General features: G+C 40.8%; 64 protein-coding genes and 15 pseudogenes. 44 read left to right on the top strand and 35 right to left on the bottom strand.

The genetic code is table 11. From position 1 onward, the window contains the following. Positions 1–184 precede the first annotated feature (184 nt). Positions 185–1,737: pseudogene (gene rny / locus KUH03_RS04045) on the top strand (ribonuclease Y). Positions 1,738–1,890: 153 nt separating this feature from the next. On the opposite strand, the gene KUH03_RS04040 reads toward rny, so the two are convergent. Continuing rightward, positions 1,891–2,547: an HAD family hydrolase gene (locus KUH03_RS04040; protein WP_257091684.1), complete on the bottom strand. Its 657-nt coding sequence runs from the start codon at positions 2,545–2,547 to the stop codon at positions 1,891–1,893. 140 nt (positions 2,548–2,687) lie between these two features. On the opposite strand from KUH03_RS04040, the gene KUH03_RS04035 reads away from it, so the two are divergent. Beyond that, the gene (locus KUH03_RS04035) at positions 2,688–3,158 is read left to right on the top strand and encodes a hypothetical protein (RefSeq protein ID WP_257091683.1); all 471 of its coding nucleotides are present in this window, start codon (positions 2,688–2,690) and stop codon (positions 3,156–3,158) included. Positions 3,159–3,367: 209 nt separating this feature from the next. Here the strand turns inward: KUH03_RS04035 and KUH03_RS04030 are convergent, their stop codons facing one another. The 4 genes and pseudogenes from KUH03_RS04030 to KUH03_RS48075 form a co-directional block, all read right to left on the bottom strand. Then, the gene (locus KUH03_RS04030) at positions 3,368–3,508 is read right to left on the bottom strand and encodes a hypothetical protein (protein ID WP_257091682.1); all 141 of its coding nucleotides are present in this window, start codon (positions 3,506–3,508) and stop codon (positions 3,368–3,370) included. Next, positions 3,505–4,523 (bottom strand): annotated as a pseudogene (locus tag KUH03_RS04025) (ABC transporter permease). Before KUH03_RS04025 ends, KUH03_RS04030 begins: the two are co-directional and overlap by 4 nt. Before the next feature lie 304 nt (positions 4,524–4,827). Continuing rightward, positions 4,828–5,214, bottom strand: coding sequence for an ABC transporter ATP-binding protein (locus KUH03_RS48080; RefSeq protein ID WP_373564939.1), 387 nt, complete (start codon positions 5,212–5,214; stop codon positions 4,828–4,830). After that, positions 5,203–5,615 (bottom strand): annotated as a pseudogene (locus KUH03_RS48075) (ABC transporter ATP-binding protein); the annotation flags it as partial. The gene KUH03_RS48080 and the pseudogene KUH03_RS48075, both read right to left, overlap by 12 nt. Positions 5,616–5,800: 185 nt before the next feature. Here KUH03_RS48075 and yihA point away from each other — a divergent pair. From yihA to KUH03_RS03990, 6 genes and pseudogenes are all read left to right on the top strand, one after another. Then, positions 5,801–6,435 (top strand): annotated as a pseudogene (yihA, locus tag KUH03_RS04015) (ribosome biogenesis GTP-binding protein YihA/YsxC). A gap of 102 nt (positions 6,436–6,537) precedes the next feature. Continuing rightward, the gene (locus KUH03_RS04010; protein ID WP_257091681.1) at positions 6,538–6,852 is read left to right on the top strand and encodes a UbiA family prenyltransferase; all 315 of its coding nucleotides are present in this window, start codon (positions 6,538–6,540) and stop codon (positions 6,850–6,852) included. A 13-nt stretch (positions 6,853–6,865) separates the two neighbouring features. Continuing rightward, the gene (locus KUH03_RS04005; protein WP_257091680.1) at positions 6,866–7,390 is read left to right on the top strand and encodes a UbiA family prenyltransferase; all 525 of its coding nucleotides are present in this window, start codon (positions 6,866–6,868) and stop codon (positions 7,388–7,390) included. Between the two features lie 80 nt (positions 7,391–7,470). Then, entirely contained in the window at positions 7,471–8,178 is a 708-nt protein-coding gene (locus tag KUH03_RS04000; RefSeq protein ID WP_257091679.1) for a hypothetical protein, read from the top strand. Continuing rightward, positions 8,175–8,563, top strand: a pseudogene (locus KUH03_RS48070) (PNGase F N-terminal domain-containing protein); the annotation flags it as partial. The gene KUH03_RS04000 and the pseudogene KUH03_RS48070, both read left to right, overlap by 4 nt. Beyond that, positions 8,537–9,145: a peptide-N-glycosidase F-related protein gene (locus tag KUH03_RS03990; RefSeq protein ID WP_373564938.1), complete on the top strand. Its 609-nt coding sequence runs from the start codon at positions 8,537–8,539 to the stop codon at positions 9,143–9,145. The pseudogene KUH03_RS48070 and the gene KUH03_RS03990, both read left to right, overlap by 27 nt. A 107-nt stretch (positions 9,146–9,252) precedes the next feature. On the opposite strand, the gene KUH03_RS03985 is transcribed toward KUH03_RS03990, so the two are convergent. After that, the gene (locus KUH03_RS03985; protein WP_306429440.1) at positions 9,253–9,555 is read right to left on the bottom strand and encodes an Lrp/AsnC family transcriptional regulator; all 303 of its coding nucleotides are present in this window, start codon (positions 9,553–9,555) and stop codon (positions 9,253–9,255) included. A gap of 26 nt (positions 9,556–9,581) precedes the next feature. Continuing rightward, on the bottom strand, positions 9,582–9,710 hold the full coding sequence (locus KUH03_RS45210) for an Lrp/AsnC family transcriptional regulator (protein WP_306429439.1): 129 nt from the start codon (positions 9,708–9,710) through the stop codon (positions 9,582–9,584). A 160-nt stretch (positions 9,711–9,870) separates the two neighbouring features. On the opposite strand from KUH03_RS45210, the pseudogene KUH03_RS03980 reads away from it, so the two are divergent. From KUH03_RS03980 to KUH03_RS48065, 5 genes and pseudogenes are all read left to right on the top strand, one after another. Beyond that, positions 9,871–10,937: pseudogene (locus KUH03_RS03980) on the top strand (PLP-dependent cysteine synthase family protein). Positions 10,938–11,147: 210 nt separating this feature from the next. Further along, positions 11,148–12,736, top strand: a pseudogene (locus tag KUH03_RS03975) (protein-disulfide reductase DsbD family protein). Positions 12,737–13,147: 411 nt separating this feature from the next. Next, the gene (locus tag KUH03_RS03970; RefSeq protein ID WP_257091675.1) at positions 13,148–13,384 is read left to right on the top strand and encodes a hypothetical protein; all 237 of its coding nucleotides are present in this window, start codon (positions 13,148–13,150) and stop codon (positions 13,382–13,384) included. Beyond that, the gene (locus KUH03_RS03965; RefSeq protein ID WP_257091674.1) at positions 13,308–14,117 is read left to right on the top strand and encodes an IS3 family transposase; all 810 of its coding nucleotides are present in this window, start codon (positions 13,308–13,310) and stop codon (positions 14,115–14,117) included. Before KUH03_RS03970 ends, KUH03_RS03965 begins: the two co-directional genes overlap by 77 nt. Continuing rightward, entirely contained in the window at positions 14,018–14,227 is a 210-nt protein-coding gene (locus KUH03_RS48065; protein ID WP_373564632.1) for a hypothetical protein, read from the top strand. The genes KUH03_RS03965 and KUH03_RS48065 overlap by 100 nt, the downstream gene beginning before the upstream one ends. 527 nt (positions 14,228–14,754) lie before the next feature. On the opposite strand, the gene KUH03_RS03960 is transcribed toward KUH03_RS48065, so the two are convergent. The 6 genes from KUH03_RS03960 to KUH03_RS03935 form a co-directional block, all read right to left on the bottom strand. Beyond that, positions 14,755–15,603 (bottom strand): DUF5686 family protein, encoded by an 849-nt coding sequence (locus tag KUH03_RS03960; RefSeq protein ID WP_257091673.1) that lies wholly within the window; start codon positions 15,601–15,603, stop codon positions 14,755–14,757. A gap of 99 nt (positions 15,604–15,702) precedes the next feature. After that, complete coding sequence (locus KUH03_RS03955) at positions 15,703–16,878, bottom strand: DUF5686 family protein (protein WP_257091672.1); 1,176 nt, start codon at positions 16,876–16,878, stop codon at positions 15,703–15,705. Continuing rightward, a complete protein-coding gene (locus KUH03_RS03950; protein ID WP_257091671.1) occupies positions 16,863–17,210 on the bottom strand; it encodes a carboxypeptidase-like regulatory domain-containing protein in 348 nt (115 codons plus the stop codon). The genes KUH03_RS03955 and KUH03_RS03950 overlap by 16 nt, the downstream gene beginning before the upstream one ends. A gap of 462 nt (positions 17,211–17,672) precedes the next feature. Continuing rightward, entirely contained in the window at positions 17,673–18,590 is a 918-nt protein-coding gene (locus KUH03_RS03945; protein ID WP_257091670.1) for an RluA family pseudouridine synthase, read from the bottom strand. After that, on the bottom strand, positions 18,587–18,772 hold the full coding sequence (locus tag KUH03_RS03940) for a hypothetical protein (RefSeq protein WP_257091669.1): 186 nt from the start codon (positions 18,770–18,772) through the stop codon (positions 18,587–18,589). The genes KUH03_RS03945 and KUH03_RS03940 overlap by 4 nt, the downstream gene beginning before the upstream one ends. Further along, positions 18,754–19,359, bottom strand: a complete 606-nt coding sequence (locus tag KUH03_RS03935; protein ID WP_257091668.1) for a hypothetical protein — start codon at positions 19,357–19,359, stop codon at positions 18,754–18,756. The genes KUH03_RS03940 and KUH03_RS03935 overlap by 19 nt, the downstream gene beginning before the upstream one ends. Positions 19,360–19,556: 197 nt before the next feature. Between KUH03_RS03935 and KUH03_RS03930 the strand changes: the two genes are divergently transcribed. The 15 genes and pseudogenes from KUH03_RS03930 to KUH03_RS48060 all read left to right on the top strand — a co-directional run. Next, positions 19,557–19,952 (top strand): Dps family protein, encoded by a 396-nt coding sequence (locus KUH03_RS03930; protein ID WP_257091667.1) that lies wholly within the window; start codon positions 19,557–19,559, stop codon positions 19,950–19,952. A 242-nt stretch (positions 19,953–20,194) separates the two neighbouring features. Further along, positions 20,195–21,408, top strand: a pseudogene (locus KUH03_RS03925) (TIM-barrel domain-containing protein). Beyond that, positions 21,401–21,969, top strand: a pseudogene (locus KUH03_RS03915) (TIM-barrel domain-containing protein). The pseudogenes KUH03_RS03925 and KUH03_RS03915 overlap by 8 nt, the downstream one beginning before the upstream one ends. Further along, positions 21,963–22,571, top strand: coding sequence for a DUF5110 domain-containing protein (locus tag KUH03_RS03905; RefSeq protein ID WP_257091662.1), 609 nt, complete (start codon positions 21,963–21,965; stop codon positions 22,569–22,571). The pseudogene KUH03_RS03915 and the gene KUH03_RS03905 overlap by 7 nt, the downstream one beginning before the upstream one ends. Positions 22,572–22,623: 52 nt before the next feature. After that, a pseudogene (glgB, locus tag KUH03_RS03900) lies at positions 22,624–24,528 on the top strand (1,4-alpha-glucan branching protein GlgB). A gap of 87 nt (positions 24,529–24,615) precedes the next feature. Further along, positions 24,616–24,828 carry a glycogen/starch synthase gene (locus KUH03_RS45205; protein ID WP_306429437.1) on the top strand — a complete coding sequence of 71 codons (213 nt, stop codon included), beginning with the start codon at positions 24,616–24,618 and terminating at the stop codon, positions 24,826–24,828. Next, positions 24,728–25,723 (top strand): glycogen synthase, encoded by a 996-nt coding sequence (locus KUH03_RS03895; protein WP_306429930.1) that lies wholly within the window; start codon positions 24,728–24,730, stop codon positions 25,721–25,723. The genes KUH03_RS45205 and KUH03_RS03895 overlap by 101 nt, the downstream gene beginning before the upstream one ends. After that, the gene (locus KUH03_RS03890; RefSeq protein ID WP_257091661.1) at positions 25,723–26,025 is read left to right on the top strand and encodes a glycosyltransferase; all 303 of its coding nucleotides are present in this window, start codon (positions 25,723–25,725) and stop codon (positions 26,023–26,025) included. Before KUH03_RS03895 ends, KUH03_RS03890 begins: the two co-directional genes overlap by 1 nt. Before the next feature lie 6 nt (positions 26,026–26,031). Then, positions 26,032–27,335, top strand: a pseudogene (locus tag KUH03_RS03885) (glucose-1-phosphate adenylyltransferase). A 41-nt stretch (positions 27,336–27,376) separates the two neighbouring features. After that, positions 27,377–27,922, top strand: a complete 546-nt coding sequence (locus KUH03_RS03880; RefSeq protein WP_257091660.1) for a hypothetical protein — start codon at positions 27,377–27,379, stop codon at positions 27,920–27,922. After that, positions 27,856–28,131, top strand: a complete 276-nt coding sequence (locus KUH03_RS03875; RefSeq protein ID WP_257091659.1) for a hypothetical protein — start codon at positions 27,856–27,858, stop codon at positions 28,129–28,131. The genes KUH03_RS03880 and KUH03_RS03875 overlap by 67 nt, the downstream gene beginning before the upstream one ends. A gap of 1 nt (position 28,132) precedes the next feature. After that, positions 28,133–28,384: a hypothetical protein gene (locus KUH03_RS03870; RefSeq protein ID WP_257091658.1), complete on the top strand. Its 252-nt coding sequence runs from the start codon at positions 28,133–28,135 to the stop codon at positions 28,382–28,384. Continuing rightward, positions 28,375–28,923, top strand: a complete 549-nt coding sequence (locus KUH03_RS03865) for a zinc-dependent peptidase (protein ID WP_257091657.1) — start codon at positions 28,375–28,377, stop codon at positions 28,921–28,923. Before KUH03_RS03870 ends, KUH03_RS03865 begins: the two co-directional genes overlap by 10 nt. 152 nt (positions 28,924–29,075) lie before the next feature. Further along, positions 29,076–30,056: a glycoside hydrolase domain-containing protein gene (locus KUH03_RS03860; RefSeq protein ID WP_257091656.1), complete on the top strand. Its 981-nt coding sequence runs from the start codon at positions 29,076–29,078 to the stop codon at positions 30,054–30,056. Between the two features lie 37 nt (positions 30,057–30,093). Further along, positions 30,094–30,764 (top strand): annotated as a pseudogene (locus KUH03_RS48060) (DUF4091 domain-containing protein); the annotation flags it as partial. On the opposite strand, the gene KUH03_RS03845 reads toward KUH03_RS48060, so the two are convergent. Then, positions 30,757–30,936 carry a hypothetical protein gene (locus tag KUH03_RS03845; protein ID WP_257091652.1) on the bottom strand — a complete coding sequence of 60 codons (180 nt, stop codon included), beginning with the start codon at positions 30,934–30,936 and terminating at the stop codon, positions 30,757–30,759. The pseudogene KUH03_RS48060 and the gene KUH03_RS03845 sit on opposite strands and share 8 nt — an antisense overlap. An 85-nt stretch (positions 30,937–31,021) precedes the next feature. Here KUH03_RS03845 and KUH03_RS45200 point away from each other — a divergent pair, with 85 nt between their 5' ends. From KUH03_RS45200 to KUH03_RS03835, 4 genes are all read left to right on the top strand, one after another. After that, a complete protein-coding gene (locus tag KUH03_RS45200) occupies positions 31,022–31,528 on the top strand; it encodes a thiamine pyrophosphate-binding protein (protein WP_306429436.1) in 507 nt (168 codons plus the stop codon). Then, entirely contained in the window at positions 31,510–31,962 is a 453-nt protein-coding gene (locus KUH03_RS45195) for a hypothetical protein (protein WP_306429435.1), read from the top strand. Before KUH03_RS45200 ends, KUH03_RS45195 begins: the two co-directional genes overlap by 19 nt. After that, positions 31,959–32,753, top strand: coding sequence for a thiamine pyrophosphate-dependent enzyme (locus KUH03_RS45190; protein ID WP_306429434.1), 795 nt, complete (start codon positions 31,959–31,961; stop codon positions 32,751–32,753). Before KUH03_RS45195 ends, KUH03_RS45190 begins: the two co-directional genes overlap by 4 nt. A gap of 659 nt (positions 32,754–33,412) precedes the next feature. After that, positions 33,413–33,880, top strand: coding sequence for a hypothetical protein (locus KUH03_RS03835; protein WP_257091650.1), 468 nt, complete (start codon positions 33,413–33,415; stop codon positions 33,878–33,880). On the opposite strand, the gene KUH03_RS03830 is transcribed toward KUH03_RS03835, so the two are convergent. After that, complete coding sequence (locus KUH03_RS03830; protein ID WP_373564937.1) at positions 33,860–34,147, bottom strand: diacylglycerol kinase family protein; 288 nt, start codon at positions 34,145–34,147, stop codon at positions 33,860–33,862. The two genes, KUH03_RS03835 and KUH03_RS03830, sit on opposite strands and share 21 nt — an antisense overlap. Positions 34,148–34,513: 366 nt before the next feature. On the opposite strand from KUH03_RS03830, the gene KUH03_RS03825 reads away from it, so the two are divergent. Genes KUH03_RS03825 through KUH03_RS03815 form a run of 3 tightly spaced genes read left to right on the top strand, consistent with a single transcriptional unit; the run spans position 34,514 to position 35,681 of the window. Then, a complete protein-coding gene (locus KUH03_RS03825) occupies positions 34,514–34,846 on the top strand; it encodes a hypothetical protein (RefSeq protein WP_257091649.1) in 333 nt (110 codons plus the stop codon). 19 nt (positions 34,847–34,865) lie between these two features. Next, positions 34,866–35,075, top strand: a complete 210-nt coding sequence (locus KUH03_RS03820; protein ID WP_257091648.1) for an aminotransferase class I/II-fold pyridoxal phosphate-dependent enzyme — start codon at positions 34,866–34,868, stop codon at positions 35,073–35,075. A 6-nt stretch (positions 35,076–35,081) separates the two neighbouring features. Then, complete coding sequence (locus tag KUH03_RS03815) at positions 35,082–35,681, top strand: aminotransferase class I/II-fold pyridoxal phosphate-dependent enzyme (RefSeq protein ID WP_306429433.1); 600 nt, start codon at positions 35,082–35,084, stop codon at positions 35,679–35,681. Positions 35,682–35,776: 95 nt separating this feature from the next. Here the strand turns inward: KUH03_RS03815 and KUH03_RS03810 are convergent, their stop codons facing one another. Both KUH03_RS03810 and KUH03_RS03805 read right to left on the bottom strand, forming a co-directional pair. Further along, entirely contained in the window at positions 35,777–36,418 is a 642-nt protein-coding gene (locus KUH03_RS03810; protein ID WP_257098039.1) for a S46 family peptidase, read from the bottom strand. A 67-nt stretch (positions 36,419–36,485) separates the two neighbouring features. Continuing rightward, a complete protein-coding gene (locus tag KUH03_RS03805) occupies positions 36,486–37,937 on the bottom strand; it encodes a S46 family peptidase (protein WP_257091647.1) in 1,452 nt (483 codons plus the stop codon). A 227-nt stretch (positions 37,938–38,164) separates the two neighbouring features. On the opposite strand from KUH03_RS03805, the gene KUH03_RS03800 reads away from it, so the two are divergent. From KUH03_RS03800 to KUH03_RS03780, 5 genes are read left to right on the top strand one after another with little or no spacing between them, the layout of a single operon-like run. After that, entirely contained in the window at positions 38,165–39,136 is a 972-nt protein-coding gene (locus tag KUH03_RS03800; protein WP_257098037.1) for a hydrogen peroxide-inducible genes activator, read from the top strand. 21 nt (positions 39,137–39,157) lie between these two features. Next, on the top strand, positions 39,158–39,376 hold the full coding sequence (locus tag KUH03_RS03795; protein ID WP_257091645.1) for a hypothetical protein: 219 nt from the start codon (positions 39,158–39,160) through the stop codon (positions 39,374–39,376). Positions 39,377–39,387: 11 nt separating this feature from the next. Then, positions 39,388–39,549 (top strand): hypothetical protein, encoded by a 162-nt coding sequence (locus KUH03_RS03790; protein WP_257091644.1) that lies wholly within the window; start codon positions 39,388–39,390, stop codon positions 39,547–39,549. Positions 39,550–39,596: 47 nt separating this feature from the next. Then, positions 39,597–40,763, top strand: coding sequence for a chloride channel protein (locus KUH03_RS03785; RefSeq protein ID WP_257091643.1), 1,167 nt, complete (start codon positions 39,597–39,599; stop codon positions 40,761–40,763). After that, positions 40,733–40,903, top strand: coding sequence for a hypothetical protein (locus KUH03_RS03780; RefSeq protein ID WP_257091642.1), 171 nt, complete (start codon positions 40,733–40,735; stop codon positions 40,901–40,903). Before KUH03_RS03785 ends, KUH03_RS03780 begins: the two co-directional genes overlap by 31 nt. Before the next feature lie 139 nt (positions 40,904–41,042). Here KUH03_RS03780 and KUH03_RS03775 read toward each other — a convergent pair. From KUH03_RS03775 to KUH03_RS03710, 17 genes and pseudogenes are all read right to left on the bottom strand, one after another. Beyond that, positions 41,043–41,631 (bottom strand): annotated as a pseudogene (locus tag KUH03_RS03775) (riboflavin synthase). 799 nt (positions 41,632–42,430) lie between these two features. Beyond that, positions 42,431–42,865, bottom strand: coding sequence for a sigma-70 family RNA polymerase sigma factor (locus KUH03_RS03770; RefSeq protein ID WP_257091641.1), 435 nt, complete (start codon positions 42,863–42,865; stop codon positions 42,431–42,433). Positions 42,866–43,042: 177 nt separating this feature from the next. Further along, positions 43,043–44,398: pseudogene (locus KUH03_RS03765) on the bottom strand (arylsulfatase); the annotation flags it as partial. Positions 44,399–44,596: 198 nt separating this feature from the next. Then, entirely contained in the window at positions 44,597–45,376 is a 780-nt protein-coding gene (locus tag KUH03_RS45185) for a sulfatase-like hydrolase/transferase (protein ID WP_306429929.1), read from the bottom strand. A 173-nt stretch (positions 45,377–45,549) separates the two neighbouring features. Beyond that, on the bottom strand, positions 45,550–46,077 hold the full coding sequence (locus KUH03_RS45180) for a sulfatase-like hydrolase/transferase (RefSeq protein WP_306429431.1): 528 nt from the start codon (positions 46,075–46,077) through the stop codon (positions 45,550–45,552). A gap of 81 nt (positions 46,078–46,158) precedes the next feature. Beyond that, positions 46,159–46,539: a RagB/SusD family nutrient uptake outer membrane protein gene (locus KUH03_RS03755; RefSeq protein ID WP_257091640.1), complete on the bottom strand. Its 381-nt coding sequence runs from the start codon at positions 46,537–46,539 to the stop codon at positions 46,159–46,161. Next, a complete protein-coding gene (locus KUH03_RS03750; RefSeq protein WP_257098035.1) occupies positions 46,536–46,952 on the bottom strand; it encodes a RagB/SusD family nutrient uptake outer membrane protein in 417 nt (138 codons plus the stop codon). Before KUH03_RS03750 ends, KUH03_RS03755 begins: the two co-directional genes overlap by 4 nt. Before the next feature lie 122 nt (positions 46,953–47,074). Further along, the gene (locus tag KUH03_RS03745) at positions 47,075–47,266 is read right to left on the bottom strand and encodes a hypothetical protein (RefSeq protein WP_257091639.1); all 192 of its coding nucleotides are present in this window, start codon (positions 47,264–47,266) and stop codon (positions 47,075–47,077) included. Further along, positions 47,244–47,717 carry a RagB/SusD family nutrient uptake outer membrane protein gene (locus KUH03_RS03740; RefSeq protein ID WP_257091638.1) on the bottom strand — a complete coding sequence of 158 codons (474 nt, stop codon included), beginning with the start codon at positions 47,715–47,717 and terminating at the stop codon, positions 47,244–47,246. Before KUH03_RS03740 ends, KUH03_RS03745 begins: the two co-directional genes overlap by 23 nt. Before the next feature lie 207 nt (positions 47,718–47,924). Beyond that, on the bottom strand, positions 47,925–48,269 hold the full coding sequence (locus KUH03_RS03735; protein ID WP_257091637.1) for a hypothetical protein: 345 nt from the start codon (positions 48,267–48,269) through the stop codon (positions 47,925–47,927). Next, entirely contained in the window at positions 48,266–50,098 is a 1,833-nt protein-coding gene (locus KUH03_RS03730; protein WP_257098033.1) for a SusC/RagA family TonB-linked outer membrane protein, read from the bottom strand. Before KUH03_RS03730 ends, KUH03_RS03735 begins: the two co-directional genes overlap by 4 nt. 116 nt (positions 50,099–50,214) lie before the next feature. Next, positions 50,215–50,760: pseudogene (locus tag KUH03_RS03725) on the bottom strand (TonB-dependent receptor plug domain-containing protein); the annotation flags it as partial. Continuing rightward, positions 50,661–50,963: a hypothetical protein gene (locus KUH03_RS03720; RefSeq protein WP_257091636.1), complete on the bottom strand. Its 303-nt coding sequence runs from the start codon at positions 50,961–50,963 to the stop codon at positions 50,661–50,663. The pseudogene KUH03_RS03725 and the gene KUH03_RS03720, both read right to left, overlap by 100 nt. Positions 50,964–51,456: 493 nt before the next feature. Beyond that, positions 51,457–51,648 carry a DUF4974 domain-containing protein gene (locus KUH03_RS48055; protein ID WP_373564936.1) on the bottom strand — a complete coding sequence of 64 codons (192 nt, stop codon included), beginning with the start codon at positions 51,646–51,648 and terminating at the stop codon, positions 51,457–51,459. 23 nt (positions 51,649–51,671) lie between these two features. Then, a complete protein-coding gene (locus tag KUH03_RS03715) occupies positions 51,672–51,953 on the bottom strand; it encodes a FecR family protein (protein WP_373564935.1) in 282 nt (93 codons plus the stop codon). Then, a complete protein-coding gene (locus KUH03_RS48050) occupies positions 51,857–52,099 on the bottom strand; it encodes a FecR domain-containing protein (protein WP_373564934.1) in 243 nt (80 codons plus the stop codon). The genes KUH03_RS03715 and KUH03_RS48050 overlap by 97 nt, the downstream gene beginning before the upstream one ends. Then, positions 52,096–52,455, bottom strand: a complete 360-nt coding sequence (locus KUH03_RS03710; protein WP_257091635.1) for a hypothetical protein — start codon at positions 52,453–52,455, stop codon at positions 52,096–52,098. Before KUH03_RS03710 ends, KUH03_RS48050 begins: the two co-directional genes overlap by 4 nt. Positions 52,456–52,774: 319 nt before the next feature. On the opposite strand from KUH03_RS03710, the gene KUH03_RS03705 reads away from it, so the two are divergent. From KUH03_RS03705 to KUH03_RS03690, 4 genes are all read left to right on the top strand, one after another. After that, positions 52,775–53,476 carry a hypothetical protein gene (locus KUH03_RS03705; protein ID WP_257091634.1) on the top strand — a complete coding sequence of 234 codons (702 nt, stop codon included), beginning with the start codon at positions 52,775–52,777 and terminating at the stop codon, positions 53,474–53,476. A gap of 449 nt (positions 53,477–53,925) precedes the next feature. Further along, on the top strand, positions 53,926–54,444 hold the full coding sequence (locus tag KUH03_RS03700) for a histidine kinase (RefSeq protein ID WP_257091633.1): 519 nt from the start codon (positions 53,926–53,928) through the stop codon (positions 54,442–54,444). Between the two features lie 34 nt (positions 54,445–54,478). Next, entirely contained in the window at positions 54,479–54,730 is a 252-nt protein-coding gene (locus tag KUH03_RS03695) for a hypothetical protein (protein WP_257091632.1), read from the top strand. Positions 54,731–54,917: 187 nt separating this feature from the next. After that, positions 54,918–55,568 (top strand): LytTR family DNA-binding domain-containing protein, encoded by a 651-nt coding sequence (locus tag KUH03_RS03690; RefSeq protein WP_257091631.1) that lies wholly within the window; start codon positions 54,918–54,920, stop codon positions 55,566–55,568. 90 nt (positions 55,569–55,658) lie between these two features. Here KUH03_RS03690 and KUH03_RS03685 read toward each other — a convergent pair whose 3' ends face one another. After that, positions 55,659–55,823, bottom strand: a complete 165-nt coding sequence (locus KUH03_RS03685) for a hypothetical protein (protein ID WP_257091630.1) — start codon at positions 55,821–55,823, stop codon at positions 55,659–55,661. Positions 55,824–55,871 lie beyond the last annotated feature (48 nt).

The raw sequence follows: 55,871 nt of genomic DNA, 5'->3' as shown, positions 1-55,871 counted from the left end.
GTTGGGCCTGTTTGCATACCATGTAAACCCTGTCTGATTCAATCGTTGGTATTCCCAAGAAGTATATCGGAATACCAATGGCATAAAATCAGCTGGTGTCCAGTTCAAAAAATGGCGAAGATATTTATGCTATTGAAATTTAATAATTAATAAAAACAAACATATATAATACAATTATACATACATGGACGTCGCAATTTATATCATAATTTCTCTGATTGTTGGTGTAGTTATAGGTCGTTATCTGTTGGTTCTGTTATTCAAAAAACAAGAACAGGAAGCCAAAGATAAGGTAAATAGCATACTAAAAGATGCAGAGCAAGAAGGAGAACACATTAAAAAGAAACGCCTTTTAGAGGCTAAAGAAAAATTCCTTCAATTAAAATCCGAACATGAAAAGGAGGTGAATCAACGTAACAACACCATCAACCAAAAGGAAAATACGTTGAGACAGAAAGAACAATCGATTAACCAAAAGCTTGAAAGCATCAATCGCGATAAGCAGGATGTGGATACCAAAAAGAAGCAATTGGATAAATTGGTTGAACTTAATGAAAAGAAATCCGAAGAAGTCGAGGCTTTAAAATTACAACAGATCAAACAATTGGAGAGTATCGCTGGTGTTACAGCTGACGAAGCTAAAAACCAATTGGTGGATTCATTGCGCGAGGAAGCGCGTTCCCAAGCAATGATTCAGATCAAGGATATTGTAGATGAAGCGAAATTGACCGCGACGAAAGAAGCAAAAAAGTCGTTATCCAAACGATCCAACGTACCGCTACTGAATCTGCAATCGAAAATACAGTTTCCATTTTCAATATCGAAAATGATGAGATCAAAGGCCGTATTATTGGTCGTGAGGGCCGTAATATCCGTGCATTGGAAGCTGCAACAGGTGTAGAGATCATTGTGGATGATACACCGGAGGCAATTATCCTTTCTGGTTTCGATCCAGTACGTCGTGAGATCGCCCGTTTGGCTTTACACCGTCTTGTAACGGATGGCCGTATCCACCCAGCTCGTATCGAGGAGGTCGTAGCAAAAACACGTACACAGATTGAAGACGAGATTGTTGAGATTGGTGAACGTACAGCTATCGATCTGGGTATCCACGGTTTACATCCGGAGCTGATCCGTATGGTGGGACGCATGCGTTACCGTTCTTCTTATGGTCAGAACCTTCTACAGCACTCCCGTGAGGTTGCCAATTTTGCGGCAACAATGGCTGCTGAGTTGGGATTGAATGTAAAACATGCCAAACGTGCCGGACTATTGCATGATATTGGTAAAGTGCCTGATGATAATCCTGAATTGCCACACGCAATTCTAGGTATGCAATTGGCTGAAAAATATAAGGAGCATCCAGATGTTTGTAATGCCATTGGCGCTCACCACGATGAAATTGAGATGACAGCCTTAATTTCTCCAGTTGTACAAGCCTGTGATGCTATCTCAGGAGCACGCCCTGGAGCACGTCGTGAAGTTGTTGAAAGCTACATCAAACGTTTGAAAGAACTTGAAGACTTGGCACTATCTTACCCTGGTGTTGAGAAAACTTTTGCGATACAGGCAGGTCGTGAATTACGTGTCATCGTTGAGAGTGAAAAAGTATCGGATGCGCAATCAGAAATATTGGCAGCTGATATTTCAAACCGTATACAGACTGAAATGACTTATCCAGGTCAGATTAAAGTGACTGTCATCCGGGAGACGAGATCCGTATCTTACGCAAAATAACGTATGGAAGAGTCCTGAAAAACAAAACAGGATCTTTGGTAAACAAATAATAATAGAAACGCCTCAATCATTGATTGGGGCGTTTTTTTGCTGTATATTTTGATGCGGGGAATACCTGTCCAGTCGCGCGGAATAGTCGTTCCCGTCGAAAGTTTATTTATGCGTCAAAAACTGAATTAAATCATCCACACTATGCAGCAGATAGGTTGGCTTTTCTTTCATAAGTTCTTCCTCACTACCATAACCATAAAGCACAGCGATGGCATCCATGCCCGTTTCCCGGGCACCAATTAAATCATGCTTGCGGTCGCCGATCATAATACAGTGCTGTGGGTCAACCAGGTTGGCCTTGTTCAATACATACTGAATGACACTTGTCTTGGTCGGTCTAGAATCGTCCAATGCACTTCCGCCAGCAAAATCGAAGTAACTGTCGATTGCAAAATGTTGTAAAATCTTATGTGCAAAAATTTCGGGTTTAGAGGTCGCTAAGTATACCTTGTAGTCTTTCGATTTTAGCCCTTCCAGTAATTTGGGGATACCATCAAAGAGCAGATTCTCATATAAACCCTGGGTCGCAAAGCGCTCACGGTACTTGTCCACACAAGCCAAAGCTTCCTTTTCGTCAAATCCATAGGTATGCATGAAGGTATCTTTCAACGGAGGGCCAATTAATGGCTTCAGGCTATTTAAATCAGGCGTATGTATTCCTTTTGCTTCGAGTGCATACGCAATGCATTTGGTGATGCCTTCAGCAGGGTCCGTCAGGGTACCATCAAGATCAAATAAGATATGTTTGTAAGACTTCATGTTGCAATATTACGGAATTGGATAGGAGATTGCCAGTTAAAGGTCGAAGAAAGCATATAATGACAAGCGACAGACTAAAAAAATGAGAATATTATTCCGTTCAACGGTTTATGCAGATCAATATTTATTAAATTTGCCGAATGAAACAAAAGAAGAAAGTTCAGGAAGTAGAACCGAAACGTCCAGTAGATACCTATTTTGAGGAATTGGATGCTAATTTTCAAGATCCAACCAATCGTATTATTCAGATCATCTTTTTGCCGCTGTTATTCTTCGGTGTGATGGGCTGTATTTGGATGATTCCTTTTCCACAGTTTGAATTTTTAGTGAAGCTCAATTGGCACACCTTTTTGAATTGGGGTTCTTTCTTCATTGCAATTATCATCTATTTTTACCTGAAATTATCCGCAACCCTGTCTTATGCAATTTTGTTCTCGATAGGAGCAATGAGCTTTTTTATTGTTCAGTTGGAATATGTACAAAAAAACGGCGGTCCTGCGGTGATATGGGTATGCTTGGCGATAGCACTGCTTGCACTAGTCGCACTGTTTCTTGGTAAAGGAAAAGAGAAAAGGCAATTACTGGAAAGCAGTTTCTGCAATTTCTACTGATAGGCCCGATATGGCTATGGCATTTTGTATTTCAGAAGTTCAATATTAGATATTAACCCATTTGCCCTGTAGTTGTCATACTGAAGGAAAAACAGGTCTATAGAGCTGTTTGAACTGAGGTTTTGACAGTTGGGTTGATAACAAGCGAAGGCTGGATTGTACTGTACAATCCAGCCTTCGCTTTTTATATGCTTTATTGATCAGTCCGATCAATTTTTATAATTGAACCATTTGATGATTTCTTTGAAACTGGCTTTCTTTCCATAGATCAATATCCCTACACGATAGATACGTGCGGCTACCCAAGTGATCAGTAGGAAGGTTAAAATAAGCAAAGCCAATGAAGTCAATATCTGCCATAAGGGGACACCAAAAGGAATGCGAACCAGCATAGCGATGGGGATGTAAATGGAATAAAACTCAGCCAGGTGGCGATTGGACCATTGGGATCGTTAATGATAACTCCGAAAGAAAGAATATACGTCAACAATAGGGGCATGGTGATCGGCATGGAAAACTGATTGGCCTCGGTTTCGTTATCTACAGCAGAACCCGCAGCGGCAAATATAGCGCTATAGAGGAGGTAACCTGCAATAAAGAACAGAAAGAAGAAGACAATAACCTCTGTGAAGTTGAAACTTTGGATTGAAGCGAGAATAGAGGCAGAACTACCTTGTCCCATTGCTTTGGATACTGTTCCCATATTGGCCGCTCCAGGCTGACCGGCGGCGACTTCCTGTATATCTTGTGGATTGACAAATAATGTAGTAGCCACAAGAAAGAGCCCTAGCGTGAGTACAAGCCACATCACAAATTGTGTAAGGCCAACCATACCGATGCCCACAATTTTACCCATCATAAGCTGAAAGGGCTTTACAGAGGAAATAATAACTTCTATAATGCGATTGCTTTTTCTTCAATGATACCCCGCATGACTTGCGCGCCATAGAGAAAGAGGGACAGGTAAACCAAAATAGCCAAGGCGACGCCAATCCCCATGGCTATTGCCGTATTGCTGTTTTTTTCCTCACCGTCTGCCGTTATTTCTTTCGCTTCAATATCCACCTTAGGTTTAATGGATTGAATCAGCTTGAGGTCTATCCCTTTGGCTTTATATTCTTTTTCCCGAATGATATCTTCCAACTGACCACTGATAATCTCCTGCGTGACAAAACTTGTTTTGCCGCTGGTGATCAATTCAGCCTTTTGTGTTGTCAGGATATCTTGAGGGATGTATAAGATCGCCTGTTTGGTTTGCTCTTGGGCCAGGCGTTGTTTTTGTTGCTGCAGCGGTAGCTGACTCTTCTTGTAGCTTACATTTTTATTGCTTTGAAGCCTATTAGCGAAGTCGCCCTGTTGATCAATGATAAAGACTTCTGTATGGGCATCTTTAAAGCTCTTTTTGTCAGGTAAAACATACCTGCATACAGCGCAAAAAAGAAAAGCGGACCGCGAAAGTCATTACAATGAATGATCTTTTCTTGACTCGGGATAGATATTCCCGTTGGATGATGAGTAATATCTTATGCATGATCTGGGGATAAAGTTGAGACCTCAGTAACCTTCTGGATAAAAATATCTGCCATGGAAGGGACAAGCTCAATGATTTGATTGAGCTGTATTTTTTATAATAAAGATGTTAATATATTGTTTATATTAACATCTTTATTTAGCTGAATAGTAGTATTGTAAATATTTTCTTTTGTGATGAGCTGACAATTTTAAATAGACTTTCATTGCTGATGTCAATGCCTTCTGCATTGAGGGTAAATTCCAACGTATAGGTTTGATTTCTATAGTCTTTCTTGATATCTTGTACGCGACCATCCAGGATTTTCTTGGAGCGGTGGATCAAAGCAATATGATCGCAAAGCTCTTCTACCGTTTCCATACGATGGGTGGAGAAGATAATGGTAGCACCTTCCGCATTTAAGCGTAGGATCTGTTCTTTGATGATATTAGCATTCACTGGGTCAAAACCTGAGAAGGGTTCATCAAGGATAATCAATTGCGGTTGGTGAATAACCGTGGCTACAAATTGCACCTTCTGCTGCATTCCTTTGCTGAGATCTTCAATCTTCTTGTCCCACCATGAAGTTATATCAAGTCGCTCGCACCAATCGTGTATTCGATGTAAAGCTTCTTTTTTGAAAGCCCTTTCAATTGCGCCAGGTAAAGCATCTGATCCCCGATTTTCATTTTTTTGTAGAGACCACGTTCTTCCGGAAGATAGCCTATCTGGGCAATATGCTGTGCGCCTAATACTTCCCCATTAAATCGGATTTCACCGGAATCGGGTGCAGTGATCTGGTTAATGATACGGATCAGTGATGTTTTTCCAGCCCCATTGGGTCCCAGTAGCCCAAAAATCTTTCCTTTTGGAATCTGGATGGATACATCGTCCAATGCGCGATGATTGGCGTAATCCTTGGTGACATGATTGATTTCGAGTAACATCTTTTCTAAGGTTTAATTAAATTCTGTATGGAGAAAAAGAGCATATATCCTGTGTTATCAAAGATACACTTGTTTATTTTGACTATTAGTATGTAAATGCCCGTAAATGTTACAGCATGACCATGAAGTTTTTTCTGGTATAGAAGCGGCGGAAACCTTGTCAAACGGATTCATTTAATGTACCTTTGTTCCATGGAAGTAAAAAAGCCGAATTCGTGTGTAGTAACACGAGAGTTGACAAATTACCTGCGCCAAATTTGCCTGAGTACGCCTTTATAGGTCGTTCTAATGTAGGTAAATCTTCTTTGATCAATGCAATGACAAATAAGAAGGGCCTTGCCAAGACCTCTCAAAAACCTGGTAAGACTCAATTGATCAATCATTTTATTATAGACGATACATGGTATCTGGTCGATTTGCCCGGTTATGGATTCGCGAAAGCATCCAAAACGAGTCGCAATGAATGGGAGAAATTCATTCGCAGATACCTGACACATAGAGATAATCTGCAATGTGTATTTGTTCTGGTGGACAGTCGTCTTGAGCCACAGAAGATCGATCTTGACTTCTGTTATTGGTTGGGTGAATGCGGTTTACCTTTTATGCTGGTCTTTACCAAAGCAGACAAACAATCGGCAGTGAAATCTGATGCAAATATCGCGAAATTTAAGAAGCAGCTTTTGCAATGGTTTGAGGAGGTGCCAACGGTCTTTTAACTTCGGCAGAAAAGAAATTAGGTCACGAGCCTATTTTGGAGACCATTGATGAGGTCAACCGCCGATTTGTCGGGCCCGAGCCGGAAGAAAGAATGCCGTTTTAAGTATTTCTAAAAATAAATATTGGTTCAAAACAATAGCTTCGTCAATCTGATCATTGTCGGGGATAGGATGACGAACGTTTTAAAGTCTAATAAGATCATCTCATGAAGAAGTATCTTTCCTTAGTTTTATTTGCCCACAGTGTATTCGCATTGCCATTTGCCCTTATTGGCTTCTTTTTGGCGCTGCATACCACGGAATATGCTTTCTATTGGAAACTGTTACTATTAATGTTATTGTGCATGGTAACGGCGCGAAATGCAGCGATGGCTTTCAATAGGTACTTGGATCGCGATATTGATGCGATCAATCCGAGAACTGCAATGCGGGATATTCCTGCAGGGAAGATTTCTGCCCAAAATGCGCTGATCTTTACCATCGTCAACTGCTTACTTTTGTCACAGCGACTTATTTTATAAACTCCTGTGCTTTATGTTGTCGCCGATTGCACTTTTTGTGGTGCTTTTTTATTCTTATACCAAACGTATCACGCCTTTATGCCATTTGGTATTAGGAGCAGGATTGGGTTTAGCGCCGATCGGAGCATATCTCGTTATCACGGGGCAATTTGCAACTGTACCTGTCCTGTATGGCTTTGCTGTACTGACCTGGGTGAGTGGTTTTGATATTATTTATGCCTTGCAGGATGAAGCTTTTGACCGCGCCAATAAGTTGAACTCTATTCCAGTCTGGTTGGGAACCAAAGGAGCGATGCGGGTATCTGAATGTTTACACGTGCTGTCTTTTATATTTGTTTTAATACCAGCGTTTTTAATGCCTGTCGGCTGGATTTATTATTTAGGTGTGGTTTTCTATGGTGGGTTGTTGATCTATCAGCATACGCTGTTTTCATCGACAAATTTAAGTCGGGTAAACCGTGATTTTATGACCACCAATGGTTACGCTTCCGTCATCTTTGCGGTCTTTTATCTTTTAGATATCTGGTTGATAAAATAAACGTTTTAGCATAAAATAAGAAAGGCTTTAGGAATTCCTAAAGCCTTTCTTATTTTTGTGTCTAATCCAATATGCGTACTATGAAGAAAAATATCCTTTTTGTTTCAATTTTATGTCTGTCATTGTCCTCTTATGCCCAGAAGCTAACAAGCTATGTGATCCAGTACAATCAAAGTTTTAATGGCAATACACCCGCCAATCAGAATGGGGTACTGGTCTATGCCAATGCAAATGAAACTTATGTGAGTTCGGAAAAAGATATAAAAGGACAATTGTTGCCGCCTTACGAACGCGTACTGGTGGAGCGATCGTCTGGAAATACCTTGCTTAAGATTGCGAAACTGAAAGATGGTTCCCTTATTCTGACAAGAGACTCTTTGGCGCTCTCCAAACAGAAATTCAACCCGACTAACGAAACCAAGACCATCTTGGGGTATCCCTGTAAGAAAGTGGAAACCAGTATCAATTCCAATAAGATTGAAATCTGGTATACGGACAAACTTGGGGTAAAAGGAGCTCCGAGCGAACTCGGGCAGGACCTTGGCTTGGTTTTAGAGGTGATCAGAAATGGCAATACACGTACCTTTGCAACAAAAGTAGAGAAAGTCAAGACCATCCCGGAGCAATTGAAATTAAAAGGAAGCGAGAAACGTTATGACGAACTTTCCTATAAAGATCTTATCTGGAAAAACCGTTTTGTTCAACTTCCGATTTTCCAAAAGGAACGCATTCGTTTTCAGATGATACCAAGTCGGATTCAATCTTACGTTTTGCCAATGGTACAGTGATTGTCAAGAAAGTCAAAATACCAAAAATCAAAGCTAGCGATAACGTGTTCGTTCAACTTGTGGAGCAATCAAAAGGTGATGCATACGACCGTACCGGATCCGTTTTTATTATTCCGGCCAATAAAGCACAGAGCTTTTTGGACGGTATGAAAATGGCATGTCAACCTTACCGAAGTACGAAAATGGAAATGGCAAGAGTTATCAGGGAGTGGTAAGAACAGCGACTTTCGAACCTATCGTTGAATTGATGCGTTTCTTTACACCCTTTGGTGTTAAGCAATTTAACTATCTTCAGTTAAAGGATAAGGTTTGGCAAGATTCTGTTCTTTACAGACAGGACGTGTCTGAGCTTGCAGGAATGTTAAGTGAGCAGGAAGTGTACGTAGGTGCTTTCATTGGCAACTATGATAAGAATGGTCATGAAGTTAGTGTTGAGCTTACAATTCACCCAGGGTTTGAGGCGGGTTCGGAAGGAAATCTGAAAAAGACGATGTCATTATTTACGACGACCAATGTGATGGAAATGGGTGGACAGGAGTATGGATCTATGTTCGATAAGGATAAAGGGTTGACACTGTCATTTCGTTTGGATCAGGATGCTAAAAACGTACAATTACGTTATATCACGACCGGTCATGGAGGCTGGGGAAATGGTGATGAGTTTGTTCCCAAAGAAAACCGTATTTTCTTAAACGATACCTTGCTCTTTAAATACACGCCTTGGCGCAACGATTGTGGCTCTTATCGTTTATCCAACCCTGCTTCAGGTAATTTTGCCACTGGATTGTCTTCATCTGATCTGAGCCGTTCCAACTGGTGCCCAGGAACTGTGACTCCACCGATTTATATCGACTTGGGCGATTTAAAAGCTGGTGATTACAAATTACAGGTTCAGATCCCGCAAGGAGCTCCTGAAGGGACAAGCTTCAGTAGCTGGAATGTCAGCGGAACTTTACTATTTGATTGATTGATTGATTGATTGATTGATTGATTGATTGATTGATTGATTGATATATTTGAGGTATTGATTTTGTATAAATCAATACCTCAATTTTTTAGATAGGCTCTGTTTCATTAGAGGGGATAGGCGGTTTCACTTTTTGTCTCCGATAACACAAAATAAGTCTGTACTGTATTGACTTGCGGTAATACAGCAAGGCGATGTCTTAAGAAGATATGATAGGCATCCATGTCTTTGGTGGCAATACGCAACATGAAATCATAAGACCCGGCCATCTGATAGCATTCCATGACTTCAGGAAATTTAGCCACTTCTTTTTCAAATTCATTCAGTACTTCGAAGGTATGTGCTTTGAGGAATACCTGCGAAAACGAAATTAATCCGATACCGATCTTATGCCGATCCAAGATTGCCACAGTTTTCTTGATATAACCTAGTCTTTTTAATTTTTTACCCTTTCGTGTACTGCTGCAATTGATTTATTCAATTCGAAAGACAGTTCTTTATTACTTAATGAAGCATCTTGCTGTAATAAGCGTAGCAGTTTTAAATCAATTTCATCCAATTCCATAATCTGAATATTTTCGGTGTTGCTACAAAATTACAATGTTTGAGTGAATAATTTATTGTTATTTATCTGTTTTTATTTAATTTTTTTGAAATTATAGTTATCTATTGAATAATATCTTGTTATTGGTCAATTTTGCAACAGAATAATCATTTATATAAAAATGGCTGAACAAGAATTACTAAGTGCATGTTTATCACCTGCATTGGACAAAAGATTTAAGCATTTGTGGAGATTGGTTGGAAACACGCCAATGTTGGAATTGCAGTATACCTACAAAGGTAAGCCAGGCCGGGTATTTGTAAAATGTGAGAATTACAATTTAACAGGTAGTATCAAAGACAGAATGGCTTTGTATATTTTGTATAAAGCATATATGAATTGCCAAATTAGACCAACAGATGTTGTTATCGAAGCTACAAGTGGAAATACTGGGATTGCCTTCTCAGCAATTGGTAAGGCTTTGGGGCATCAGGTGAAGATTATTATGCCGAATTGGTTGAGTAAAGAGCGTACCGATATTATTAGAAGTATGGGCGCTGATATTCAGTTGATCAGCAAAGAAGAGGGTGGCTTTTTGGGCAGTATTCGTTTGAGTGAAGAGCTTGCTGCTGCGGGTGGGGTTTTTCTACCCAGACAGTTCGAAAATCAATATAACGCGGAGGCACACGAAAAAACGACTGGTTACGAAATTGTCAAACAATTGGAAGAGCAGGGGCTAGTGGCAGATGCCTTTGTAGCAGGAGTGGGAACAGGCGGAACGGTTATGGGGGTAGGACGTAGTTTACGGAAGGCGAATCCAAGTGTTCGTGTACATCCTTTGGAACCTGCGGAGAGTCCAACATTGACAACAGGACATAAAGTAGGTTCACATCGTATTCAAGGTATATCTGATGAATTTATACCGGCTATTGTTGATCTGAATGAATTGGACGAGGTCGTTTGTGCCAATGATGGCGATTCGATCATTATGGCGCAGAAATTATCAAGGCAATTGGGACTTGCCGTTGGGATTTCTTCGGGCGCAAATGTTATTGGTGCCATTAAGTTACAACAGGAGCTGGGGATGGTGCAGTAGTCGTTACGCTACTATGTGATGATAATAAAAAATATTTAAGCACAGATTTGGTTAAGGAAGAGCCTGTTAAACCGGGATATCTATCCAGTGATGTTGATTTTCTGGGCTTTCAACCGATATGTAGACTACCAAATCCTGTATTTGGAGCCTAATAAGATTTAGTTTCATATGTTTATAGTTAACTCGGGGAGCGTCATACTCCTCGGGTTTTATTTACATTGGAACGATAAATAGGTCTCAAAGCAAATAAATTATGAAAAACACATTATACGCTGATGAAAACTAATTTTAAACTATTAATCCTTTTACTCCTGCTTATTCTTCCTCTCGCTATGTTTGCGCAGCAGGATAGCACGGCTAATATGGAAGGTATCGAATTTACGGATGGTACAATCAGTCCGGATTCGCTATCATTCGAAGAGTCACCGGACACGGTGACGGCAAGTGTTGATTCCAGCAAAACGGTCGCTGCGACCGCTAATGCGGGAGATTCTGCTAAAAACGGTAAAAAATCGCTTTGGAGTATTTTCATCGCGGGCTTGGTTGGGGCTTTGCTGCCTTATTGATGCCATGTATATTTCCGATGCTTCCGTTGACGGTGAGCTTCTTCACCAAACAGTCTGGTAGTCGCGCCAGTGGTATCAGCAAGGCTTTATTATATGGTCTCTTTATTATCGTGATCTATGTTGCTTTGGGGATGATTATTACCATTGCATTCGGTTCTGATGCACTCAACGCACTTTCAACCAATGGAATTTTTAATTTTATCTTCTTCTTACTGTTAGTGGTATTTGCCGCATCTTTTTCGGTGCATTCGAAATAACTTTACCGAGTTCATTTGTCAATAAAATGGATGCCAAATCGGATAAAGGTGGGCTTATTGGTCTATTTTTTATGGCATTTAGTTTATCGTTGGTATCGTTTTCCTGTACGGGTCCGATCATCGGAACTCTGTTGGTGGAAGCTGCTTCAAAAGGTGAACGATTGGGCCCAGCCATTGGTATGTTAGGATTCTCTATCGCTTTGGCAATTCCTTTTGGGTTATTTGCGATGTTCCCATCGATGCTTAAATCTCTGCCCAAGTCAGGCGGCTGGTTGAACAGTGTTAAAGTGGTACTTGGATTTTTAGAATTGGCGCTAGCTTTGAAATTCTTGTCAAATGTAGATTTGGCTTACCATTGGAATTGGTTAGACAGAGAGGTGTTTCTGTCGCTATGGATTGTAGTATTTGGTTTGATGGGGCTTTATCTGATAGGTAAGATTAAGTTTTCTCATGATAGTGATCTTAAATTTCTGTCCGTTCCAAGAACGATATTGGCTATTGTTGTTTTCTCTTTTGTTGTGTATATGATTCCGGGCTTATGGGGTGCACCTTTGAAGTCTATTTCAGCCTTTTTACCGCCATCTGCAACCCAAGATTTTGATTTATCTACCGGAGTTGGAAGTGGCTCCGCAGCACATACGGATGGAAAAGTTAAAAAATATGCAGAGATATTCCATGAGCGTGGTACACCAAAGGGCTTTGATCCTTATTATGATTACGATCAGGCTTTAGCAACAGCAAAAGAACTTAACAAACCCGTTTTAATAGACTTCACTGGATGGAATTGTGTCAACTGCCGTAAAATGGAAGCAAATGTATGGACAGATCCTGCGGTAGCCAAATTGTTGAAAGAAGAATTTGTTATGGCAGAGTTATTTGTGGATGATAAAACTGAATTGCCTGCCAATGAGCAATATGTTTCCAAGTATAGTAATAAAAAAAAAGACTATCGGAAATAAAAACAGCGATTTTCAAGCTTCATCATTCAATAGTAATTCGCAACCACTATATGTAATCGTCGACCCAAATGGTCAGATATTGGTTCCTCAAAGTGGCGCAAATTACAATGTTGAACAATACAAGGCATTTCTACAGAGCGGTGTAGATGCTTTTAAAAAGAAAAACTAACCATCGTCATATTCTAATTTTATCCTCCTTGCTGTTTGCAAGGGGATTTTTTTGTTTTTTGATCATGCTTTCTTTCTTTCTTTCTTTCTTCGGCATAGGAATTTTTTCCTATCATTTTTCATGACCTACGCGGGATTTCTTCTGTCCATTCCTGAAAAAGGTTTACAAAAACCGAATATTAAAATCTTAAATTTAATATTATGAAAAAGCGTATGACAAAACGTAAATCAGGGGACAGCAAGTTTACAGTGATAGCTTCAAAATCCTCGTTTCCAGAGAATACCTTGCCGGCAAGCTGAGTTATTCACAACTTGCCCAGAAGTACAATCTTCCTGGGGAAGCCACTCCGCGTTATTTTATGAAATGGTACCAGCAGTGGGAAAGCAATCTGGAGCTTGAAGTTCCCAGACTGTGGAATCAGAAGATGCCGGGGTGAAAAATGAGCAGGATCTCAGGGATGAACTTTTCCAGGCGAACCTTAAGATTATTGCCCTGGAGATGCTGATCAAAAAAGCGGAGGAGCTCCATGGGGCTGATTTTGTAAAAAGTCTGGGGCCAAATCGTCCGGGAAATGAAGTCGTGTTACCAGAATGTTTCGGTCTCCAGACTTTGTGGACTATTTGGCAGAACAAGGCAATCCTATTATAAATATATGGGCAGAGAGCAGGAATATTCTGTTCGCAGCGGGCTTGTGTTGGAGCGGGTACGTGAAATTCGGAAGGACTCCCATCGCATGGGTACCCTTAAACTCCGCAGCATATTGGCCAAAGAAATGGGCAGCGCGATGGCTGGACTGGGAAGGGATGCTTTCTTCCGACTGTTGCGTGAGAATGATCTTTTGGTCAAGTGCAAACGCAGGTATGCCATCACCACCCAATCCGACCACCGTTTCAAAAAGTGGCCCGACCTTGTGCAGCGCAGGCAGGCCCTGCGTCCCGAGCAGATATGGGTAAGTGATATCACCTACATCCGCATCCGGGACAAATGGATCTATCTCTGCCTGGTCACAGATGCCTATTCCCGAAAGATCGTGGGCTACAAACTTACCCACAGACCAACAGCCCAGGCCTGTATATCAGCGCTCAGGATGGCCATATCACATAGAATCTACCCACAGAGCAGTCTGACCCACCACTCCGATCGCGGCATCCAGTATTGCAGCACAAATTATGTCAATATATTGCAGGAAAATGGGATTGCAATAAGCATGACGCAATCCGGGAGCCCATACGACAATGCCGTGGCAGAAAGGTTAAATGGTATCCTAAAAACGAATATCGGATGGCCGAAACTTTCCCGGACTACAAAACGGCGCTTGCACAGCTGGTCAAAGCAGTCAATATATACAATCATTTTAGGCCACATATGTCCTGCAACATGATATCTCCACAGCAGGCCCATCAGGAATGGCAGAGCCAAAAAGTGCCCAAAGTGTTTCAAAGACGTAGCCTCGAAGCAAAAAGTTCCGCAGCAAAACCAGGGAAACAGTAGCAAGGGAAAGGACAACTGATAACAGTAAGAAAACAGACAATGACACCCACATCCAGTAGAAAAAAATAGGATGTAAAATCTATATAGTAATCTGTTCGGTAGATGTAAACCTATTTCAGTATAAGACATTCGGATATTCATTGTGAGTTGTTCGGAATCTTTTCGGTACAGCTTCGAAACAGCGTCCGAACTGGTTCGGGATTTCTTCGACAACTGTTCGACTGGTCTTCGACTTCTTGTCGAAGAATAGTCGAAGGCCAGTCGAAGCGCTCCCGAAGCACACTCGAACAACAGTCGAAGAAGTTCCGAAGACTAGTCGAAGCGATCTCGAAACTCAGCTGAACAGTTGTCAAGGAATGGACAACCCGATATTGCATAGCTGTCGCGGTGCAAAGTCGAGTCGTTATCGGAGGTTTTCTGATTAACTTTGTATACCTGATCAAAGTTGAGATGAACCCCGCCGGCCGGATTTGTTCAATAGAACAAAAAGAGGCCCTGTCATTCTCTCAATCGACAGGGCCTCAAAATTATAATATAAATTTACGGAAACTCTTAGAAATCAAATCTGACTCTGGCGCGGATCCCCAAGCTGGAGCATCAACATGGTCAAGATAATTTAGACGTTTGACGTAGTCTACACGCAAAATCTTAAAGATGTTGGATAAACCGATACTGGCCTCCATATAAGGTTCAGAACCGAATGTATATGAACTTTGAATTTGGTCTGCATTGCGTTGCCATGCAAACACTTTAGAGCCATAATTTGGATCGTCTGGATCGTTTTCTTTGCGAAGACCACCATAAACACCTTTGAAACTAAAGACCTCCCGTAATTTAAGCTTTTTGATCAATGGGATCTTATTCAATAGGAATCCGTTCATGTAATACTGCACATTGATGGAAGCGTTGTGGTCACTGACAAATTCCAGGAAGTTCATTAAGTTGTACGAGTTTAACTGGTACGCATAAGTCTGGTTTGCCCGGTGGATCGTTAGAAAAGGAAATGGAATCTCTTTTCCGGCAATGTAATTCCCTTCTGCTGTGACATCTGCAAAGCCAAACTGGCTTAAATAAAAGCGTTTGAATGCACCGACGTTAAAACTATGGTAATTATATTCTCCCTTTGCCAGGCCTTTTATTCCTGCTGTATAGTTGAATGTGAATATCGGGTATTGATTGAAAATCGGAGTACGGTAGATTTTACCTTGATAAAACTCTTCATGCGGCGCGTATCTGAAGTTGACCGATAATTCTGTTGTATTTAATTCGTTGAACAATTTGTTTTGTCCATTTTCATCCAACATCTGGTAGGTTAAGCTACCTGCTGGAGATTGTTTGTTGATATTAAATCCGGCACCAATAGCCAGATGGTTCAAGAATTCTTTTTATACTCCAAACCGTAGTTAGTTTCGTAGATATAACGGTCATTATCACCACGTTTAAAGGATAGTAAAAAGTTGTCTTCCTGAATAAACTCAAGCTTTTGTCCAGGGATCTTGGTATCTTTTTATAAGACGCCCGGATGTAGTGCATAGGGAAGGAATATACTGATTTGTTATTGAAAGCATAGGTCCCACTAAAAAGTACTTCCACTTTTGATCCTTGAAGCCATAGGCTGCATAGGTCTCGGCATAGAAGCGTTTGCTCAATGCCTCTGTTGTACGACCACCTATGCGCAAGCGAAATCCTTCAACAGGGTTAAAGCTGTAGAATGTGTTCACTGGGCCAATTTCTACAGGTCCGGCTTGTTTATAACCTGAAAGAACCAAGGCAGCAATATCCATGAAGGTTCTGAACGAAGGTATTTTCTGTAGCGTGTCAATATTATGGTAAATATTCAATTCATTTTGCGCCAAAGCCAATGGGCGTTGTGTTTCAAATAACGATTTGATTGCTTTCTTATTTTCGATATTGTAAGCAATAACCGTAGAAGGACCATCGTAAATACTATCTGCTTGCTGAATACCAACTTTATAATTATTATAGTTGACCGTCCGGCTTCCTCGAATTCCCATCCCTTTTTCCGTTAGTGAAAAATCAATGCCTAATGTACTGGTTTTCAGGTAAAATCTGCTCTTGCTATCTTTTTCAAATTTGAGCTGAATCTGAAGGTCGCGCACAAAATTTAGGTTGATATCATCGGCAACAGTCATATTAGCACCCTGAACGGCATAATTACCATCCAACGTGACATACAGCTGGCCCTTAAATAACATGTCTGCTTTATTGCGGGGAACGAAGCTCAGCTCAACCAACCAAGGTTGAGAAGTTTTAATGGTATCAGTGATGAAAAATTTATAAAATGTAGGTGCAGAGTTTGCTATCGGACTCAAAAACTGATTTGTTACCAATGAGATGTTATTATCATAGATATCAACTTGTTCGTAGAGCTTGTTAAAGTATGCTGCTAGACCATCATTATCGATAAATTTGGGGTCAAACTGTGCCCGTTGATCACCGAGTATATACTGCTTGGTCTTACTTGGATCTTTACGGTAATACACTTTGGACATTTTCTCTTCGATAAAAGCCGGTAACACATATTTATTTGCCGTTTTGGCCGAATCGTCTGTTTCAAAAAGAAATTGATAGTTTTTAAAGATTTTTTTGTTGACAAACTTCTCAGAAAGATTGCTTAATCCCAAAGACATCTTCTCGTATTGATCGAATTCGGCGTATTGCTGTCCCGATAGGCGATTTTCTCTTTATTTTCGATAACCTTACGGATCAGGGCGACTGCGGGATTGTCTTTATTGCTATATTTTTTCTTCTGGGCTTTGACAACAACTTCCTCCAGCATATTGTCTTGTGCGTCCATCAGAATTTCTTTTGACTGTACAGCATCATTGGTCACGAAAGCATCCTTATTATCATAACCGACATAACTTGCTCTGATTTTGACATAAGATGTCGGAAATACCAGCCTAAACTCTCCATTCGCGTTGGTCGACGTAGAAGTTCCCGCAGCAGCAGGCGCACCCACTACAGCGACGGTGGCATAAGCGATGGGGTCTTTGTCTTTGCGTCTTTGACCGTACCTGTAACCGTTTTGGTTTGAGCAAAGGCCATGGATGCTGATAGCAGAAATGTTATCGAGAAAAAGAGTTTAGTTATGAAGGTTTTTGTGTTTATTTTAGCTTCCATTATATTGCTATAATCTTGAAAATTCAAAATTGTTTTGTTGTTTTTACTTTATTTCTGACTTTATAAGTATTAAAATCAAAAAATCAGTGAACAAAGGAAGCAAAAAATTAAGAATAATTAAAATTTTATTGTAATGTAATAAAGGAGATGTGCGTAATCGTTTTTGGGTTTAAATGGTTGTTTTGCAGCTGTTTGTCTCAAATTATTGATTTAGGTCAATAATTTATCATCCACATTTTGACTTCACGATGATTTTCCGATCAAATATTTGCTGACTTTTGTAACGATATAGTCAATTGCGTTAAAAATCAGGAGGAATATGAAAGCTGATTTCCTGTCTGGAACCTGGGTGTATAAACTTAATAAAAGCGGCGTGGAGGTGTAATCTATTGGATTTTCTGCCATAAAGATCATCACCGAGAATAGGTGTATTCAGTCCGTTTGGATGTACGGCATGCATGCGAAGTTGATGCGTCCGGCCTGTTAGTGGATAGAAACGAACTCTTGTTTTGCCGTTTTCAATTGCGATTCTCTCCCATTTGGTTTGTGCAGGCTTGCCATAGCTGTAGCAGACCATTTGTCGGGGCCTGTCATCGAGATCCACACGGAGCGGGAGATCAATTAGACCAGATTCCTGTTCAACAATGCCATCGAGTAAAGCGATATATTCTTTTGCAATGGTATGTTGTATAAATTGATCCTGTATAAATTGGTGGGCTTCTTTATTCTTAGCAACAACCAACAGCCCTGAAGTGGACATGTCCAGCCGATGAATAATAATAGGGCCCGCTGCAGGATAACGTTGGAGTACACGATTGTAGACTGAATCCTTGACGTATATCCCAGGGACAGACAAAAACTCAGCTGGTTTATTGAAGACGATAATATCTTCATCTTCATAGATTTGCGGGAGCTCCGTTTGCAGTGTTGTTTCCTGTTGCATAGGATTCGGGTCAACGTCTAGTCCTTGAAGCATATAACCTAAAATAGGTTCACATTTTTTACGGCAAGCCGGGTAATAGTTTTTGTGCCTGCGGATTTCGGAGGAAGGGGAGCAACCCCACCAGAATTCGGCCAAGGCAATGGGTGTAAGGTTGTTGCTGTAGGCATATTGCAATAATTTCGGTGCGGCACATTCTCCGGAGCCCGCGGGTGGCGTGCTTTGGTCAAAGTCCTGAAAAATAGCAACAACATTCTTGTGCTGCCCAGTTGCATTCAAAAAATTATATTGTTCAAAAGTCTCTTTTGCAAATTTCCAGATCGTATCTTACGCTCTTCTTTCAATGCAGAAATCTCGGAAAGCAATTGTTGGAGCTTAAGGTTTTCAGATTCCAGCGCCAGATGCATGTCATACTGATAGCGTTGGAGTTCCTGTTTGTCTTTTAGGCTTTGACTGCGCATATCCTCCATGAGCATTTCGAAGTCTTCATCCGATAGGAGGGGACGCAATCTTGTTCGGGTTTCCTTGCGTTCTTTTTCTGACTTCTAAGCTTTGTTTTGAGCAGCTCAAGCTGTGTGTCCCAATAGCCTTTTAATCTATTGAGATTGCTTGTTGTCTGTTCAAGTTCTTCACTGTTTTCAAGAAATTCAATTTTCCTGTTGAGAGCATTTAAGTGTACCTCTTCATTCAGAAAGAAGCCATCCTCTTCCAGCATGTCAAATATTGGGGGAACAAAGTATTGGTGTTTATTGCTGCCAGCAAGCTTGCCGGATACAGCGGCAAGGTATCCGAGCCGATGCTGTTGATCGCGGACAACCAGTATGCCAAACATCTTGCCTATGGCAAGACTATCGTTATTTTCTTCGAGACCAAAGTTATGCGTCCACTCGTTTTGCGTCTCCAAATAAGTTTGAAGTTCTTCCGCAGCGATAATGGCTAGCGCATGTGGTTCATAACAAAATGGAAAGGTAAATCGCAGGGGGAGTTCGATACCCGAAATATCCTCTTTGAATGCATGAAAATAAGCGTTGTTGTCTAAAGTACCCACAGTTTTCCCTCTAATAATATTCTGCCTGCAAAAATACGGTTATTATGCTATTGAAATGACATTTTAAGCCCAGTTTTTTTGTTTCCACTTCTTTTTGGGTAAATTTAACTAAGCAATTAAAAGATATAGTTAACAAATAAACACAATATGAAAACTTCAATTGGAATTAAAGATGCAGACTTAAAAAAGTTGCGAAATTGCTCAATGTCTTATTGGCCGATGAGCATATTATTTATATGAAAACACGCAATGCGCATTGGAATGTTGAAGGAGCTGATTTTCACGCTGCTCATTTATTTTTAGAATCCCAATACGATGAGTTGGCAGAAGTTATTGATGAAGTGGCGGAGCGTGTACGTACATTGGGTCACTATGCGGTAGGTACATTTGATAAATATCTAAAATTAACGCGTTTGACAGAATCAACATCTGAAAAGACAGATAGTCAATCTTATTATAAAGAGCTGCTGTCGGATCACGAGTCTATTGCGATGTCAATTCGTGGGGATATTGCTGTCGTGGAGGGAACCGCTGATAATGGTACGGAAGATTTTTTGGTGGGCTTGTTGGAAAAACACGAGAAAATGGCTTGATGCTGCGCGCTCATTTTATAAAATAGTAGATGTAGTCCCATCTGATATGGATAATCCCGCTCCTTTTAAGGAACGGGATTTTTTTATGTTTTGTTGTCGGCGCAGGATAATTTTTCTATCTTAAAGAGGAATTAAGCCTTCAGAAACTTTTAACATATTACAGCTATGCTTGAAGACGACAACCTAAATCAAACCACACTAAACGAGGAAGAAAATGATGGTACTTTGGAAAGTATCATCATGTGAATAATCCGGTATTGGATTTACCTAAAATTGAAAAGAAATACCTCGAAACAGTTGTATCCCACAATCAAAATGACAAATCATACTATTTTTCCGATGGTAAGGCAAAAGTCGAGATTAAGATCGTAACGGATGAGATTGTACGTGTTCGATTGGCACCACAGGGGACATTTTTGGAAGATTTTTCCTATGCCCTGGCAAAGAAAGACCATCGCGTCAGTATACACCAATGTAAAGAGGAGGTAGACCATTATAGTGTTCATACAAACACCATTTCATGTCGCATCAATAAAAGCGACTTTTTGATTTCCTTTTCTGACAGAGCGGGTAAACTGTTTAATGCCGATTTGGCTCCAATGCACTGGGAAGAAAGTCCGGATTTTGGCGGATATTATGTTTATAGTACTAAAGTTGCTTTTGAAAATGAAGCATTTTATGGACTGGGCGATAAGGCCACTAAGCTTAATCTTCGTGGTAAGCGATTAAAGAATTGGAACTCGGACACCTATGCCTTTGCTTATGATCAGGATCCTTTATATAAAACCATTCCTTTTTACATTGGACTAAAGGATGGTGAAGCTTATGGTATTTTCTTTGATAATACGTTTAAGACCTATTTCGATTTTGCTGCCGAGGATCCAGGAAAGACTAGCTTTTGGTCGGAAGGTGGTGAATTACAATATTACTATATCCATGGTCCGCATATTATTGACGTGATCCGTAGGTATCATACCTTGACGGGAACTCACTATTTGCCTCCACTTTGGGCTATTGGTTATCATCAATGTCGATGGAGCTATTATCCGGAAGCCAATGTGCGTAAAGTGGCCGAAGAATTCAGAAAAGACAAATCCCATGTGACGCCATTTACCTGGATATTGATTACATGGATGGCTACCGCTGTTTTACATGGAATAAACAATATTTTCCAAATCCGAAAAAAATGATTGCTGATCTTGCCAACGAGGGTTTTAAGACAGTGGTCATGATTGATCCGGGAATTAAAGTGGATGAAAACTATTGGGTATTTCGGGAAGGTAAAGAGAATAAATATTTCTGTCGCCGTGGCGATGATTATTTTATGGAGGGATTTGTCTGGCCTGGGCGCTGTCAATTCCTGATTTTACAAACCCTGAGGTCAGACAGTGGTGGGGAACCTTATACCAGGGCCTGGTGGAGGATGGTGTGGCAGGTTTTGGAACGATATGAATGAACCAGCGGTTTTTGGTCGTGGGACTTTTCCAGATGATGTCAGACATCAATACGATGGACATCGTGGATCGCACCGCAAAGCACATAACGTCTATGGTATGCAGATGGTGCGTGCTACCTATGATGGCTTAAAGAAATTGTATAAAAACAAAAGGCCATTTACCATTACACGAGCGGCTTATGCTGGCACACAACGTTATTCTTCGGTTTGGACTGGAGATAATTTAGCGAGTTGGGAGCATCTCAAGCTTGGCACCCTGCAGTTGCAGCGTTTGTCGACGTCAGGGATGTCTTTTTGCGGAACGGATATTGGTGGATTTACAGGGAACCCGATGGGGAGCTGTTTACAAGGTGGATGCAATTTGGTGTTTTTTCGCCATTTATGCGTGTGCACTCCGCAGGGGATACCCGTGATCGTGAACCTTGGAGTTTTGGTGAAGACTGGGAGAAAATAAATAAAAAGTTTATAGAATTGCGATATAAACTGTTACCCTATATCTATACCTGTTTTTGGGAACAAACGAAATATGGTTATCCGATTTTGCGTCCATTTCGATGGTAGAGCAACATATTCCAACCAATTGGCAACGTGAAGAAGAGTTCTGTTTTGGCGATAAAATATTGGTGTCACCAGTGTTGCAACCCGGTCAGAAGAGCAAGATCGTTTACCTTCCTGCGGGAGACTGGTTCTATTACTTTAATAATGAGGTTTATATTGGTGGAAAGGAACATACTATCGCAACACCGCTGGATGAAATGCCATTATTTATTCGTGGTGGATCTGTTATTCCAGAATATCCAGTCATGCAATACACTGGTGAAAAGAAAGTGGAAGAACTGCAATTGAATATCTATTTTTCTGAAGGAGTACATCGTTCATACGTGTATTCTGATCATGGTGATACGTTTGCGTATGAACAAGATATCTATTTGGAAAAATGTTTTACACTGTCTGGATTAAAAGATTCCCTTTCTATCAAGCAGACCCGCGACGGATTATTTACCGAGCGATATGAAGAGTATAAGTTGCAATTGATAGGTCTACCATTTGCTGTTAAAAAGGTGAAAACAGATGGGATTGATACAAAAATACAAAAAGATGAACAAGGGCGATATTGGATTAATGTCGCACGTGAATTTGAAAACATATTGATAGAGGGTTAAACATGGCCAATCAAGTAATACCGCATAGTCTTTTTCGGAATTTGATGTTGCGCTGTTCCAATCGGGCAGGCATTTCAAATTGTATGAAAAATTTGGTTCGCATGAACTGGAAGTAGAGGGTGAAAGAGGCGTTTATTTTGCGGTTTGGGCCCCAAATGCAAAATCCGTTTCCGTAACAGGAAACTTCAATTTCTGGGACAAGGGGAGTCATCCTTTACATGTCCGCTGGGACACAAGTGGAATCTGGGAAGGTTTTATTCCCGGAATAGCCAATGGTGAAACTTACAAATATTGTATTCAGACCTCTTCAGGAGAAGAGCTTGAGAAAGGTGACCCATTCGCATTCAAATGGGAGGTAGCACCTAAAACGGCATCCATCGTCCATTCTAATTGGTACGAATGGAATGACGGAAACTGGATGAAGGAGCGTATCGTAAAAATAGACTGGACCAGCCATGGTCAGTCTATGAACTGCACCTTGGTTCATGGGCAAGAGATCCGGAGAGCCCAGATACGCTATTAAACTATCGGGAGATTGCTGTACAGCTTGTGGCGTATGTCAAGGAAATGAATTTTACGCATGTAGAATTTATGCCTTTGATGGAACACCCTATTACCCCTCATGGGGATATCAGATTACAGGTTATTTTGCTGCAAGCTCGCGTTATGGCTCTGCGCAGGATTTAATGTTCCTGATCGAAGCGCTCCATGCGGCCGGAATTGGGGTACTATTGGATTGGGTACCTTCACATTTCCCCGGTGATGCACATGGAATTTATCGCTTCGATGGTACAAGTCTTTATGAACACGAAGATCCACGAAAGGGTTTTCACCCTGACTGGCAATCGTATATTTTTAATTATGGTCGCAATGAAGTGCGCTCTTTTCTGATCAGTAATGCTTTTTACTGGTTGGATCGTTTCCATATCGATGGACTTCGCGTAGATGCAGTCGCTTCGATGTTGTATCTGGATTATAGCCGCAATGCCGGTGAGTGGATTCCGAACGAATTCGGTGGAAATGAGAACCTGGAAGCCGTACAATTCCTAAAAGAATTTAATGAGGCTGTTTATGCACATTTTCCGGATGTACAGACCATCGCCGAAGAATCGACCTCATGGCCTGGTGTCAGTAAACCAACCTATGCCGGTGGTCTGGGATTTGGAATGAAATGGATGATGGGATGGATGCACGATACATTGGATTATTTTAAGGAAGATCCAATCAATAGAAAATACCATCACGACCGTATCACTTTTGCCACAGTATATGCTTTTCATGAGAATTTTATGCTCCCGCTGTCACACGATGAAGTTGTTTATGGAAAACAGCCCCTGATTTATAAAATGCCTGGCGATGAGTGGCAAAGTTTGCTAACCTAAGGGCGTTATACTTGTTCATGTATACTTTCTTAGGGACGAAATTGCTGTTTATGGGTGGAGAGTTTGGACAAACGTCCGAATGGAATGTGAATCAATCGCTCGACTGGCATCTGTTGGAATTTATGCCACATCAGGGTATGAAAAAATTTGTAGCCGATTTAAATGCGACTTATCAACAACAACCCAGCCTCTTTCAAAAGGCTTTTGATGCTTCAGGGTTTGAATGGATAGATGCTGGCGACCGTGAAAATTCGGTCTTGGTCTATTGGCGTAAGGCATTTGATCAATGGGATGATACCGTGGTTGTGATTAATTTAACACCTGTTATACGCGAAGATTTTCGTATCGGACTGCCTTATGCAGGAGAATGGGAAGTTGTTTTGAGTTCGGACGATCTTAAATATTTCGGTTCAGGAGTGTGTAGTCAACATGTGGCAAGTGAACACCTGCATTGGATGAACCAGGTGCAATCTGCTCAGGTCAATCTTCCGCCGCTGGGAGGCTATATTCTTAAACGCAAGAAGGTTGTGAAAGAAGCGGTACCTGTAAAACCGGGAGAGCGTGTTCCGCTGTGATCGTATGTTTTATCGGTTGAAGGAGTAGGTAAAAGTAATTTCAAATAGGATAAGCTCCATCTGAATGATGGAAAAAAATATGTACAGATGAAAGTATTTCATTTAAGTGTCGAATGCTATCCCATAGCCAAGGTTGGCGGTCTAGCGGATGTGGTGGGAGCGTTGCCCAAGTATCAAACTAAGCTTGGAGTGGATGCCGCTGTCATTATGCCATGGTACGACCGCCCATTTGTCAAGGATCATTCTTTTGATGTTGTTTATGAGGGACTTTTTTCAAGGATCCGAACGATTAGATTATAGTGTTTTCAAGGAAAGAGATAATATACTGGGTTTTGAACTCTATTTGATTAAAATTCCAGGTAAATTGGATCGTCAGGAAGTCTATTGTTACCCCGATGAGGGAGAGCAGTTTATCGCTTTTCAACATGCTGTGTTAAACTGGTTCAAGGCAAAAGCGATTGTACCTGATATTGTCCATTGCCATGATCATCATGTCGGTTTAATGCCTTTTTTGATGAAATATAGCAATGAATATAATTTCCTTGCTGATGTAAAGACGGTTGCGACAGTTCACAATGGCCAGTACCAAGGTTGGACACACTGGAGCAAAGCGATTTTATTGCCTGGATTTGATAGTTGGAAATGGGGACTCCTGGACTGGGATGGTCTGATCAATCCACTTGCAGCGCTGATCAAGTGCTGTGATGCCTATACGACTGTTTCGGAGGGTTACCTTGAAGAGCTTTATGCAGATGCGAACGGTTTGCAGCACTTATTTTATGATGAGCGGCATAAGTCGGTCGGGATTGTCAACGGAATTGATTGGGATATCTGGAATCCGGATAAAGATTATACCCTGATTGAAAATTATGATCTTGCCTCGGCCTTTGCAGGTAAGCTCAAAAATAAACAGGCACTAGCACAGCAGTATAAAATTGACCCAGCACTTCCATTATTGGTCTTTATTGGTCGTTTTGCGACGGAAAAAGGAGCCGATTTACTGCCGGATATAATTTTGGATTTGACTGAAAATTTTCCCGGAAGATTGAGTATATTTATACTGGGTGCTGGAGATCCAGCGATTCAGGCACGGGTAAAAATGCTCGTGGATAAACAGATAGAAAATTTTGATGTGTTCTTTGGTTATGATGAAAATCTTGCGCATTGGCTTTATGCAAGTGCAGACTTTCTTTGATGCCTTCACGGGTTGAACCCTGTGGACTCAATCAGCTTTATGCCATGAAATATGGGACCTTGCCGATTGTTCACAGCGTGGGAGGGCTAAAAGATACAGTCATCGATTTGGAAAACAATGGGTACGGTGTTGGTTTTGACACGCTTGAGGTAGCTGATATCAGAAAGGCTATTGTCCGCGCTGTCGAATACTATGAAAATAAGTCTAAATTTGAAGACAACCAACACAAAATAATGAGTTTGGATTTTTCCTGGGATAAATCCGCAGCGAAATACTTAAATCTATATAACCAATTAATTTAATTTGATATGTCACATCACAATGTAGTAGCTATCGTCTTGGGCGGAGGAAGGGGCTCGCGTCTGTATCCGTTGACCGACCAACGGTCTAAACCAGCTGTTCCTATTGCAGGAAAATATCGCTTGGTTGATATCCCCATCTCGAATTGTCTCAATTCGGGGTTCAATAAGATTTTTGTATTGACACAGTTCAATTCGTCCTCGTTGAATTCGCATATTAAGAATACGTACAACTTCAGTATTTTTAGTAAAGGCTTTGTCGATATTTTGGCGGCCGAACAGACTAATGATGGTGACAAATGGTTTGAAGGTACTGCAGATGCTGTGCGTAGATCGTTCAAGAAGCTGGCAAGCATAGATTACGATTATGTCTTAATCTTATCGGGGATCAGCTTTATCAGATGGATTTTGATGCACTGGTGGATTTTCACGTACAGAATGAAGGCGATTTGACAATTGCGACCATTCCTGTCAATGGCAAAGATGCAACAGGTTTTGGAATCCTTAAATCGGATGAGCACAACCACATCACATCGTTTATAGAAAAGCCCAATAGTGAGCAGTTGGTGGACTGGAGTTCAGAAGTGAACGATCATTTGAAAGCCGAGGGCCGTGAGTACCTGGCATCCATGGGGATCTATGTGTTCAGTAAAGGTGTCCTAAAACGCCTGTTGGAGGAAAATAACGGAATGGATTTTGGAAAGGAAATTATTCCGGATGCGATTGAAGATATCAACGTACTCAGCTATCAGTATGAAGGCTATTGGACAGATATTGGAACAATAGGGTCATTTTATGAAGCCAATATTGGACTGACGGATAATATTCCAGCCTTTAACCTATTTGATAAAAATACGGTTTTTACCCGACCACGTATGCTGCCGCCATCTAAGATTTCGGGCACGACATTGATTAATTCGGTTATCTCTGATGGATGTATTATCCATGCCGATAAGGTCGACCGTTCAGTGATTGGCGTGCGTTCACGTATTGGTATCGGTTCTGTCGTAAGAGGAACCTATATGATGGGATCGGATTATTACGAGGATTTCTCGGATATGGATGAAGCGAAAAGAAAAAATATGCCCATTGTGGGTGTGGGTGAACGCTGTTATATTGAAAATGCGATTCTGGATAAAAACTGTCGTATTGGAAATGATGTTCGCATCAATGGTGGCCCCCATTTGTTGAGCGCCAACCATCAGACTTATACCGTTTGTGATGGTATTGTTGTGATCAAAAAAATGCGGTTATCCCGAGTGGAACGACAATCGGGCTCGCAACAGTATAAATTTATTAAACAAGGGAGATAATATATTGTTATAATTGCATGTTATTGTAATAAATAAATGCTTTGAAACAGATTATCTCCCTTCTTTTTGTATTGATCACACTTGTCGCCTGCGATACCTCCTTAATGGTACAGAGCACAGGTGTATTACGGGATGCTTCACGAAAATTTGAACTCCATAATGGTGACCGTCATATTATTTATATCCCGATGCGGCATTTAGGGACACGTGTATATTATGATCAGGTACAGGCTGCGGTAGATTCGCTCCAAAAATCGGGCTATGTTGTCTTTTATGAAAGCATCGCCTATCAGGTGGATAGCGCCGCACAACGTGATCTATACGATCGTAAGTTCAGAAAATTGACCGGTAATCGTCTCGGCTTACAACAATGTATTGAAACTCCCGGAGATACCTCCCGCGTGTTAAGAGCACCTTTGTACCGTAAATTGGGACAACGCATTATCAGCCAACCGGATTATTCTTTTTTCTGGTTGACTATGGAACCGCAGTTAATGCCGATATTCCTAAAAATAAATTATTGGATGATTTTGAGTATCGTTATGGTACCATACAGCTGGATGCCTGTGATTATGATACCCCATTAAGCGCACCCTATAGCTGCAAACCCATCAAAACCGCGCTCAAGAATAAGTTTGACAAAGAGTTTGTCATGCAACAACGCGAGGAAAATCTAGCTTCTCTAGTGGCTGACGCTCCGCAGCAGAAAATTTTAATCTTATTTGGCACATCTCATTTTAAAGGCTTTTTGCGTAATTTGCAAGCCAGAGATCCCCATTGGGTCAAGATAAAATAATATGTTAGGAAAGATTTTTATTATACTGCTCGTACCAGTAACCATCTATGTTGTCTATTACCTGTTAAATCGTACCGCGAAAAATAATAAGGCTATCAAACGAGTTTTGAGTGATGAGGGGAAGGATATCCTGGAAAGGGAGGTTGCCTATTACCGCCGTCTCTCTATTGCAGATAAGCAGGAATTTGAATCACGTTGTCTTGCTTTTCTGGATACGGTCAAGATCGAGGGGTGGGCGTCACGTTGGAGCTGAAAGATTATATGCTGATTGCAGCCAGTGCAATTATTCCAATCTTTGCATTTAAGAAATGGACTTATCCAAATCTGACCAATATTATGATCTATCCCGCACATTTCAATGCCGATTATCAATTTGAAGGCCATGCAGACCGGAATATCATGGGAATGGTCGGAGAAGGTGCCATGAATGGTCAGATGATTTTATCTAAATCAGCATTAGAATATGGTTTCCAAAATGCAAGTGATGGACAGAATACGGCTATACACGAATTTGTACATCTCATCGATAAAACAGATGGTACTGTAGACGGTGTGCCCAGTTATTTATTGGATAAGGCGGCTGTGATTCCGTTTATGAATCTAATACGGGAGGAAATCAACAAAATAAAACAGCATCAATCGGATATTGATACCTATGGTATGACCAATCCGGGTGAATTTTTTGCTGTCGCATCCGAATACTTTTTGAAAATCCAACGAAATTTCAAAAAAACCATCCAGAACTTTATACTGCACTTTCTAAAATTTTTGAGCAAAGTTAAGTGGAGATAAATAAAATTTTAGTATTTTTAAAGCAAACAGAAAATGTTTGCTTTTTTTTTAATTACAACTGTTATGCCTAAAACTACTATTTATTCTACTATTGCACTCGCATGTCTATTATTTTGCGGCAATAATCAAGGTTTTTCTCAGGGCGTTATGCTGTGGGAACGACTTTTACTGAAATGGCGGACCCGTCAAGGGATACGCTTTCTGATTGGTCAAATGTTAAACCTGGTGTGCACGCATCGTTTGTGTCGATCGATAAACGTTTTCCAAAATCTTTAAATCCCAACATTGCTATCCAGCCCAATAACAAGGTGGATGCCTGGAAAGGGGAGCAGGTATCTGCGCAGATTCTCCTGTGGACTAGTGCAGCAGCCTCTGATGTTGTTGTTTCGCCTGGTGAGTTAAAATCAACTACCGGCAAATCTATTTCCGCGGAAGCGGTACAAGCACGATTTGTTCGCTATGTGATGACAGATGAATTTGCGGAGGGATGTGGTTATCGTAAACCTGAAGACTTTAAAGCCGCGCTTTCTGCAGATATGCTGGATGATCTCAAAAGCTATAATCTCGAAGCAAAGCGCGTCCGTCCAGTATGGATTACGGTAAAAGTACCTGCTGGAGCAGCGGCAGGTCAATATAAGACAGTCATTGCTGTTAAACAAAAAGGTAAGGTGATACAGAATTTGGATCTGAATGTTAATGTTCAAGATCAAGTGTTACCACCAGCTTCACAATGGCCATTCCATTTGGATCAGTGGCAACATCCATCATCCGTAGCACGTGTCAACAATGTTAAGATGTGGAGTGATGAGCATTTTGAAGCCTTAAAGCCAACAATGAAGCAACTCGCTGCTGCTGGGCAGAAAGTCATTACGGCGACGTTAAATAAGGATGCCTGGAATGTACAGACCTATGATCCCTATGCGGATATGATCACCTGGAAGAAAGCAAAAGACGGATCCTGGAGTTATAATTATGCGGTATTTGACAGGTGGGTGCAATTTATGATGGACCTAGGAATTAACAAACAGATCAATTGTTATTCATTATTGCCATGGAATAATGAAGTGCATTATTTTGATGAAGCAAAAATGAACTGGTCAATGTTGTCGCAAAACCGGAACACCAGTATTTGAGGAGCTATGGACACCTTTCTTAAAAGATTTTAGTAAACATGTCAGCGCCAAGGGCTGGTTGAAAATTACCAATATCGCGATGGATGAGCGGGCACAGGAGCAAATGGATCCAGCAGTAGAACTTTTGGAACGTGTGGTACCTGAATTTGGAATTGCTTTTGCAGACAATCATAAAAGTTATAAGCGCTATCAAAAAAGTACCGATATCAGTGTTGCTGTAGGCGATCCTTTCGATCAAAATGATTTAATTGAAAGACGTAAAAAGGGTATATCACTACATTTTATGTTTGCTGTTCAGATGAGTTTCCGAATCAATTTACATTTTCTGATCCGGCAGAATCGACCTATATGGGATGGTACGCACTCGCTGCAGGATTTGATGGCGCGCTACGTTGGGCCTTTAATTCCTGGGTAGCCAATCCGCTGCAGGATTCACGATTCCGTACATGGCCTGCTGGAGACACTTATATTGTTTATCCGCAAGGTCGTAGCTCGATTCGTTATGAGCGTATGTTGGAAGGTATTCAGGATTTTACCAAAGTCAATATACTGAAAGAAAAGTTGGAAAAATCTAACGATCAAACGAATTTGGCAAAACTGAATGCAAAAATTGCCAAACTAAAAAAATCTAGACGTTATGCTGCCTGGAATGATGATCTCAATGATGCTAAAGCATTTGTAACCGAATTATCCAATAAGGTCAAGTAATAAAATCTTCATAGCGTTGAAAAAACAGGCTGCTCCTCGATACGATGGGAGCAGCCTGTTTTTTTAGGTAGCGTCTTTCTTGCAAAGTGTAGCCTGCAATCGTCATCTCTGTTCTGAAAACTGCGGATCGATCTGCATGTACTTTCTTCAATAGTAGAATACCCAAAACCATTGTTTCGCAATATTGTTGTTATAAAGAAGCGATAGCGTAATCAACACATCGTCGTGATATCAAAATCTTAAATCATCATATGGGTATGAAAAATGTAGCACACCAGATCGTTGGTATTTTAAAAGATGCGGGAATCAAACGTATTTATGCCGTGACAGGAGATAGTTTGAATTTTTTTAATGAGGCAGTTCATGAGGATGGAACCATGCAATGGATACATGTCAGGCATGAAGAGGTTGGTGCATTTGCGGCGACCGCCGAAGCGGATCTGCATGGGATCGCCTGCTGTGCTGGAAGTAGTGGGCCGGGCCATGTTCACCTGATCAATGGCGTTTATGAGGCACATAAGACACGTGTTCCAATGTTAGTGATTGCTTCAACCTGCGCCACCTATGAGTTTGGTACAGACTACTTTCAAGAGACTAATCCGATTAAATTATTTGACGACTGTTCATGTTATAATCAGATGATTACCCGGCCGGAACAGGTGCAACGTATGGTTCAGAATGCATTACAGCAGGCAATCTCAAAACGGGATGTTGCTGTTATCGGTCTGCCAGGGATGTTTCCGAAATGGAAGCCGTCCATATGAACACTTCGGCAAAGGTATTCTTTACACAGCCGCAGATCAGGCCCTCAGAGCTTGAAATTGGACGTTTGGCACAATATATTAATCAGGCGGATAAAGTGACTTTATTCTGTGGCGTAGGGGCCCGGAATGCGCAGAAACAAATTGTTGAACTCTCCGAGAAAATCCATGCACCTGTGGGGTATTCATTTAAAGCTAAATTGGATATTCAACGGGATAATCCCAATGAAATCGGTATGACGGGACTTTTGGGGACGGCATCGGCCTTTCAGAGCATGCACCATTCGGATCTGATCCTACTTTTGGGAACTGATTTTCCTTACAAGGATTTTATACCCACCAATAAAACGATTGTTCAGATCGATATCGAGGGCGAGAAACTCGGTCGACGGTCGATCGTAGACTATGGCTTGGTGGGGATATTGAGCATACATTGAAAGCTGTTTTACCCTTTGTGGAGGCGAGAACTGATTCAAGTTTTCTCGAAAAACAATTGGCGGCCTACGAGAAAGTAAAAGAAGATCTGATGATCTATGTCGAAGATTCGGGCAGTGAATGTGCTATTCAACCGGAGTTTGTGGCCCATACGATTGACCAAAAGGCGAGCGATGATGCTATTTTTTTAGTGGATACGGGCATGTCCTGTGTATGGGGAGCACGTTATATCAATCAGCGACGAGATCGCAAAATGCTCGGCTCATTTAATCATGGATCTATGGCAAATGCGATGCCGATGGCGATTGGAGCAGCATTGACACATCCCGAAAGACAGATCATAGCCTTCTGTGGTGATGGCGGGCTTTCGATGTTATTGGGAGATCTGGCTACGATAAAGCAGTATAATCTGCCAATCAAACTGATTGTGTTTAATAATCGTTCACTCGGAATGGTCAAATTGGAAATGCAGGTTGCCGGTTTAAAAGATCAGGAAACTAATATGGTGAATCCAGATTTTGCGATGGTGGCACAGGCGATGGGGATTCGTGCTTTTACGGTGACGCAACCAGAAGAGGTCGACGGTATCTTGGATGAAGCATTTAGTCTAACTGACGAGCCGGTACTTATCGATATCTATACCAGCCCCAATGCCTTAGCCATGCCACCCAAAATATCATTTAGCCAAATGAAGGGTATGACCGAAAGTATGGCTAAATTGATGCTATCGGGTAACTTTGAGGAAGTATGGGACACTATTAAGTCAAATTATAAACACTTGAAATCGCTCTGATAAGCGTAGATAACTTGTATTATCATGCAAAAAAGCCTCTCCAATATAAAATAGTTGGGGAGGCTTTTTGTCTAGGAAAAAAATAGGGTATTCGGACTATTGATTGAATGAAGTGAATTACTGATCAACATTGGCGTTGAACGAACCAAAGGCTCTTCAATAATTCCTCTTTACAGCGTCGAAGTTTTTCTATTTTCGATTCCGAAGAAATAGAAACATTCTCTTTAACAATAATAGCCAAATCTGTTTCAATGGATAATTTAGTGAGGGATGTACACCCACTATCAAATTTCTTAAAGCTTACATCTTTCATACTAATATTGGTTAAGAATTTCTGAATTTTATAATGTACAATTTACTAATAAAAATTAGCTTTACAATAAGCTGTGAATAATTTTATTGTTACTAAATTGTTTATTTTTAATCTTTTATCGGACTGTAACTTATAAACAATATTGCTGTAATTTTTGTTTTGTGAATTCCAAAATATTAAATGTTAGTTATTTAAAACAATATCTTGTTTTGATTGCTATTGATATTAATAAACAGGGAAGGCGGAATCTATTGTTCATAAGCTGCGATTAGCTCATCAATAAATTCCCCTTGGCGCTGATTTTTTTCAGTTGCTGCCACGTATTTAAGAAAAATTAATTATTCGCATGAAAATAATCAATATTGGATTGTCACTACTGATTTTTGCTACTGCTTGTCAGCAAAAGGACAAAAAGAAAGATGACCAGGCACAAATGGGATCGGATACCACAACCGTTGCCGCAGCAATTGCTGAAAATGGAACCTATCAATACCTCAAAAATGGTGATACAATCTCGTTAATAATTGCCATTGATGGGGATAAAGTGCATGGTGACCTCAACTACAACTGGAAAGAAAAAGACCGAAATGTTGGGCATATTGACGGTATCCTCAAAGACGGTATCTTGTTGGCAGACTATACCTTTGCTTCCGAAGGGCAGCAATCCGTTCGGCAGGTTGCTTTTAAATTCTCCAAAAACGGGGCAGTTGAAGGCTTTGGGGATATGGAAGAAAAAGGAGGGAAGATGTCTTTTGTTGCGCCTGATAAATTGGCTTATGATGAAAAATTTGTCCTAGAAAAGCTGAACCAATGAGCACCATAACAGGAGTTTTGGGATAAATATAATCAGTCCGACTAGTAGCGCTGTGATGCTGCTCAGCATGACCGCTGCTGCAGCAACATCTTTGATCCTTTTGATGTTGGGATTTCTTTCTTGACAGACAAAATCAGCGAGATGTTCTAATGCCGTGTTCAGCAACTCACTGACAAGAACAAAACCAATGGAAAAAATAATGGCTAGCCACTCATAAGGGCTTATTCGGAGGAGGTACGACAATACGATTGCTACAACTGCGGCAATGAGATGTATCCTGAAATTGTGTTCTTCTTGCCAAACGATTTTTAACCGTTAAAGGCATAGCTAAAACTTCGGATTCTATCTTTCCATGAAAAGTTGCTTCGGGCCATAGTCAATCTGCTATATTTTATGTAAATATAACCTTTCCCTTCGTTTTTGACTGGCCTTAATTTTTGTTTAGGCTAGAACCCTCATTGTAGCCTGTCCTCCGTATTGTGACTTGTACTTTAACGGCGATTATCGCAAATAGCTGCTGCTCTGATAGAACTTTAAGGGCAGCGGATTTTAGTCTGTATTTTTTTCATTTTTGTCGCTGATTTTTACCAAAAGTATTATTGAAATGCGTAGTATTTTTGAGTAAATTGCTTTATGATCTACAATTTTGATAAAATAATCGACCGTAGGGGGACTGATTCGGTAAAATGGAATCAACAGGACTACGCCGATTTAATTCCACTCTGGGTTGCTGATATGGATTTCCCTGCATCCAAAGAGATTATCGACGCGTTGACCAGACGTGTTCAACATGGCATTTATGGCTATGCAAAAGTGCCGGATGCTTTTTATGAAGCGGTATCGGACTGGTCTAATCGTAAACATGGTTTTCATTTGCAGCGCGAGTGGATACTTCCGGTTTTAGGTGTGGTGCCAGCTTTGTCGGCAATTGTTGCAGCATTAACAGAAACGGGGATAAAGTACTGATCCAAGAACCTGTATACCATTGCTTTTTTCATCGATCGAACGTAATGGCTGCGAGGTGGTTTCCAACGACCTATTGTATAAAGATGGGCAATATGCAATTGATTTTGTAGATTTTGAAACTAAGGCGAGTGATCCGAAGGTAAAGCTCTTTATCCTCTGCAGCCCACATAACCCAGCGGGTCGGGTCTGGACAAAAGCCGAGCTTGAACGCTTGGGGAGATCTGTCTAAAGCACAATGTTCTTGTTATTTCGGATGAAATCCATTGTGATTTGGTTTTTGAAGGGCATCAGCATATTCCTTTGGAACGATCAATCAAGCCTTTTAGCGAATACAATCACTTGTATTGCCCCAAGCAAAACCTTTAATCTTGCAGGATTGCAAGTCGTTGCAGTCATCGTCGCCGATCCTATTTTAAATAAGAAGGTGAAGGATGCCTTTCTTGTTAATGAGATTGCGAGTATCAGTCCTTTTGCGATCACGGGTTTAATAGCCGCCTATCAACAAGGGGAGGATTGGCTGCAACAAGCGCTAGCCTATATTTATAATAATTATATTTATTTAAACAGCTATATGGCGGAGCATCTGCCGGCTTTAAAAATTATTCCGCTTGAGGGCACCTATTTGGTTTGGGTAGATTGTACTGCATTAAATATTTCCAGCCGAAAACTAGGACAAATACTATTGAAAGAGGCCCATCTGCAGGTCAATGTCGGTGCCATGTACGGTAAGGGAAGTGATTCTTTTATCCGGTTGAATATCGCCTGTTCGAGGTCTATTTTACAAGAGGGGTTAGCGAGGTTGAAACAGGTGTTGCTGAATTTGCCAAAAGAATAACGAATTATTTAACATTATTGGTTTACTCAATATAAAAAGCACCTGAACCAAACCGTTCAGGTGCTTTTTAATGTATAAAATGCTTTTGGTAGCGATTAGATACCCATTTCCTTTAAAATAAAATGAGCATTATCAATCTTATCAGCAACCCAAAGTACATAACGGATATCCACACCGATGGAGCGGCTATAGCTTTCGTTCCATGCAAAATCGTTGATTGTCGCATCATAGGCACGGTCAAAGTTTACACCGATCAACTCACCATTTGCATTCATGATCGGCGAACCTGAGTTGCCCCCTGTGGTGTCCATATCATACAATATATTGACAGGAACAGAGCCCAGGTCTTTCTTTAAATAGGGGCCAAAGTTCTTATTGAGATACGCCGTCTTGATTTCTTGCGGATAGTCGAAATCGGATAGACCAAGATTCCCTTTCTGAATAATACCTTCAATGGTTGTGAATGGTTTCATATAGGTAGCGTCTGCAGGAGCATAACCTTTAATATGTCCATAAGTCAAACGCAAGGTGGAGTTAGCATCAGGAATAAAGTTTTTAGCCTGAAAGATTTCCTTGACAGCGACATAGTCACCCATCAGTTTATTCAACACACCTTCACGTCTTTTCTGCTCAGCGGCGAAGATGACAATATCATTGTCCAGCTCATTTTGAAAACTTAATAGTTTATCATCAAATTGGCTTAATGCGTTTGCATTCGCCAAAACTGTATTTAGAATATAATTTTGATCTGCCAGTTTACTGCTATTGATGAGCTGTGTAGCATAGGTATTGGCTGTTTCCCATTCAATTGGAGTTTCTGAATTGATTCAAGTTGATTTTTACCTTGGAAAGCAGCTGCATCGGCAAGCATCCTACCGAAAATACGTTGGTCTGCCTGTTTGTTGTAGCTTTCGTAAGTTTCTTGAATACTTTTTTAAGCTGTTCGACATTATAGTCGAATAACTGTTTTGCGGCATGTGAAGAGCGCTCTTTACCCATTGCTACTTTTAAGGTATTGAGATCGCGGGCAACTTTCAGTAAGCTGGTACTGTTATAAATATTGTTGATCCAAAGCTCTTTTAAGGCATCTTGATCACTGACTTGATAGTAAGCGGCAATATCGTTTAATAGATTGCCATATTTACCTTTAAGTTCGGGTTTACTCAGGATAAATGCTGCAAGCGCCTCATCTTCCTGCTTTTTTGTTGACAGGAGATCTATGCCGCGCAAGCCTTTGAGTTTGCCACGGTAGTTTTTAAGCACATTGGCGTTGCGTTTGATCCGTGTCGCCAAAGAGAGTGCAATATCCGTATTGTCTTTCCCAGCTTCCTCCATTTGTTTGTTCTGGAAATCATACAAATTGGAAACGTAAGGCAATAAATAGTCTTGTTGGTATTTGATATATTGTGCCGGACGATGTCTGAATGTCTTCCCTGGATAGCCTAGGATAAAGGTGAAATCATTTTCTTTTACACCATTTGGGTTGACTTTCAGGTGCTTCTTTGGTTGGTAGGGCACATTATCTTTTGAATAGGGAGCTGATTTTCCATTTTTACCTACATAGGCCCGAAGGAAGGAATAGTCGCCCGTATGACGTGGCCATACCCAGTTGTCAGTCTCGCCACCAAATTCACCAATATTTTGACGTGGAATATAAACAAGACGCACATCTTCGATTGTTTTGTAGCGAAATAGGACATAGCTCTTGCCAATGAACATTTCGGATACTTCAGCTTTGATCGTAGGGTCTTCTTTTTCAGCTTGTTTAACAAGTTCTTCCTGTTTTCTTTTAATGGTATTGATGCGCTCGACAGGGTCACTGATATTGGCTACGGAATTTAATATTTTAACAGATACATCTTCGTATGAATCTGTAATTCTGATCTTCAATCCTTTTGCTTCAATCTCTTGTTCCTGATTTTGTGCGACAAAGCCATTTTTAAGATAATTGTTGATGGCGGTACTGGCCAACTGAACTGCAGAAAAGGCACAGTGATGGTTGGTAATAATCAGACCACGGTTGGAGACGAATGATCCTGTACATCCACTGACTTGAACTAGGGCGTCCACTAATCCAACTTGGCCGGGATTGTAGATATCCTTCTCACTGATCTTTAATCCGGCTTTCTTTAAACCCGCTCTATTTAATTCGCTCAAGGGGTACATCCCTTCGTCTGGGTTCGCATTAGCGTATGGGATGTTCGTTGCGGATAATAATAGTGCTAGTGCAATTGTCGTATGATGTATAAACTTCATGGGATTTTTTAATATCAACTGTTATAAATCTCCAAATTTAAGAAAAGCTTTTTGATGAATTCGACTTTTCGATCAACAATTGTCATAATAGCTGGCTAATTCTCGCTTTTTGGCAAGGTATTTATTGTATAATATGATCGGGGAAGCAATGGTCGAGCCTTAAAATATTGTGTATTTGCCATCGTTTTGCAGGAGTATTCGTAATTTTGCGCTTTAAAGATTTTAACATGACCTTAATCCAATTGGAATATATCATTGCTGTTGATACCTATCGTAGTTTTGTTGCCGCAGCCGAAAAGTGTTTTGTGACACAGCCGACCTTAAGTATGCAGATCCAGAAACTAGAAGAGTCTTTGGGAGCTAAAATCTTTGACCGGAGCCGTCAGCCTGTTGTGCCTACTGAAATTGGGGAGAAGATTATACTTCAAGCAAGATCAGTACTGACAGAAAGCCGTAAGATCAATGAAATTGTACAGGACAAGAAGGGGGAAATCGAGGGGACGCTAAAAATCGGTGTTATCCCGACAATCGCGCCCTACTTATTGCCTAAGGTATTGATAACGTTTATGGAGAAGTATCCAAAATTGCAATTGCAGATCTGGGAATATACTACCGAACGTATTGTGCATGAGCTGAAGGTTGGGCTTTTGGATTGCGGTGTGCTATCGACTCCCTTAAATGATCAGGGTATACTGGAGTCTCCTCTGTTTTATGAAAATTTTGTCGCTTATATATCTGAAAATAGTCCCTTGTTTTCAAAGAAAGTGCTGAGTGGAGACGATATTGCCGATGATAAGCTCTGGTTGCTCAATGAAGGACATTGTATGCGTGGACAGGTACTTAATATTTGTCATCATAAGCATAATCAAGATCTTTCCGGACGTTTTGAGTATAATACCGGTAGTGTTGAAACACTCAAAAGAATGGTGGATATCAATGATGGTATCACAATCTTGCCGGAGCTTTCGATTTCAGATTATGTGGATGAGCAGTTGGATAAGATCCGTTATTTCAAATCACCGGAACCCGTCCGCGAAATATCGTTGGTCACGACACAAAATTATGTCAAACGACATGCAATTCAGGCATTGGAAAAGGAAATATTAGCGGTTGTACCCGATAAATTTAAAACAAAAAAAAAAGGAAGTGTTGAGCTTTCAATAAGAAGACATGGCAAATCTCAGTGTACGTTTTTTTAAGAAGATAGATCAGATCAATCAATGGCGAATGAAAAAGTTTCGAACAGAAACTTTATTATTCTCCTGGCGTTTTTAGTTGGAATTGTTGGTGGTCTGATGGCGTCTGTATTAAAAAGACTAACGCATTTTATTGCGGCGACGATCCAGGATGATATTGATTGGAAGGTTAAATATTCGGTTTATTTGATTTTCCCGTTGATCGGGATCTTACTGAGTGTGTTTTTGTTCGGAAATTTCTGAAAGGAAAGAAGATGGAGCATGGTATCACCCCGATTATCTATGCCATCAGCCGAAAGGGAAGCCGATTGGACCCGAGTAATATCTATTCGCAGGTCGTCACTTCGGCGATTACGGTTGGATTTGGAGGTTCCTGTGGATTGGAGGCTCCGGTGGCATTGGGGGATCGTCGATAGGTTCCAATATTGCCCGTTTTTTTGGTCTGCAATATAAAGAAGTCACCATGCTTTTGGCCTGTGGCGCGGCAGCAGGAATTTCGGGCGCATTTAATAGCCCTTTGGCGGGAATGATCTTTGCGATTGAGATATTGCTTCCGGAATTCTCCATTCCGGTTTTTATTCCACTTTTGATTTCTTCGGCTCTGGCGTCCGTTGTATCGCGGCTTTTGTACAGTGAACCGCTATTTAGTACGTTCAATTCGGATTGGCAGGTTTCTGCCTTGTTATTTTATTTGTTATTGGCGGTATTGATTGGACTGTATACCATCTATTTTGCCCGTGTGTCCAGTTCAGTAGGAAAATGGTTTGCTAAAATAAAGAATCCCTATAACAAAGTATGGGTAAGCGGAATATCCTTAGGGATTATGATTTTCGTATTTCCAGCACTTTATGGTGAAGGGTATATTACGATCCAGCAGATTCTCAATGGACAATTTAACTCAATTGTAAAAAACAGCTTGTTTTCTGATTATAAAGATATGGGATTGGTGGTGTTGGGTTATACCATTTTGACCTTATTTGGTAAATCTTTTGCTGCACTATTTACGTTGAATGGAGGCGGAAACGGCGGGGTATTTGGACCGAGTCTGGTGATGGGCGGTCTATTGGGCTTTGCCTTTTCTTATGGGGTCAATCTGACCGGAATTGCAGAGCTTAACGTCCCAAATTTTGTAGTTGCCGGTATGGCAGGTGCGTTGAGTGGTATTATGCATGCACCGTTGACGGGTATCTTCTTAATTGCAGAAGTCACTGGAGGTTATACCTTAATGGTACCCCTGATGTTGGTCTGTTCACTTTCCTATTTGATTAACCGCGCGGTATTGAAGCATTCGATCTATACAAAAGTATTAGCCGAGTCAGGCGATCTCATTTCTTACGAAGATAAGGACCGTTCTGTCTTGAGCATGATGCGGATTAAGTATGTTCTGGAAACCAATTTTGTGATTTTGAGACCCGATGAAACGCCCAAAAGTAGGCAGTCGGATATTATCCACAGTAAACGTAATATCTTTCCGGTGGTGAGTTATGAAGGTAAATTTATAGGGCTTCTCTATAGCGAATTTTTATTTTCGGTGCTGTTAGGGGAGGTCGAAGGGGAGAGACTCCATTTGAAAAATTGGCACAGAAACCAAACGATACCGTGGGGATCAACGAGAACATGGAAATTGTAATGGCTAAGATGAACAAAGATGACACTTGGATATTACCGGTACTTGGGGATGAAAATAAATATATGGGCTTTGTATCCAAGTCCAGCGTTTTTAATAAATATCGCGCATTACTTATCCGTCAGGGACATTATCTAGAGTAAACGGATCAGGATTGGTGTAAACATAATCTGGAGTAACATCATGTTCTCGGATAGATGGTTGGTGGGAAATCGTTTATTGACCAGATACTTACATGGACTTAAAGGAGGTGAAATCCATGTAAGTATAGTTTGGGCTGAATTAGCCACGCATTGCCATAATTTTTGTCACGTATTTTCCAATAATATCAAATTCAAGGTTGATTGTCGTACCTACTTCAACCTGTTGAAGATTGGTATGTTCGAGTGTATAAGGAATGATTGCGACAGAAAACTGGTCATCGCGAGAATCTACCACTGTCAGACTAATACCATTAACGGTAACGGATCCTTTTTCTACTGTAATATTCTGTTTGGAAGGATCGTATTGAAAGGTAAAAATAAAACTACCATTTTCATCGGTTTTCTGTATACAGGTTGCGGTCTGATCGACATGTCCTTGGACAATATGCCCATCAAATCTTCCACCGGCTAAGGTACAGCGTTCGATATTAACCAGGTCTCCAACTTTCAACTGTGCTAGATTCGTTTTCTGTAAGGTCTCATCAATCGCCGTTACTTTGTGCACCTGATCATCCAGCCCAACAACGGTCAGACATACACCATTGTGGCTTATGCTCTGATCTATTTTAAATTCATTGGAGATGGGGAGCTCACATAAAAATGAATGTTGCTTTTTCGTGTTCAATACGCTCGATTTTTCCTAAGGTTTCTATGATTCCGGTAAACATGAACTAAAATTTTTGATTCAATCAAAGTTACTAAATAATCGAAGGAAACATGGTTTTTACCAACAAAATCGACGCATGAATGACAGAATAATTTATGGTAAATATAATTCATGGAAGGGATAAATACTGTAATAGAATCTGCTTTGATATAGTATGCTAAAAAAAGAGCTTTTGAAAATAGCAAAAGATTGTGTGTATATAGTACACTTACTATTCCTTTTGTCGTGGCTATGCCAAAACAAATTTATGGGAGTTGAAAAAAATATTACAAAATTTTTGTTTATATCATTTGAAGCATTATCTTTGTCATAGGTTTAGGTTGATTGCCTCTTACAAAGAGGTATTTATAAAAGCTTAGCAGGTCGCCCGACCAAATGCTAAGCTTTTTTATTTTACAATAATATGCTGTTTTACAGTTGATTATATTTTCATACCGCCCAATCATTTCCTTTTTCTGAATTGCCTGTTTTTTTATTGATTCGTATTTTTTAATTAAGGTATCGATGAGCTTGCTACCTTGGGTGTATTTGCCTGAAAGAATCTTCGTTTGGTTTTGACAGCTGTTGCTGCTTGTGAAAGCATGAACTTTTATTTTTTCTGTATCGCTATACGATATGCTGTTATCGGAACCGATTGATTTTTTTAGCTTTTGAAAATATGTAAAGCGGACATTGAGATTAGCAGAAGGTATTCGAAATTTTGGATCTGAAGCGTTCTTTTAAAGCGAGAAGTGCCTTGGACCGCGCATAATAGACATTTGATGGGGTAGTATCTAGTATCTTGCAGATTTCTTCAGTATCTAAATCCTCCAAAAACTCATTTTACATATTTTAGCCTGCTGTTTTGGTAGTTTGTTGATTTCGGCCAGTAATAACTCCGTTAGCTCTGTTCTAAATATTTTTTTCAGAATATCGTCCTCGGGTAGGGATAAATTCTGAAGGATATCCAATTCTTCGGTCTGCATTTTAAATCGGGCCGATCTTTTCATATCGATACAGGCATTCTTGGTCGCGATATACAAAAATGCTTTGAGGCTATCGTAATTGTCCACTTTCTGTCTGTGATTCCAGAGCTTGACAAAGATATCCGACACAATTTCTTCAGCATCGGTTTTGCTGCGTAGATAGGAAAAGGCAAAATAACGTAGCGCATGGCCAAAATGGTCCATGAAAAAGCACAATGCGCTTTCATTCCCCTCTTTTAATGCGTTAATATGCGACTCTAGTTGAAGCATGTTTGGTTATCAATATTTTTCTTTCATTGCCCTAAGATGGACATAATGACCGATATCGTGGCCTTTGTTGTTGTTCAATAGGATATTTACGGGCAGCCTCCCAACATAGATACTAACAACGAAGTTACATAAAAAAACTTGGGTTGTCATGTTTGAAAACACGACAACCCAAGTTTTTTAACGGAGAATAAATGAGATCCGGAGAAATTTATTTTTTACCAGCTTACTGTCTATGATTTCCCATTCTTTTATGTGTGCAGGACGGTGTTCAGTGCGGATAATTTCATCAAAATGACGGAGCAATTCGGGATGTTTGTTTGCAATATCTTTTTGCTCCCAGGGATCCGTTTCTAGATCATACAATTGCCATTTTGCTTTTGGATTATTTTTTAAATCCAGTTTAATTGCTTTCCATTGTCCCTCACGTATGGCTACCTGACCACCTTTTTCGGGGTATTCAAAGTAAAGGTATTGGTGTTTTTTCTGGTTCTTTTGTCCCAACCAGGTTGGCAGCAGGGACAGTCCATTGGTATTACCGGGATCCTGTTGGACCAACTGTCCAAAGGTAGCCATCAGATCATATTGTGCTGAGATGACAGCTGTCTCGGTGTTTGCTTTGATTGTTTTGGGCCAGCGGACGATCAATGGAACTTTAATTCCCCCTTCAAACACATCCATTTTTAATCCTCTGAGTGAATCGACGCTCTTGAAAAAGCGATAATCTATACCACCGTTGAAACCTGTGCCATTGTCGCTGGAAAACAAGATAATGGTATTGTCGTCCAGACCCAGGGATTTAATATGTTTCATGATCAGGCCCACTTGGTCATCCAGATAAGTGATCATGCCTGCATAGGTAGCTCTTGGATAAGGCGTGGCCGTGTAGCCATCCTGCCCATAGTAAGGATGGTCATGGAAAAGATCTTTATACCGATCCACATATTCCTGGGGTACCTGTAGAGAAAGATGGGGTAGGGTGTACGGAAGATAGAGGAAGAAAGGACGGTTTCGGTTCTTATCAATAAATGCCAATGCCTTTTCCGTCATAACTTCCGGAGCATATTGTTTGCCACTGAATTGCTCAAAATCTTTGGCCGTTGCTTTGGTGGAGTCGAGTGGAATATGCACAAACTTTTCTTTGTTTTGGAGTGGATATTTTTGCTCGTTTTCCCAGAGATGGCTTGGATAGTAATTGTGGGCCTGCTTTTGGTCGAGGTAACCAAAGAAGTAGTCAAACCCCTGTTTGTTTGGGCTTCCGGTTGTATTTTGCATGCCGAGTCCCCATTTTCCGATGGCCCCAGTATGATAACCAGCTTTTTTAAATAGGTGAGCCATGGTGTAGGTTCCCTCGGGTAGGGGCATTTGCCCACCTTCGAGGCTATCGGCAAACCCGCCCAATTCATAATTACCCCGGATATAGGACTGACCAGCATGTTTACCTGTCAATAACATGCAACGCGCTGGGGCACAAACTGGAGCACTTGTGTAATGATTGATAAAACGAAGTCCCTCCTGCGCCAACTTTTGTAGGTTGGGGTTTTGATTAGCTGTTGTCCGTAGGGTTCTGTCTCGGCATAGCCCAAGTCATCCGCATAAAAAAGATGATATTGGGCAGCTTTTTAGCTGCTTGATTTTGTTGTGCAAAAGCATCCCCATCCCAGTAGGATGAGGGTAAGACCTATTCCTTTTTTCATTTTTTGCGTTCTCCTTCCAATAACTGTTTCAACTCATTCACTTTTTCAGGATATTTAGCAGCAACGTTGTTTTTTCTCCGATATCATTTTTGAGGTCGTACAATTGATCTTCGGGAAGATTTCCTGTCTCTGTATCCGTCAATTTCATATAGGCGGTACCGTTGCTTGGCGCAATATATTTCCAGTTGTCTTTGACAATAGCCAAGGTTTGTGCATGTTGGATCATGGTGCTACGTCCTTTGGGATCTTCGCCGGTTAAGGTTTTCAATAAGGCCTTGCTATCTTTTGCTTCATCAGCTTTTAATTTTACACCTACAAGCTGCGCACTTGTTGCCAACAGATCCATTTGACTGATCAATGCATTGGATACCTTTCCTTTGGCCACCCCTTGTCCGCTGACGATAAAAGGTACACGTGTCCCTCCCTCAAAGATACTATATTTACCACCTCTGAGCGGTCCTGCGGGCTGATGTCCATTAAGTTGGGCCACTGCACCGTCTACATAGCCATCATCCAATACCGGACCGTTGTCGCTACTGAAAATGATAATGGTGTTTTTGTCCATGCCGAGTAGCTGTAATTGCTGTTGAATCTGTCCGACTGTCCAATCCAATTGTAGAATGGCATCTCCGCGGTAACCTAGTTTACTTTTGCCCCTAAATTGTGTGGCCGGCATACGTGGTACATGGGGTTCCGTTAAACAGAAGTAGAGGAAGAATGGCTTATCCTGATGTTGTGAAATGAAATCTTGCGCTTTATGTAGAAAGGTTGTGGAAACTTCTTCGTCTACCCAGCGTGCACGTGTGCCGCCGCTCATGTAGCCAATCCGTCCGATGCCATTGACAATAGTCTGGTTGTGCCCTTGGCCGGGAGAGGATTGCATTTTGAGTAATTCGGGATGCTCTTTGCCCGTAGGATCGTTGCCTATTTTCTTCTCATAATCGACAAGGATGGGATCGTTTGCTTCAGCGGCGACAACCCGATCATTTTCTAAGAAAACGGTCGGAACACGATCGGCCGTTGCAGGGAAGATAAATGAGTAATCAAAACCAACATCGTTGGGTCCGGGTTTGATGGCTGCATTCCAGTCTTTTTGACCTCGTTGCCAAGTCCCATATGCCATTTACCGACAATTGCTGTAGCGTAGCCTGCATTTTTGAATACTTTGGGCAATGTGATTTTGTCTGTTGGTACAATCAGCTTGGCATCTCCGGGCAGGATGCCTGTACCCGTCTGGCGCCATGGATAGGTACCGGTCATCAAAGCAAAGCGAGATGGCGTACAGGTTGCGGAGGTACTATGTGCATTGGTAAAGCGCGTACCGCTGTGCGCCAATTTATCCAAGTTTGGGGTTTCAATCTGTTGGGCTCCATAGCTGCTCAAGTCACCAAAACCAAGATCATCCGCATAGATATAGATAACGTTCGGTTTATTCAGTTTTTGTGCAAATGAAGTCAGGGGAACTGTCATCGCCAGACTCGAAGAAAGTAGGATCGTAAGAGATAGGGTCTTTTTCATATTGTGCAAATACGTTGATAGGGTGTCGTCTTTTGTTGACGACACCCAATATACTATTTTAAATTTGGATTGATATCAATTTCACTTTGGGGGAATTGGCCAGTGATTATCCTGGCCTGCTCTGAAGGACTTTTTGGTTACATACCAGCGACTATAGCTGTCTCTGCTACTACCTGCTTTCACGCGGATATTTTTGGCATCGGGAAATGCGGCGCCATAGAAATCACCATTTAAAACATCTTTTGCTGTATCCCAACGCAAAAGATCCCAATAGCGGATACCTTCTAAGGCTAGTTCCACACGTCTTTCATTGCGTAATGCTGCCCGGACTATAGTCGCGTTTGTGACAGCGATAGGAGGCATATTGACACTGCTACGTCGGCGGACTGCATTGATGGTTTTATCCAGTAGCTCAGCTGTCAGGGGATCCCCATTTTCGAGTTTGGCTTCAAGGTAGCTCAATAGTACCTCAGCATAGCGAATAATAGGAAGATCTGTTCCGAATTCTGTAAATTGCCGCTAAAATTTTCAGCGTTAAATTTACGAAGACCATAACCCGTGCGTGTTGCTTGCTTGGTGGTTGTGAGCTGGTCAATGGACAGGGTTGAGTCTGGATGCGAGATATACCGGAGATTTTTGAAACGGTCCCCGTTGCTGATGACGGTAAATCCTAATCTCGGATCCCGATTTTGGGTGATATTCTGTGAATTATATCTGGGATCAGTATAGGAAAAGGCTGTTCCATCCGTAAAGGTATAGCTCTCCACTAGGCTTCCCAATGGACAATGGAGATGCCAGCCACCGGCTATTGCTGGAAAGTTATGTTGAAACATACCATTTCCGGCAAGGTCTACAAGATATTGTGTGGCAAAAATGATTTCTTTACTGGATTCATTACTGCCATCAAAAAGACTTGTATAGTTGGGATCAATACTATTTTCATTGGCATTGATGATATTTTCGTAGGTCTTAATTGCTGCGGCGTAAGATTTTTCGGCTAATTGTAGCCGCCCCAGAAATGCATAAGCGGCTTGTTTTGTCGCGCGACCCCGTTCTGCTGCGGGTAATTTACCATAGCTTGAAGGTCATTTGCAGCTTCCTGCAACTCGCGTTCCACAAAGGCAACCAATTCCTGCTTTTTGTTTTTGATAACATGATTGGCTTCGTCAGCTGTTAATGTTTTGGTCACCAATGGGGCATCCCCAATACTGTGATAGGTAGAAGTATTGACAGGCGCGAATAAAACGTGCTTCAGCCTTAAAGCGGGCCAAAAGCTCAGGTGAAACAGGCGTTTTGTCCACATTCTCTAAAAAGAAATTTGCACGGGCAATCCGTTTGTAGGAGAGCGTCCAATAGTTGGATAATATACCAATATTACTGGTGAGTGTACCATCGGACAATTTATTGAATGCAGAATTATCTCCGCGTCGGTCATAGGCGTTGTCGGAGGCAAACTCTAGGTAGAGCAAACCATGGTAGGACCACCAGTCTGAGGGACTAAACTCGGCTAAACTATTCATTTGGATTTCGCCTTTGTAAAGGCCTGTGATTGCAAGTCTTGCATTAGTCTCGCTGCTCCAGAATGTGTCATTAGCAAATTTATCCAGCGGATTTGTATCCAATTGTTTTTTGCAGCTCATGGTTAGACTGGAAGCTAAAAATATACAAAGGATCAGTTTTATATTTTTATAGGTTATACGTTTCATGTTATGGTTATTGAGTTGATTTAAAAACTAAGATTTACGCCGAACGTGAAATTGCGCATAATGGGGTAGTATGCCCCACTTGAATTGATCTCCGGATCCCAACCTTTTCTATAATTGCTATTTGTAAAAGATTCTCAGCATTTACATAGATGCGTAAACCTGACAATTTCCATTTGGAAACCAGTTGTTTTGGGATAGCATATCCCAACTGTATATTTTTAAACGCAAGTAGCTCGCATCAAGCAGCCAATAGTCTGATAAGAGCGTATTTGGTGTTCCGGTACTTGGTAGCTGTTCGAATCGTGGGTATATGGCATTTCGATCTGGATTTGCGGTAGTCCATCGGCCATCGGCTTGCCAACGCTGAATATTGCCATTCTGAGTTAATGCAAATCCAGCGTAGTTATTTAACAAACCCTGCACACCACTTACACCCTGGAGTAGGAGACCAAGGTCAAAACCTTTGTAATTAAATCCAAGATTCATTCCATAAGTATATTTGGGAATACGGGATCCAATAACCGTTCGGTCGTAAGTTGCATCCACCTTACCATCAGGGACACCGTCCGGTCCACTGATATCCTTGTACCGGATATCGCCAGGTTGTGATTGTGGATTAATACTTTTTGATCTGCCCAAGATGCCACATCAGCAGCATCAACAAATAAACCGTCAGTCTGATAGCCGTAATAAGCCTGTATTGGATAGCCGATAAACAAATCGGATCCGTTACCAATCATGCCATTGGACTGATTGATATTGCCAATACCCAAATCGACGACTTTATTCTTGACCGTGGAGAAGTTTAGATTGACATTATAGGAGAACTCATTGACCTTATGTTGATGGCCTAACGTAAATTCCCAGCCAGTATTTCTAAGTTTTCCAGAGTTTTGTATACCAACATCAAAGCCTAATACCTTTGAAATGCTAGAGCTGGGGCTGACTAAAATATCATAAGTAAAACGATTGTAATAGGTGCTGCTAAAGGTTAGTAGATTTTTAAATAATGCGATTTCGAGTCCGGCATCAGCAGTTCGGGTTGATTCCCAGCGTAAGTTTGGATCTACAATCGTCACACGGGCGACCCCAGGCGATATACTATTTCCGAAGGGATAATTGTAACCCGTATTTAAGATGTTTTGGTAGGGATAATTTGACACTACTCTTGAGGTAAGATTCTCGACAATATTCTGATTACCTAAAACACCATAGGAGCCTTTTAATTTCAACTCAGTAATCCAGTCAAACTTATCTTTTATAAAAGCTTCTTCACTGATTAACCAACCTGCAGCAAGTGAAGGGAAAATAGCATACCGTTTACTTGTAGGAAAGCGGGATGAACCATCGTATCGAATCACCCCTTCTAGGAGGTATTTTTTTGCGTAATTGTACTGAACCCGACCAAAGAGCGATTCTAATGCCCATTCGGATGCCGAGCCCGAGTTAAGTTGTCCATCTGGTGAACCAATATTTAATTCTGTAAGCTCATTGCTCGGGAAGTTTTGACGAGAGGCCGACAGTCCTTCACTGTAACCTTTTTCAAAGGAATAACCAGCAAGGATTTTAACGGAATGGTCGTTGAATGATTTGGTATAATCGGCTAATGCCTGAAAAGTTTTATATGTCGTATAAGGGGCGCTCTGTTCTAGTGTAGAAGGAGCAAGTGTAATGGAGCTATTAATGCGCTGTGCTGCACGAAACAGTTTAGAACGACCATTGGTTTGGGTATAACCACCAATTGCCGAGAGTGTCAGATCAGAAATTGGATTCCAGTCGAAACGTGCATTTCCGGAGATATCGGATACTTTCTCTTTGTAAAATGATTCGCTTTCAAGAAAAGAGACGGGTGTTCCCTTTAGATTATTTCCAGCTCCCCAGTCGCCATTGCTCATACGGATCGGAAATGTTGCGGGATAGCGGATAACCTGGGAGATAATATCTGTCATTCGCGAAAAATCAAGCGTTGCTGGTGCAGCGGGTTCATCGGTGTCGGTCTGTATCGCCGATACCCTTGTCGTTAATTTAAGTTTATCACTCAGCTTGGAAATCAGATTGAGTCGAACATTGTATTTATTAAAGTTGTTTTTAATGACAATACCTTTCTGATTGAGGAACCCGGCAGATAGGGTATACTGTATTTTTTCGGTTGTATTGGAAATATTCAGGTTATGTCCAGTCTGGGCTGCCTGTGATTTAAATGTACTACCGATATAATCGCTATTGGGGTAATTGTCAGGATCAGATCCGTCCTTAAATTTTTGAATTTCTTCTTCGGTATAACCACCACCACCGTTTGTGGTTTCATTGAGCAGGCTGGCATATTCCCAGGAGTTGACAAACTCGGGAAAGGCTGTTGGTTTTGAATGCCAAAGTATCCGCTATAATTAACGGCTAATTTTCCGGCTGTTGAACCTGTTTTTGTGGTGACCAAAATAACGCCATTGGCGGCTCTGGCACCATATATTGCTGCTGATGAGGCATCTTTCAAAACAGAGATGGAGGCGACATCATTGGGGTCGATATCATTGAATGAGCTGGTTGGAATACCGTCGACCAGTATAAATGCATCGGTGGTGGCACCGAAAGAGCCCACACCTCTGATCTGTATGCTATTGTTGGCCGCACCGGGTTGCCCCGAACGTTGGATCACTGTCACACCAGGCATTTGTCCCGTTAGTGCCTGCGCAAGTTGTGGAACCGTTCGTTTGGCAAGCTGCTTACCATCAATCTGGGAGACCGAACCGATCAATTCCTTCTTTTTCGTAGCACCATAGCCCACGATCACCACCTCTTCTAAGGCGTCAATCTGTTGATTAAGCGTAACATCAAGATAGATTTGTGTATTTAAGGGGATTTCTTTCTGCTGAAATCCAATCATCTTAACAACAAGTATGGCATTGCGATCATTGACATCCAGCTGGAAATTTCCGCTGGCATCTGTTGTGGTTGCTTTGCTTGTTCCTTTGAGAGTAATTGTTGCCCCAGAGATTGGCTGCCCCTGGCTGTCATGGACATTTCCTTTACGGTCCTTGTCTGCAACATAAACGCATAGTTTGTTGGAGTAATGACAGCTGAGTTATTTGCTTTTACTGCGGTGACGACAAGCATATTGTCTTTGAAACTCCAGCTAATGGGTTTGTCTTTCAACAGTACTGACATCGCTTTTTCTAAAGGCATATTCTTTACATGCCCCTCAATTTTTATTTCGGCGAGTTCCTTACCATTTAACAGAAAGGGAATACCGCTCTGCTTTTGGATGGTTCGCAGAACCTGTATAAGCGATGTTTTGTTTGCATCTATGGTAATAGATTGTGCGTATCCAGCTGCTGAGAGTTTGACAACACATGCAAGCGTAAAAAGGCGCTAAGCTTCATTTTGGTCTTCCATTGTTTGGGTATGTCCATAGCTATAGCTTTTCTATGAACAAGAAATTTAAAATTCATAAATTTGTTGAATTAGGGATATAATCTGTTTGTAAACTGATTGAGTGAATCGGTCAAAAATGGAGATCGCTAATGTATTGGCCGATTAATGTTGGAAGCATTATTCGGCTTTTTTTTAGCGGCTCTGATTAGCTTCGTTAAGTTGGCTTTTCATCTGTATAATTTGGTTTTTGGTTATATAATGGGTTAATTGGATACGATGAGCTTACGGACGCCATCTTCCTGGATCAATTCAAACTGGATATTACTTCTTTTAAAATTTCCAATACTGCGGACAAACTTTTTGTCCGCTGAATTTCACCGTATAAATAGGTCTCTTTGATGTTATTTTTATAAATAATCTGGAGATCATACCATTGACCAATCGTCTGTAGGGCGGTATGGAGGTCTGTCTCATTGAAATAGAATTTATTGTCAATCCAGGCAATGTAATTGTGTGGGTCTACGCTTTTTGTGAAAGGCGTCCCGATGACAGGGTGGCCTGTTGATTGGGTTTGAGCTGTATTTGCTGTCCATTGGCTGATAAATTGATCGAACCTTCGACAAGTGTCGTACTGCTTTTTTGTTTTGAATAGGTGTTGACATTAAATTCGGTACCTGTTACTTCAATCAATTGACCATTGGACTTTACACGGAAGGGCACTTTTTTATTTTTGGCGATTTTAAAGTAGGCTTCTCCATCCACTTCCACAAGTCTCTGGTCTTTTGCGAATTGTAGGGGTATTTGAATGAGGTCTTTGCATTAAGAGTAACCTGAGACCCATCTGCCAGGGTAATTTGGAGCATGCTGCCAGCTGCTGTATTGACGGTCGCAATCAAATCAGTATTTGGAACTGCCGATTGGATAAGACTACCATCGGTATATTTCAAGCCACCAGATGTGACCAATGCACCTTTTCATTGTCCAGTTGGATTACTTTTCCGTTCGAAAGCCGTATTTCAGTATGATTATTCGGTAATTCGACATCATGTAGGACGATTCTATTGGCATTGGGGGCCGAAGGCTTCCAAATAAATTGATAGATTAATCCCGCAAGAACAACACAGAATAGAGCCGCAGCATAAGGCATAAGTCGCCTGATCCTGTTGATACGAACAGGTTTCTCTTGTGCATGGATCGTTGCCAGGGTTTTTGTTTTGAGGCGTTCGGACCAATCTGTAGCATCTGATTCCTCCAGTGAGATCCGCTGTCTCAAATCCCGTACAAGATCTTCTTTTTGCAACAAATCATCAAGATAAATGCCATGCGCAGGGATTCGGCTAACCAGGAGGACAACGCATTTTTTCCACCGGCGATAAATTGCCTTTTATGCATTTTACAATCAGTTGCTTGATATCTTCTGTTAGCCTCATGGTTTATAATTTTAGATAGATACGTAGCATGGAGAGGAAATCTTAGTAAAAAATAAAAATTTGTATTAACTGTTCGAATAGGATAGATCTTGTCTGCAAATAGTTAAATATGAGTTCTGTATCTGCGAATGTTTGTTGTCGCTTTTTAATTTTTGGGAATATTCGCACCTTTGGGAAAGATTCAAAACTCCAATGACAGAAAGATTAGTAAAATTCAGATTTCTAATGATCAAAAGTTTAATAATTGGTTTGACCCTCATTATGGGGGCATGTTCAACAGATGGTCCCAGCTACCAGCAGGAAATTTTGGATCTAAAAGATCTTGATTTTAGTAGGGATGCTGAGCTTTTCTATCAGTCAGCAACACAAAAATCTAATCTTGACATTGATAGTAAAAAACAATTTGTTGAAGTCCATGACCTCGGGAACGGTTGGTCGACGTTTGAAGTGAAGAAATTTTCCAGCAAAGACATCGTTGCTAAATTTGATAAGGTGAATTTTAATCAGGTGAATGCCATCGTAGGAAAAGATCGAAAATTTAAGCTGGTCAATGCCCAGGCTGAGCTTACAGGTGTTGAATTGAATAATTTGTATAAGGATCTTAATGCAGGTTTTGGTGATCCGATTAAGGTGGATTCTATTGCTCGTTCGACCTATACACGTATGTATCGTTATACTTGGGAGGGAAAAGGACAGGTGTTTCAAGTTGTTTCAATTTTTAATCCAGCACAACCTGAGCGGCTAGAACAGATTAATGCAAGAATTCCAGACAAGGATTTAAGAATTGTCAATGAGCGGCCCAGCATGTCATTATTTATCTGTAAAAACTCCTCAATGGAGGCAATCCTTGACTTGGAGCTTGTTGATGGTGACTGGGTAAAATTTAAATACTAACTGGTCCGAATTAGTTTGAAATGTTGATAGATATGGCTATTTTTAAACCTTTCATACAATTGCGGTATAGCCTTATTAGCTGCTTTTTGGTTTCAATTGCAGCGCTGTTTTTTAGTTGATAATGGTCAGTCTAATAGGGTTTTATCATTTTGTTTGAATATAAATGCTTAAGAATGTTGGTGCAAAGGGAAATAGTCAAGATGCTAGAAAATGGTTTATGGAAGATGGTATGCAGTTAAGTTGGTTGTGGATTGTGTTGAATACATCTCTTTTGACAGATCGCTAACATGAAAAATTCACAGGTAATCATCGGTTACGAAAATAGTCTTTTTATAGATTTTGTTGTCGATAAAAATATCGTTGGATTCGCCATTGTTTGTTGATCGGTGTGATTGTTGGTATTCATTTTTGCCAAGCAAGAAGGCGGAAGTAGATCCTACGAGTAGCCTGTGGCGTCTTTTCGAGACTTTGCTGTCCATTACTATTTTGTTGAGTCTTTTTACATCAATCATTATATCCTAATCCCTGCATTTGTACTGAGAAGTCGGTTTTTAGCTTATGCGGGGAGTCTTCTTGTCGTTTATACACTTATTTTTTTAGTGTTGATGTATTTGGAGCGACAGGAATTGCGGTTTATCCAAAAGCCGGATCGGTCCTATCTGGATTGGGAAGATTATTTGATCATCGTTATTTTATTGACCATATTTATAGCAGCAGTCAGTAGCATGAAGCTGTTTAAGGTGTGGATTGTTAACCTCATTCGATTCAAAGAATTTGAGAATAATACACTGACGATTCAATTGGAGCAGCTTAAAAGCCAAATTAATCCCCATTTTTTGTTTAATACACTCAATAATATCAATTTCTTGATTGATGAAAACCCTAAATTGGCTTCCAAGGTACTGCTTAAATTAAGTGATGTACTCAGAAATCAACTTTATCTGTCAAAGGGGATTCGATCGAATTAGGGAAAGAAATTGCTGTCTTAAAAATATTCTCTTTATGGAGGACATTCGTAGGGATAAATTTGTCGTCGATTTTACTATTGACCAACAGATGGAACAGCTGCATGTTCCACCATTTCTATTTATTCCTTTTGTTGAAAATGTTGTTAAGCATAGTGCACATCAGGCGATGGAGGGAGGAAAGCATGTGCAGATTGCTTTTTCAATTCAGGCTGAACGTATTTGTTTTACCTGTGTTAATCCGAAGAAACGAAAAAACAGGCTGCTGCCTATGGTGGTCTCGGATTGAGTAATATCAAAAACGATTAGAAATTTTGTATCCGAATAGCTATAATTTGCAAATTGATGATTTCGACGATAGGTATAAGGTGTTTTTAAGTATTCCGATGGGAACGTAATAAGACTATGGACAAGCTAAGTATTAAATACATTGTGATTGAAGATGAACCTTTGGCGAGAAGGGGCTGGTAAAATTATTGAAAGGTTACGATTTTTTGGAATGCCTCGGCATGTATGGCAATACGGAGGATGCCCGTATGGTGATGGAGGATCAGCTCCTTGACTTGATTTTTTTGGATATCAATCTACCCGAAGAAAGCGGTTGGGATTTTGCTCAATTTATCCCTGCCCATATACAGATTATATTTACAACTGCTTATCCCAATTATGCATTGGAAAGCTATGAACTGAATGCGTTGGATTACTTGTTAAAGCCTATTGCTGAGGATCGGTTAAAGAAGGCTTTGGATAAAGCCGTCAGCCATTTTCAACAAAAGGTTCCGGAGAAAGGTGTTGTATTGCCTACTGATCATATTTTTGTAAAGGCTGACCGTAAGCTTTTTCGGTTGGAGCTAAATGAAATTCAGTACATTGAAGCCATGAAAGATTATGTGATGATCCATACAAAAGATAAAAAATTAATGGTGGCAATGAACATAAAAACGATATTCAATCAATTGCCCAATACAGACTTTGTGCGGATCAATAAATCCTTTGTGGTCAATCTAAATAAAGTGGAGAGTGTAGACAACCATTGGGTGACAATCGCCGGCTTTGAGATGCCTTTGGGAGCAAGTTTTAAAGAGGATCTTTTGGAACGTATAAAAAAGCAAACCATTAATCGGTAAAAGGTAGACTGTAATGGGCCATTTGCTTAATTTAGTAGCGAGGAGATAATGTCGTTCAGCATCATCTCCTCGCTGTTACAATATATTCAATTAATCAACCTGTATGCTTTTGGTCGAGAAGGTATGTGCACTAAAATAGCCGAGTGTTACGGGGCTAATATTAGTAGGCGGATTACTTGGTGTCACACCCGAATTGGCCGATTGCTGCATCAGGCTATACCAGTAGTTGTATACCGTTTTATCTACACAGAGCATTTCTACACGAATACGATCACCAGGAATATATCGACATCATCTGGACGC

The organism is Sphingobacterium sp. E70, assembly GCF_019285695.1.
Classification (GTDB): domain Bacteria; phylum Bacteroidota; class Bacteroidia; order Sphingobacteriales; family Sphingobacteriaceae; genus Sphingobacterium; species Sphingobacterium detergens.
Note: the sequence above shows the minus strand (reverse complement) of the source record. Positions and strands in the feature narration are given on the sequence as shown.

What these genes read in the sequence shown, in the direction of transcription:
- KUH03_RS03695 (WP_257091632.1), top strand. Translation starts at nt 54,479, where the DNA reads ATGGAGGACATTCGTAGGGATAAATTTGTCGTCGATTTTACTATTGAC.
- KUH03_RS03800 (WP_257098037.1), top strand. Translation starts at nt 38,165, where the DNA reads ATGACCTTAATCCAATTGGAATATATCATTGCTGTTGATACCTATCGT.
- KUH03_RS03805 (WP_257091647.1), bottom strand. Translation starts at nt 37,937, where the DNA reads ATGAAGTTTATACATCATACGACAATTGCACTAGCACTATTATTATCC.
- KUH03_RS03905 (WP_257091662.1), top strand. Translation starts at nt 21,963, where the DNA reads ATGGTAGAGCAACATATTCCAACCAATTGGCAACGTGAAGAAGAGTTC.
- KUH03_RS03770 (WP_257091641.1), bottom strand. Translation starts at nt 42,865, where the DNA reads ATGCTTCAACTAGAGTCGCATATTAACGCATTAAAAGAGGGGAATGAA.
- KUH03_RS03835 (WP_257091650.1), top strand. Translation starts at nt 33,413, where the DNA reads ATGAAAATAATCAATATTGGATTGTCACTACTGATTTTTGCTACTGCT.
- KUH03_RS45195 (WP_306429435.1), top strand. Translation starts at nt 31,510, where the DNA reads ATGGAAGCCGTCCATATGAACACTTCGGCAAAGGTATTCTTTACACAG.
- KUH03_RS03795 (WP_257091645.1), top strand. Translation starts at nt 39,158, where the DNA reads ATGGCGAATGAAAAAGTTTCGAACAGAAACTTTATTATTCTCCTGGCG.
- KUH03_RS03735 (WP_257091637.1), bottom strand. Translation starts at nt 48,269, where the DNA reads ATGAATCTTGGATTTAATTACAAAGGTTTTGACCTTGGTCTCCTACTC.
- KUH03_RS03990 (WP_373564938.1), top strand. Translation starts at nt 8,537, where the DNA reads ATGTTAAGTGAGCAGGAAGTGTACGTAGGTGCTTTCATTGGCAACTAT.
- KUH03_RS03870 (WP_257091658.1), top strand. Translation starts at nt 28,133, where the DNA reads ATGTTAGGAAAGATTTTTATTATACTGCTCGTACCAGTAACCATCTAT.
- KUH03_RS45185 (WP_306429929.1), bottom strand. Translation starts at nt 45,376, where the DNA reads ATGAGCGGCGGCACACGTGCACGCTGGGTAGACGAAGAAGTTTCCACA.
- KUH03_RS03965 (WP_257091674.1), top strand. Translation starts at nt 13,308, where the DNA reads ATGAAGTCGTGTTACCAGAATGTTTCGGTCTCCAGACTTTGTGGACTA.
- KUH03_RS03740 (WP_257091638.1), bottom strand. Translation starts at nt 47,717, where the DNA reads ATGAGCTGCAAAAAACAATTGGATACAAATCCGCTGGATAAATTTGCT.
- KUH03_RS04035 (WP_257091683.1), top strand. Translation starts at nt 2,688, where the DNA reads ATGAAACAAAAGAAGAAAGTTCAGGAAGTAGAACCGAAACGTCCAGTA.
- KUH03_RS04010 (WP_257091681.1), top strand. Translation starts at nt 6,538, where the DNA reads ATGAAGAAGTATCTTTCCTTAGTTTTATTTGCCCACAGTGTATTCGCA.
- KUH03_RS48065 (WP_373564632.1), top strand. Translation starts at nt 14,018, where the DNA reads ATGGCCGAAACTTTCCCGGACTACAAAACGGCGCTTGCACAGCTGGTC.
- KUH03_RS03720 (WP_257091636.1), bottom strand. Translation starts at nt 50,963, where the DNA reads ATGCCTTTAGAAAAAGCGATGTCAGTACTGTTGAAAGACAAACCCATT.
- KUH03_RS03785 (WP_257091643.1), top strand. Translation starts at nt 39,597, where the DNA reads ATGCTTTTGGCCTGTGGCGCGGCAGCAGGAATTTCGGGCGCATTTAAT.
- KUH03_RS03790 (WP_257091644.1), top strand. Translation starts at nt 39,388, where the DNA reads ATGGAGCATGGTATCACCCCGATTATCTATGCCATCAGCCGAAAGGGA.
- KUH03_RS04040 (WP_257091684.1), bottom strand. Translation starts at nt 2,547, where the DNA reads ATGAAGTCTTACAAACATATCTTATTTGATCTTGATGGTACCCTGACG.
- KUH03_RS03845 (WP_257091652.1), bottom strand. Translation starts at nt 30,936, where the DNA reads ATGGTTTTGGGTATTCTACTATTGAAGAAAGTACATGCAGATCGATCC.
- KUH03_RS45210 (WP_306429439.1), bottom strand. Translation starts at nt 9,710, where the DNA reads ATGGAATTGGATGAAATTGATTTAAAACTGCTACGCTTATTACAGCAA.
- KUH03_RS04000 (WP_257091679.1), top strand. Translation starts at nt 7,471, where the DNA reads ATGAAGAAAAATATCCTTTTTGTTTCAATTTTATGTCTGTCATTGTCC.
- KUH03_RS03890 (WP_257091661.1), top strand. Translation starts at nt 25,723, where the DNA reads ATGCCTTCACGGGTTGAACCCTGTGGACTCAATCAGCTTTATGCCATG.
- KUH03_RS03825 (WP_257091649.1), top strand. Translation starts at nt 34,514, where the DNA reads ATGATCTACAATTTTGATAAAATAATCGACCGTAGGGGGACTGATTCG.
- KUH03_RS03705 (WP_257091634.1), top strand. Translation starts at nt 52,775, where the DNA reads ATGACAGAAAGATTAGTAAAATTCAGATTTCTAATGATCAAAAGTTTA.
- KUH03_RS45200 (WP_306429436.1), top strand. Translation starts at nt 31,022, where the DNA reads ATGAAAAATGTAGCACACCAGATCGTTGGTATTTTAAAAGATGCGGGA.
- KUH03_RS03955 (WP_257091672.1), bottom strand. Translation starts at nt 16,878, where the DNA reads ATGTCTTTGGGATTAAGCAATCTTTCTGAGAAGTTTGTCAACAAAAAA.
- KUH03_RS03815 (WP_306429433.1), top strand. Translation starts at nt 35,082, where the DNA reads ATGTTCTTGTTATTTCGGATGAAATCCATTGTGATTTGGTTTTTGAAG.
- KUH03_RS04005 (WP_257091680.1), top strand. Translation starts at nt 6,866, where the DNA reads ATGTTGTCGCCGATTGCACTTTTTGTGGTGCTTTTTTATTCTTATACC.
- KUH03_RS03685 (WP_257091630.1), bottom strand. Translation starts at nt 55,823, where the DNA reads ATGCTCTGTGTAGATAAAACGGTATACAACTACTGGTATAGCCTGATG.
- KUH03_RS48080 (WP_373564939.1), bottom strand. Translation starts at nt 5,214, where the DNA reads ATGCAGCAGAAGGTGCAATTTGTAGCCACGGTTATTCACCAACCGCAA.
- KUH03_RS45180 (WP_306429431.1), bottom strand. Translation starts at nt 46,077, where the DNA reads ATGAAAAAGACCCTATCTCTTACGATCCTACTTTCTTCGAGTCTGGCG.
- KUH03_RS03940 (WP_257091669.1), bottom strand. Translation starts at nt 18,772, where the DNA reads ATGCGCAGTCAAAGCCTAAAAGACAAACAGGAACTCCAACGCTATCAG.
- KUH03_RS45205 (WP_306429437.1), top strand. Translation starts at nt 24,616, where the DNA reads ATGAAAGTATTTCATTTAAGTGTCGAATGCTATCCCATAGCCAAGGTT.